We start from the raw sequence: 57,671 nt of genomic DNA, 5'->3' as shown, positions 1-57,671 counted from the left end.
TCGCACAGGGTGGCGGCCTCCGGGCCCGCGGACTCCAGGAGATCGGCCAGCAGCAGACGTTCGCGCTTCGCATGCGTCGACATGCGTCTAGCCTAGTGCGCCACCCCGCGGAGCACCCCTCGAACGCGGGGCAGAATGGACCCATGTCCCCTACGTCACCTGGTGCGTCACCGGGCCCGTCCCTCGATCCGGCCATCGCCGCGCGCCTGAAGCGCACCCCCGAAGGGCTGGTCGCCGCCATCGCCCAGCAGTACGACACCGGCGAGGTGCTCATGCTCGGCTGGATGAATGACGAGGCCCTGCGCCGCACGCTGACCACGGGCCGCTGCACCTACTGGAGCCGCAGCCGCCGCGAGTACTGGGTCAAGGGCGACACCTCGGGGCACGCCCAGCACGTGAAGTCGGTCGCGCTCGACTGCGACGGCGACACCGTGCTCGTCCAGGTCGACCAGGTCGGCGGGGCCTGCCACACCGGCGACCGCACGTGCTTCGACGCGGGACGCCTGCCGTTCCCGACGCACTAGGCTCACGCGCCATGACGACGCCAGACCTCGAGCGCTTCCGGACGCTCGCCAAGGAGCGCCGGGTGATCCCGGTCACCCGTCGCCTCCTCGCCGACGGCGACACCCCCATCGCCCTGTACCGGAAGCTGGCCGCCGAGCGCCCCGGCACGTTCCTGCTGGAGTCCGCGGAGAACGGGCGGACGTGGTCGCGTTACTCGTTCATAGGCGTCCGCAGCGTCGCCACCCTGACCGTGCGCGACGGGCGCACGCACTGGCTCGGCACCCCGCCGGTCTCCGTCCCCACGGACGGCGACCCGCTGCGGGCCCTGCGCGAGACCATCGAGATCCTGCACACCCCGCACGACCCCGAACTGCCGCCGTTCACCGGGGGGATGGTCGGCTACCTCGGCTACGACATCGTCCGCCGCCTGGAGTCCATCGGCGACAGCACCCGCGACGACCTGGCGCTCCCCGAGCTGACCATGCTGCTCGCCTCGGACCTCGCCGTGGTCGACCACCGCGACGGCACGGTGCTCCTGATCGCCAATGCCTGGGGGCACCTTTCGCCCGTGGGGGATGACCACCCCGCGGGGGACAACCACAACGACCTCGACACCGGCGTCGACGAGGCATATCTGGACGCCGTGGGCAGGCTCGACGCCATGACCGCCGACCTCGCCCGCCCCGCCGCGGCCGAGGCCGTCGCCCTGCCGCCGTCCGAGCTGCCCCCGCACACCGCCCGCTGGGGCGGCGACGACTACCGGCGCGCGGTCGAGGCCGTCAAGGAGTACATCAGGGCGGGCGACGCGTTCCAGGTGGTGCCCTCGCAACGGTTCGAGACTCCGTGCGCCGCGAGCGCCCTCGACGTCTACCGGGTGCTCCGCGCGACCAACCCCAGCCCTTATATGTACCTCTTCAGGTTCGACGGCTTCGACATCGTCGGCTCGAGCCCCGAGGCGCTGGTCAAGGTCGAGGAGGGCCGCGCCCTGCTCCACCCCATCGCGGGCACCCGAAGGCGCGGCGCCACCCCGCAGGAGGACGCGGCCCTCGGCGAGGAGCTGCTCGCCGACCCCAAGGAGCGCGCCGAGCACCTGATGCTCGTCGACCTCGGGCGCAACGACCTCGGCCGCGTGTGCCGCCCCGGCACCGTCGAGGTCGTCGACTTCATGTCGGTCGAGCGCTACAGCCACGTCATGCACATCGTCTCCACCGTCACCGGGCGGCTTGCGGACGACCGCACCGCCTTCGACGCCCTCATGGCCTGCTTCCCGGCCGGAACGCTCTCGGGCGCGCCCAAGCCGAGGGCGTTGCAGATCATCGAGGAGCTGGAGCCCACGCGCCGCGGCGTGTACGGCGGCTGCGTCGGCTACCTCGACTTCGCGGGCAACGCCGACACCGCCATCGCCATCCGAACCGCCCTGCTGCGCGAGGGAGTCGCCTATGTCCAGGCGGGCGCGGGCGTCGTGGCCGACTCCGACCCCGTCGCCGAGGACACGGAGTGCGCGAACAAGGCGGCGGCCGTTCTGAGGGCGGTGGCCACGGCGGGGAAGTTGCGAGGTAGCGTGGAAGCGTGACCCGGAACCCCACCAGCAGCGCCGCCGGCGCGCGCGCCTCGCGCCGCGCGCTGGGTGCCGCGCTGCTCAGCGGCGCCGCAGGGGCGGCGATCGTGCTGATCTCCGCCGGGCAGACCTGGGGCGAGGGCGAGACGGCCGCCACCGAGGCGTCGCTGCCGGTCACGGCGAGCGGCAGCGCGGTCTCCGGCGTGCCGAGCGCGCTTGCCCTGGTCGGACTCGCCGCGCTCGTCGCGGTGTTCGCCGTCCGCAGAACGGGGCGGACCGTCGTCGCCTCGGTCCTCGCCCTGTCGGGGGCGGGGGCGATCGGGACCGCCGTGCTTGGCGCGGGCGACACGGACGCCCTGGAGACGAGCGCCGCCGAGGCGATGGGCCTGACCGAGGCCGCCGTGACGAGCGTGAGCCACACCGGCTGGCCGTGGTTCTCGGCGCTGGGCGGGCTGCTGCTGCTGTGCGCGGGGCTCCTGGCGTTGAGCTACGGCCGTCAGTGGCCCGCGATGTCGGGCCGCTACGAGCGCGCGGGCCGCCGCGAGCGCGGGGAGCGGGGGCGCCAGGCCGCCCCCGGCGACGACCGCCCCGAGGACATCTGGCGCGCGCTCGACCGGGGCGAGGACCCCACGTAGGACTGTCCGCCCTGCCTGCCACAATGGCCACAAGCCACTCCGGCCCCCAGGACGGTCCCTCGACCGGGCGGCCGTCGATCACCGAGGAGCACTGAACATGGCGCGCGAGTACCACCACGGGAACAGCCCGGCCGCCTGGACCGCTGTCATCATCATCATCGCCGGGTTCTGCGTCGGCAGCGCCTACACCGTGATGGCCCAGCCGTGGGGTGTGGCCGCCGGTGGCGCGGTCATCGCGCTCGGCGCGGTGGTCGGCCTGGTGATGCGCTCCATGGGCCTCGGCCAGCCGGTCTCCTCCACGGCCGCGGTCGGCAAGGCGCCGACGGCGGCGGTCCCAGGGCAGCCGACGGGCGATGACCGCGAGCCGAGCGTCGCTGGCTGAACGCGGCGCGTTCCTTTGCGCGGGCGCGGCGGGCCGCCGATGCTGAACGAGTGCTCGCCGCCCCCCTCGCCGCGCTGGGCGCGGCGGCCGCCGCGTTCGCCGCGGTGGCCGCGGTCGACCCCAACGTCCCCGGCCGCTACCCCCCTTGCCCTGTGCTCTCGCTCACCGGCCTGCACTGCCCCGCCTGCGGCGGCCTGCGCAGCGCCCACGCGCTGGCCCACGGCGACATCGTGACGGCACTCGGCGCGAACGCCCTGGCGGTGACCGCGTTCCTGATCTTCGCGGTGGCACTGGCCCTGTGGCTCACCCATCGCCCTTTCCCCTTCACCCCCACCCCCCGCCACGCCTGGACGGCGGCAGCGGCGACGGCCCTGTTCACGATCACGCGCAACACCCCGCTCGGCACCCCGCTTGTCCCTCCGGGTGCATAGCGGGGTCGCCTGCGGCGGGCTTGGCCGCGGCGCGGGCTGCGCCGCGCTGGGCGGTTGCTGTGAGGGGCCGCTTGGGATGCGCCTCGGCGCGCGCCCGGGGGTGAGGTCGAACGCAACTCGCCTCGCCGTGACCACCCCGCGCCCGGCGCGACGCGGCGGGCCGCCGCAGGTGCACATCGCGCGGTGAGCTCGCGCAGCATGCTGGGGCGCCGGGGGCCGGTCAAGGCGATCGTCATACGGCAGTCGTCGGCGTAGTGGAACTGGCGTCGGCCGCAGGACGGTGTGATGGCGAGCGTCCGGCGCGGCCCCCCGCGCTCGCCGCGGGCGAAGCCCGCCCGGCAACCACCATCCGCCCGGCGCAACTCGCGCAGCGTTGTAGCGCGCCACGGCGCACGCGGTATCCCCGTGCGCCGCACGGCCCTGTGCACTTCTGCGCCTGCCGCGTGCGGACTTCCGGAGCGGCCGGGCCCGCCGCAGGCGGCGAAGCCTGGGATGCGGATGCGAACGCTCCGGGTCCTGGCGGATACCATCGAGGTGTTCGTATCTCCCCCGGAGGGAAGGGGCCGGTCGCGTGAGTGTGCTGGACGAGATCGTCGAGGGCGTCCGTGCCGACCTCGCCGAGCGACAGGCGCGGGTGAGCCTCGACGACCTCAAGGCCGCCGCCGCGAAGGCCCCCGCCGCCAAGGACGGTGCCGCCGCCCTCAGGGGCGAAGGCGTCGCCGTCATCTGCGAGGTCAAGCGTTCGAGCCCGTCCAAGGGCGCGCTGGCCGCGATCGCCGACCCCGCCGCGCTGGCCGCGGACTACGAGGCCGGTGGCGCGGCCGCGATCTCCGTGCTGACGGAGCGGCGCAGGTTCGGTGGCTCGCTCGACGACCTCAAGGCCGTGCGCGCCCGGGTCGACGTGCCCGTGCTGCGCAAGGACTTCATCGTCACCGCCTACCAGCTGTGGGAGGCCAGGGCGCACGGCGCCGACCTCGCGCTGCTGATCGTCGCCGCGCTCGAGCAGGACGCGCTCGTGTCGCTCGTCGAGCGCGCCGAGTCCATCGGGCTCACCCCGCTCGTCGAGGTGCACGACGAGGAGGAGGTCTCGCGCGCGCTCGACGCGGGCGCGAAGGTCATCGGGGTGAACGCGCGGAACCTCAAGACGCTCGACGTCGACCGCCAGACCTTCGCCAGGGTCGCCCCCGAAATCCCCGACCATGTCGTCAAGATCGCCGAGTCCGGCGTCCGCGGCCCGCACGACCTGATCGCCTACGCGAACGAGGGCGCCGACGCCGTGCTCGTCGGGGAGTCGCTGGTCACGGGCAAGGACCCGCGCTCCGCCGTGTCCGACCTCGTGGCCGCAGGGGCCCACCCGGCGCTGCGGCAGGGGCGCTGACCGGAGTGGCGACCGGCGCGCGGTGCAGCGATCCGGCCAGGGGCACGCGCCCCCGCGGCTGCCGCGCGCCCGCGCGCCGCGTCCTCGGCCGCCGCGTGCGCTACCACATCGGGTGCGAGCCCGGCCAGATCAACGGCCGTCGATGGCGCCGCCCCAGGGTCTCCGCCTGAGGCGGACCCCGTCGCGCCCATCGTTTCGGCACACCATCTGGAAGGGCTGCGTTCCGCATGTCCGTTGCTCACTTCTTCCCCGACCCCGATGGCCGGGTCCCCGACGCCGCGGGGTATTTCGGCGCGTTCGGCGGCACCTTCATCCCTGAGGCCCTGCGGGCCGCCGTCGACGAGGTCGCGGCCGAGTACGAGAAGGCGAAGGGCGACCCCGCCTTCGCTGCCGAGCTGAACGACCTCCTGGTCCACTACACCGGCCGCCCCAGCCCGCTCACCGAGGTGCCGCGCTTCGCGGAGCACGCCGGGGGCGCCCGGATCTTCCTCAAGCGCGAGGACCTGAACCACACCGGCTCCCACAAGATCAACAACGTCCTCGGCCAGGCCCTTCTCACCCGCCGCATGGGCAAGACGAGGGTCATCGCCGAGACAGGCGCGGGCCAGCACGGCGTCGCCACGGCGACGGCCTGCGCCCTGTTCGGCCTCGACTGCACCATCTACATGGGTGAGGTCGACACCGAGCGCCAGGCGCTCAACGTCGCGCGGATGCGCATGCTGGGCGCCGAGGTCGTCCCCGTCGCCTCGGGCAGCCGCACCCTCAAGGACGCGATCAACGAGGCGTTCCGCGACTGGGTGGCCAACGTCGCGCACACGCACTACCTGTTCGGGACCGTCGCGGGCCCTCACCCGTTTCCCACGCTGGTCCGCGACTTCCACCGCGTCATCGGCGTCGAGGCGCGCCGCCAGATCCAGCAGCGCGCGGGGCGGCTGCCCGACGCCGTCGTGGCGTGCGTGGGCGGCGGGTCGAACGCCATCGGCCTGTTCCACGCGTTCATCCCCGACGAGGGCGTGCGGCTCGTCGGCTGCGAGGCCGCGGGCCACGGCGTCGAGTCGGGCGAGCACGCCGCGACCCTGACCGCGGGCGAGCCCGGCATCCTGCACGGCTCGCGCTCCTATGTCCTCCAGGACGACGAGGGCCAGATCACCGAGCCCTACTCCATCTCCGCCGGTCTCGACTACCCCGGCATCGGCCCCGAGCACTCCTACCTCAAGGACGCCGGGCGCGGCGAGTACCGCCCCGTCACCGACGACCAGGCGATGCAGGCGCTGCGGCTGCTGTCCCGCACCGAGGGCGTGATCCCCGCGATCGAGAGCGCGCACGCGCTCGCGGGGGCGCTCGACATCGGCCGCGAGCTGGGTCCCGAGGCGCTGATCCTGGTCAACCTCTCGGGCCGCGGCGACAAGGACATGGACACGGCCGCCCGGTACTTCGGGCTCTACGACGAACGACAGGGCGAACGACAGGGCGAACGACAGGGCGAACGACAGGACCCGAACGGAGCTGAGGCATGAGCGGCAACGCACACCTCCTGGACGCCCGGCTCGCGGCGGCCAGGGCGGAGGGCCGCGCGGCCCTCATCGGGTACTTCCCGGCCGGGTTCCCGACCCTCGACGGCGGCATCCGGGCCGTGACCGCCATGGTCGAGGCGGGCTGCGACATCGTCGAGATCGGCCTCCCGCACAGCGACCCGGTGCTCGACGGCCCGGTCATCCAGACCGCGGACGACATCGCGCTGCGCGGCGGCATCCGCATCGCGGGCGTCCTGCGCACCGTGCGCGAGGTGCACGCGGCGACCGGCGCGCCGGTGCTCTGCATGACCTACTGGAACCCCGTGGACCGCTACGGCCCCGAGCGCTTCGCCGCGGAGCTGGCCGAGGCGGGCGGCGCGGGCTGCATCCTGCCCGACCTGCCCGTCGAGGAGTCGGAGACCTGGCGGAAGGCCGCCGAGCAGCACGGCCTCGCCACGGTCTTCGTGGTCGCGCCGAGCAGCGCGGACGCCCGCATCGCCACCGTCACCGCGGCGGGCAGCGGCTTCGTCTACGCCGCCTCCCTGATGGGCGTGACCGGCACCAGGGCGTCGGTCAGCAGGGACGCCGCCGACCTGGTGCGGCGCGTGCGGGCCACCACCGAGCTTCCGGTGTGCGTGGGGCTCGGGGTGTCCAACGCCGTCCAGGCGTCCGAGGTGGCCGTGTTCGCCGACGGCGTGATCGTCGGCTCGGCGTTCGTCCAGCGCGTTCTCGAGCACCTGGACGACGAGGAGGCGCGGCTCGCGGAGCTGCGCCTGCTGACCGCCGACCTCACGCGTGGGGTCAGGGCCCGCGGCTGAACGGAACGGCGCGGAACGGCGCGGAACGCCGCCCAACGGCCGTACGCGCGCGCCGGGTTCACGCCCGGCGCGCGCTCCGGCTCACGGCCCCCGTGAGGGTCGGGCGCGCTTCCCCGCTACAGTCGGTGGCATGGGGATTTCGGGGGCCGCGGGCAGCGCCGCGGGTCATCAGGCGCCATGGCGGGCGCCCACGGTGGTCGAGGAGAGGCTTTACGCGGCGGGGGCCGAGGGGGACTGGCCCGCCTTCTTCACGGTGCTCGCGGGGACGGATCTCTACTTCCCGATGTCCCGTGAGCTGATGGACGCCGTGCCGGGCACGATCCCGTTCAAGCCGTTCCACGACCCGCGCTTCCAGGGCCTGTCGCTCGCCGTCTTCACGCGCGGCATGCTCACCGCGCCCACCGGCGACCACGTCTTCGAGCGCAGCGACCTCAAGGCGCTGGCCAAGGGCTGGCCCAAGTCCGTCCGCTGGCTCGCGGTCAACCCCGGCACCCCCGTCGAGACCTTTCTGCCCGCCGACCCCAAGCGCTGGAAGCGGCACATCAAGAGCTCGCCGCCCGAGCCGCAGCTCAAGACGCTGTGGACGGGGCACAGGCATGGCGCGCTGGCGCATGGCATGGCCTGTGGCGCCATGCTCATGGTCAACAACGGCGCCATCTGGAACCACCTCGGCTGGCAGTGGGGCGGCTACACCGAGGAGAAGGAGCTGCTGCGCACGTGGTGGGGCGTCTCGGGGCGCCCCGAGTGGCTCGAGACCACCGAGCAGCTGCTGCGCGGCGACGTTATCTCGCCCGCCTGGGAGTTCGCGCTGCGCGTGCGGCAGGCGCTGATGCAGGAGCACGGCACCGCGCCCGACGCGGTGCGCTGGCGCGAGACGGCGGAGCGCGTCCTGGTCTCACGCACCGCCGAGGTGGTGGACAAGACGGGCCGCCCGCCGGAGTTCGACCTCGACGCCGACATCGCCCTGGTCCAGGAGCTGATCGGCCGCGTCCTGCGCTACGAGGCGCGCTTCCGCGCCGACGGCCTGCTGAGCGGCGACTCCTGTGTGCGCTCCGTGCTCGCCTGGGACTTCGGGCGCGCCTCCTGCATGGCCCGCTGGGGACTTGGCGCCCGGTACGCCGACCTCGCCGAGACCGAGCGGGCGCTGCTGCGGGCGGGCGGGGCGAGTCGGCAGGTGTACAGGTCATGGGCCGAGTTCGCCATCGGCTTCGTGCTCGGCCGGTGCCTGCACTTCGACAGCGAGGAGTTCGGCGACTGGTACACGGACATGGTCGCCGTGCACCGGATCCTGAGCACCGAGCCCGAGAGCCCCTGGCTGAGCGTGCCCTGGGAGCAGTCGCCCGCGGACGTGCCCGAGCGCTGAGGCGCGGCGGCCCGAGCCGGGCCTCGCCTGGGCGTGTCCTGACCGGCGCGGCGTCGTTGGCCCTTGCGTGAGCGAACGGAATCGTCAGGGGAAGATCAGCGCGCGCGAGCGGCTGCGCGCCGAGCGTGAGCGCGAGCGGGCGTCGGAGCGCCGCAAGCGCACCGCCAAGGTCAGCGGCATCGCCGTCGCCGTCCTGGTGGTGGCCACCGGGGTCGGCATCATCGCGGCCAACGGCAACGGCGGGGGCACGGGCGACACCCCCGCCGTCGACCCGGTCAGCGTGGGCAGGGACGACGCCCCCGCCACCCTTGCGGTGTACGAGGACTTCCGCTGCCCGGCCTGTGGCCAGTTCGAGAACGGCTTCCGCGACACGGTCGCCGAGCTGACCGACGAGGGCAAGCTGCGCGTCGACTACCACCTGGTGACGATCATCGACGGCAACCTTGGCGGGAACGGCTCCAAGTTCGCCGCCAACGCCGCGCTGTGCGCGAGGGACGAGGGCAAGTTCGCCGAGTACCACGACGTCCTCTTCGAGAACCAGCCACCCGAGTCGGACGACGCCTTCGGTGACAAGTCTCACCTGATCACCTTGGCGGGCGACGTGGAGGGCCTTGACACCGAGTCGTTCCGCTCGTGCGTGCGGGACGGTGACAACGACGAGTGGGTCCACCGTTCGAACAAGGGATTCCTTGGCTCCGACTTCAGCGGCACCCCCACGATCCTGCTGGACGGCGAGAACGTCTACGGCGACACCGACGACCCGCTCACCCCCGACCGCCTGCGCGAACGCGTGGACGAACTGGCCGGATAGCCGGGTGGGCGCCGGAGCGTCACCGGAACGTCACCGGAGCGTCGTCGGATCGGTGACGGACACGGGCGCCGGGATGGGGCAGGCGGATTCCGTCCCGGCGCCCTGGCACGGTAGCGTCGGGAGCACCATGGAGATCCTTGCCTCATTCCCCAGCCCAAGCGAGAGCGAGATCCACCTCGGATCGATCCCGCTCCGCGGATACGCGCTGTGCATCATCATCGGCGTCTTCCTCGCCATCTGGCTCGGCGGGCGGCGCTGGGTCGAGCGGGGAGGCAGGCCCGGTACGGTCGCCGATGTCGCCGTCTGGGCGGTGCCCTTCGGCCTGATCGGCGCGCGGGTCTACCACGTGGTCACCGACTACCAGCTGTACTTCGACGAGGGCCGCGATCCGGTCGACGCGTTCAAGATCTGGGACGGCGGGATCGGCATCTGGGGCGCGATCGCCGGTGGCGCGCTCGGCGTCTGGATCGCCTGCCGCCGCAGGGGCATCGCGCTGCCGCCCATGGCCGACGCGGTCGCGCCGGGGATCGCGTTCGCACAGGCGATCGGCCGCTGGGGGAACTGGTTCAACCAGGAGCTCTACGGTCGCGCCACCGACGTTCCATGGGCCGTGGAGATCGACAACGGCCTCGACAACGGCACCTTCCACCCCACCTTCCTCTACGAGTCGCTGTGGTGCGTGGGCGTCGGCGTGCTGGTGATCTGGGCCGACCGGCGCTTCAGGCTGGGGCACGGGCGGGCGTTCGCGCTGTATGTCGCGGCGTACACGGCGGGCCGCTTCTGGATCGAGTACCTGCGGATCGACGAGGCGCACGAGTTCCTCGGCCTGCGCCTGAACAACTGGACATCGGTCCTCGTCTTCGCCGCCGCGGTGGCGTACCTGGTGATCTCGTCCAAGCGGGCGCCGGGGCGCGAGGAGCAGGTGGAGGCCCCGGAGGACGAGCCCTCCGACGCGGTGGAGTCGGCCGAGACGTCCGAGTCGGCGGAAGCGGCGGAGACATCCGAGGCGCCGGAGGCGTCCGAGGCGGCCGACGCCTCCGGGCTCGCGAAGGCCGAGGGGGCCGAGGGGGCCGAGGGCGAGGACGGCGAGAAGGAGACGGCGCCCGCCAAGAAGGGGCCGTAAGCACCACCCGCCCCCCGGATCTCCATCGAGCCCCGCCGACGCACGCGCGTCGGCGGGGCTCCTTCGTGCGCGGAGGCGGGGAATAACCCAGGTGGGGAAAACCGCTGGGGCTGATGGCGTCGCATTGTTTCTGGGGGGTTTCAGATCCTTGTCCCCGGGCATGTGCAATGAGGCCCGCACCGTGGGCGCTGTCCGCATCGTGGACTGTCGTATCCGCTTCCCGGGATCCGACACATCGTGTAACCTGCACGAAAATTTAACGCACGCCAGGGCCAGCGTCGTCCCTCGGAACAATCACGCACCAAGACGACGACGGGAGAGCCGATGCGTTCCGCGTCCCACCCGGTCAAGCAGGGGATGTACGACCCGCGCCACGAGCATGACGCCTGTGGTGTCGGCTTTGTCGCCACTCTCACCGGCGAGGCCAGCCATGGGCTGGTCGATCAGGCGCTCACCGTGCTGCGCAACCTCGAACACCGTGGGGCCACCGGCTCGGATCCCGATACCGGCGACGGCGCGGGCATCCTGTTCCAGATCCCGGACGCCTTCCTCAGGGCGAACGTCCCGTTCCCGCTGCCCCCCGTCGGTTCGTACGCGGTCGGCATCGCCTTCCTGCCCACGGGTGCCGACGCCGCCGCCACCGCGATGGCACGGATCGCGGCCATCGCGGTCGAGGAGGAGCTGAACGTCCTCGGCTGGCGCGAGGTGCCCGTCGCGCCCGAGCTGCTCGGCGCCGCCGCGCGGGCGACGATGCCCGCGTTCCGGCAGCTCTTCGTCGCCGACGCCCACGGCGCCAAGGCCGGTCTCGAGCTCGACCGCGCCGTGTACGCCCTGCGCAAGCGCGCCGAGCGCGAGGCCGGGGTGTACTTCCCCTCGCTGTCCGCGCGCACCCTTGTCTACAAGGGGATGCTGACCACGGGGCAGCTGGAGCCGTTCTTCCCCGACCTGTCCGACCGGCGGCTCGCGTCGGCGATCGCGCTGGTGCACTCGCGGTTCTCCACCAACACGTTCCCGAGCTGGCCGCTGGCCCACCCGTACCGGTTCGTGGCGCACAACGGCGAGATCAACACCGTCCAGGGGAACCGCAACTGGATGAGGGCGCGCGAGTCGCGGCTGGCCACCGAGCTGTTCGGGGACCCGGAGCGGCTCGAGCGGGTCTTCCCCATCTGCACGCCCGAGGCGTCCGACTCGGCCACCTTCGACGAGGTGCTTGAGCTGCTGCACCTGGGTGGGCGGAGCCTGCCGCACGCGGTGCTGATGATGGTCCCCGAGGCGTGGGAGAACCACGAGTCGATGGACCCCGCGCGGCGGGCGTTCTACCAGTACCACTCCACGATCATGGAGCCGTGGGACGGCCCGGCCTGTGTCACGTTCACCGACGGCGTGCGGGTCGGCGCGGTGCTCGACCGCAACGGGCTGCGACCTGGGCGTTACTGGGTCACCGACGACGGGCTCGTGGTGCTGTCGTCCGAGGTCGGCGTGCTGGACATCGAGCCGTCGCGCGTCGTGCGCAAGGGGCGGCTCCAGCCGGGGCGGATGTTCCTGGTGGACACCGCCGAGCACCGGATCATCGAGGACGACGAGATCAAGGCCGAGTTGGCCGCCGAGCAGCCCTACGGAGAATGGCTCGCGGCGGGCCTGATCGAGCTGGCCGACCTGCCCGAGCGCGAGCACATCGTGCACACCCACGCCTCGGTCACCCGGCGGCAGCAGACGTTCGGCTACACCGAGGAGGAGCTGCGGATCCTGCTCACGCCCATGGCCCGCACCGGCGCCGAGCCGATCGGGTCGATGGGCACGGACACCCCCATTGCCGCGCTCTCCGACCGGCCCCGGCTGATCTTCGACTACTTCACGCAGCTGTTCGCGCAGGTCACCAACCCGCCGCTGGACGCGATCCGCGAAGAGCTCGTCACGTCGCTGCACTCCTCGCTCGGCCCCCAGGGCAACCTGCTCGACCCCGTCGCGGCCTCCTGTCGCAGCGTGACGCTGCCGTTCCCGGTGATCGACAACGACGAGCTGGCCAAGCTCATCCACATCAACGCCGACGGCGACCTGCCCGGGTTCGCCGCCGTGACGCTCTCCGGGCTCTACCGGGTCTCGGGCGGCGGGCAGGCGCTGGCCGACCGGCTGGCCGAGATCTGCGCCGAGGCCGACGCGGCCATCGCGGACGGCGCGCGGATCATCGTGCTCTCCGACCGGCACTCGGACGCCGAGCACGCGCCGATCCCCTCCCTCCTGCTGACCTCGGCCGTGCATCACCACCTCATCCGCACCAAGCAGCGCACCCATGTGGGCCTGCTGGTCGAGGCGGGCGACGTGCGCGAGGTGCACCATGTCGCGCTGCTGATCGGCTACGGCGCCGCGGCGGTCAACCCCTACCTGGCCATGGAGTCCGTCGAGGACCTGGTGGCGCGCGGCACCTATCTGCCTGACGTCGACGCGCCCACCGCCATCCGCAACCTGATCAAGGCGCTGGGCAAGGGCGTGCTCAAGGTGATGTCCAAGATGGGCATCTCCACCGTCGCCTCCTACCGTGGCGCCCAGGTCTTCGAGGCGGTCGGGCTCGACGCGGCGTTCGTCGACGCCTACTTCCACGGCACCACCACCAAGATCGGCGGCGCCGGGATCGACGTCATCGCCCGCGAGGTGGCCGCGCGGCACGCCGCCGCGTTCCCCGCCTCCGGCGTGGCTCCCGCCCACCGGAACCTGGACATCGGCGGCGAGTACCAGTGGCGCCGCGAGGGCGAGCCGCACCTGTTCGACCCCGAGGCGGTCTTCAGGCTCCAGCACTCCACGCGCGAGCGGCGTTACGACATCTTCCGCGCGTACACCGAGCGCGTGAACGAGCAGTCCGAGCGGCTCATGACGCTGCGCGGCCTCTTCAGGCTGCGCGAGGGCGTGCGGCCGCCGGTGCCGATCGAGGAGGTCGAGCCGGTCTCCGAGATCGTCAAGCGGTTCTCCACGGGCGCCATGAGCTACGGCTCCATCTCGCAGGAGGCGCACGAGACGCTGGCCATCGCCATGAACCGGCTCGGCGCCAAGTCCAACACCGGCGAGGGCGGCGAGGACTCCGAGCGGCTGGTCGACCCGGCGCGGCGCAGCGCCATCAAGCAGGTGGCGTCCGGGCGCTTCGGCGTGACGAGCGAGTACCTGGTGAACGCCGACGACATCCAGATCAAGATGGCCCAGGGCGCCAAGCCGGGCGAGGGCGGCCAGCTGCCCGGGCACAAGGTCTACCCGTGGGTGGCCAGGACGCGGCACTCGACGCCGGGCGTCGGGCTGATCTCGCCGCCGCCGCACCACGACATCTACTCCATCGAGGACCTGGCGCAGCTCATCCACGACCTGAAGAACGCCAACCCCGGCGCGCGGATCCACGTCAAGCTGGTCTCCGAGGTCGGCGTGGGAACGGTCGCCGCGGGCGTCTCCAAGGCGCACGCCGACGTGGTGCTGATCTCGGGGCACGACGGCGGCACCGGCGCCTCGCCGCTCACCTCGCTCAAGCACGCGGGCGGCCCCTGGGAGCTGGGCCTGGCCGAGACGCAGCAGACGCTGCTGCTCAACGGGCTGCGCGACCGGATCGTGGTGCAGACCGACGGGCAGCTGAAGACCGGGCGCGACGTGCTGGTCGCGGCGCTGCTCGGCGCCGAGGAGTTCGGCTTCGCCACCGCGCCGCTGGTCGTCTCGGGCTGCGTTCTGATGCGGGTGTGCCACCTCGACACGTGCCCCGTCGGCATCGCGACCCAGAACCCGGTCCTGAGGGAACGTTTCACCGGTAAGCCGGAGTTCGTGGTGAACTTCTTCGAGTTCATCGCCGAGGAGGTCCGCGAGCTGCTGGCCGAGCTGGGCTTCCGCGGCCTTGAGGAGGCCGTCGGCCACGCCGAGCTGCTTGACGTCTCGCGCGCGGTGGACCACTGGAAGGCGCAGGGCCTCGACCTGGCCCCGCTGCTGTATGTGCCCGAGCTGCGCGACGGCACCCCGCGGCACCGGACCACCGAGCAGGACCACGGCCTGGCCAAGGCGCTGGACAACGACCTGATCAAGCTGTCGGCCGACGCGCTGTCCGCCGAGACGGCCGAGGACGCGCAGCCGGTCCGCGCCCAGCTGGCCATCCGCAACATCAACCGCACCGTGGGCACCATGCTGGGGCACGAGGTGACCAAGCGGTTCGGCGGCGCGGGCCTGCCCGACGACACGATCGACCTCACCTTCACGGGCTCGGCGGGCCAGTCGTTCGGCGCCTTCGTGCCGCGCGGCGTCACGCTGCGCCTGGAGGGCGACGCCAACGACTATGTCGGCAAGGGGCTCTCCGGTGGGCGGCTGATCGTCCGCCCCGACCGGGCGGCCGACCACCTGCCGGAGTTCTCCACGATCGCCGGGAACACCATCGCCTATGGCGCGACCGGTGGCGAGATCTTCCTGCGCGGCCGGGTCGGCGAGCGCTTCTGCGTGCGCAACTCCGGCGCCACGGTCGTCGCCGAGGGCGTCGGCGATCACGGCTGTGAGTACATGACCGGCGGCAGGGCCGTCGTGCTCGGCGCGGTCGGGCGCAACTTCGCGGCCGGGATGTCCGGCGGCGTCGCCTATCTGATCGATCTCGACCCCGCGTCGGTCAACCCCGGCTTTGTCGCGGTCGAGGAGCTTGACGCGGGCGACGCGGAGTGGCTGCGCGGCGTGGTGCGCCGCCATGCCGAGGAGACCGGATCGACCGTCGCGGGCGCGCTGCTGGCGGACTGGGACGCCTCGCTCGCGCGCTTCCGCAAGATCATGCCCACCACCTACAAGGCCGTGCTCGCCGCCAAGGACGCCGCCGAGCGGGCCGGACTCTCCGAGTCCGAGACCCACGAGAAGATGATGGAGGCGGCGACCCATGGCTGATCCGAAGGGCTTTCTGACCACCCGGCGCGAGGTCGCGCGGACCCGCCCCGTCGAGACCCGGGTCAAGGACTGGAACGAGGTCTACGTCCCCGGCTCGCTCCTGCCCGTCATCAGCAAGCAGGCCGGGCGCTGCATGGACTGCGGCGTGCCGTTCTGCCACAACGGCTGTCCGCTGGGGAACCTGATCCCCGAGTGGAACGACTACGCCTACCGCGGCGACTGGGGGGCGGCCAGCGAGCGGCTGCACGCGACCAACAACTTCCCCGAGTTCACCGGGCGGCTGTGCCCCGCGCCGTGCGAGTCGGCGTGCGTGCTCGGCATCAACCAGCCCGCGGTGACCATCAAGAACGTCGAGGTCACCATCGTCGACAAGGCGTGGGAGGCGGGCGCGATCACCCCGCAGCCCCCGCAGCGGCTCTCCGGCAAGACCGTCGCCGTCATCGGCTCGGGCCCGGCCGGGCTCGCCGCGGCCCAGCAGCTCACCAGGGCGGGGCACACCGTCGCCGTCTTCGAACGCGCCGACCGCGTCGGGGGGTTGCTGCGGTACGGCATCCCCGAGTTCAAGATGGAGAAGCGCCACCTCAACCGCCGCATCGAGCAGATGCGCGCGGAGGGCACCAAGTTCCGCACGGGCGTGGAGATCGGCAGGGACATCGACGCCGCGTCGCTGCGCAAGCGGTACGACGCGGTGGTCATCGCCGCGGGCGCCACCACCGCGCGCGACCTGCCGGTCCCCGGGCGCGAGCTGGGCGGCGTGCACCAGGCGATGGAGTATCTGCCGCTGTCCAACAAGGTGCAGGAGGGCGACCTGATCGCCTCGCCGATCAGCGCCGAGGGCAAGCACGTCGTGGTCATCGGCGGCGGCGACACCGGCGCCGACTGCGTGGGGACCGCGCACCGGCAGGGCGCGGCGTCCGTGACCCAGCTGGAGATCATGCCGCGCCCCTCGGACGAGCGGCCCGCCCACCAGCCGTGGCCCACGTTCCCCATGACGTTCAAGGTCACCTCGGCGCACGAGGAGGGCGGCGAGCGCGTCTACTCCGTGTCCACCACGCGCTTCGAGGGCGACGAGCACGGCGACGTGCGGTGGCTCCACCTGGTCGAGGTGGAGTTCGTGGAGGGGAAGCTCACGCGCAAGCCGGGCACCGAACGCCGCATCCCGGCCCAACTGGTCACCCTGGCCATGGGGTTCACCGGCACCGACCAGGAGAACGGGCTGGTCGCGCAGTTCGGCCTCGACCTCGACGAGCGCGGCAACATCGCGCGGGACGCGTCCTACGCCACCAACGTGGACGGCGTGTTCGTCGCAGGGGACGCCGGGCGCGGGCAGTCGCTCATCGTGTGGGCCATCGCCGAGGGCCGCGCCGCGGCGCGGGGCGTGGACCGCTATCTGACGGGCGAATCCCGGCTGCCCTACCCGATCAGGCCGACCGACCGGGCGCTCACCGTCTGAGCTGGGCCCAACGGGCCGCCCTCGGGGGCCCCTTCGGGCCTCTGGCCTGGACCAATGCGGTCAGTGGTCCAGCCCACAAACGGTGCCGTTCCGTGATGTGAGGATCTGGATCGGCCGTTTGCCGCGCTGTCACAATCGACGCTCATTCGATCGTTACGGAGGGGCGCTCGTATGCGGCAATCTCCCCGGGGGCGTTCCCCCTTTCCGCGCCTGTCGCGGCGCCGGCGCCTGGTCGCCGGCGCCGCGGCCCTGTCGCTCGGCCTGCTGACGGCGTGCGGCGGCGACGGCGGCGACGGCGGCGACGGCTCGAACGGCGGGGGCGCGACCCTCGAGGTCTGGATCATGGAGGGCACCAACCCCGACGCCGAGCCCTATGTGGAGGCGCTCGAGGCCGCGTTCGGCGAGGAGACCGGCGCATCGCTCGACGTGCAGTTCATCCAGTGGGCCGACGCGCACGACCGGTTCACCACGGCCATGGCGGGCGGTGAGCTGCCCGACGTGGCCGAGATCGGCACCACATGGGCGCCGGAGTTCGGGGCGGCGGGGGCGCTGGCCGACCTCTCGGGGAGCATCGACGAGGCGGGCCTCGGCGACGACCTGGTGCCCGGGCTCATCGACGCGGCCACCGTGGACGGGGCCGTCTACGGCATGCCGTGGTACGCGGGTATCCGCTCGCTCATGTACCGCGCGGACATCTTCGCCGAACACGGCCTCCAACCCCCCACCACCTGGGAGGAGTTGCGCGATGTCGCGCTCCGGCTGCGCGACCTCGAGCCCGACATGATCCCCTTCCCGGTCCCCGGCGGCAGCGAGTACGGCCTGTACCCGTTCATCTGGGGCGCGGGCGGCGAGATCGCCGAGCGGGACGGCGACGGCTGGCGTTCCACCATCAACTCCCCCGAGGCCGTCGAGGGGATCGACTTCTACACGTCGCTGGCCACCGAGGACGACCTCTCCGTCGCCGCCGCCGAGACCTGGCTGGAGACCGACCAGCTGGAGAGCTTCCAGAACGGCGACGCGGCCATGGTCGTCAACGGCAACTGGACGGTGAACACCCTCCTCCAGGCCGACCCGGCCTGGGCCGAGCAGGTCGGCGTGGTGCCGCTGCCGGGCCAGGGGAGCGGCCTCAGCCCGTCCTTCGTCGGCGGCTCGCTGCTCGGGGAGTTCAACAGCGACGAGCCCGAACTCGCCTGGCAGCTCATCGAGATGATGACCACGGGCGAGCTGGCCGCCCAATGGGCCGACCAGTCGGGGTACTTCCCCGGGCAGCAGTCGCTGCTCGAGGAGGTCCAGGCGGAGGACGACCCGCTGGTGGCGCCGTTCGCCCGGCAGATGCTGGAGGCGGGCGCCGCGCTCCCGGTGACCGAGCTGTACGGGCAGGTCCAGGGCGAGCAGATCGTCCAGGGCATGCTCCAGCGGATCCTCTCGGGCGACCAGAGCCCCCAGGAGGCCGCCGACGAGGCCGCCGCGGCCATGGACGAGACCTTTGGCGGCTGACCTGAGGAGGGACCTGGGCAAGGGCCCGAGGAAGGCCGGGCCCGCCGCGCCGATGGCCCGTGCCGCGCGCCGCGCGGCATGGGCCCGCGCCTCGCGGCCCTGGCTGCTGCTCGCCCCCGCGCTCGCCGTCCTCGCGGTGCTGCTGTTCTGGCCGCTGGTGCGCGTGCTGCTGCTGTCGTTCCAGGACTACGGGCTGCGGCAGATCAACACCGGCGAGAGCAACTACACAGGTCTCGACAACTACCGCGAGATCCTGGGCGATTCGTTCCTGTGGACCACGGTGCTGCCCAACACCGTGGGGTTCGCGGCCGCGTGCGTGGCCCTCACCGTCGTGGTCGGCACCCTGGTCGCGCTGCTGCTGCAACGCCTCGGGCGCGCATGGCGGGTCATCTGCTCGACGGCGGTCATGATGGCCTGGGCGATGCCCGCGGTGACCGGCACCTATGTGTGGATCTGGGTGTTCGACCCGCTGGACGGCGTGGTCAGCGGCGGCCTCGACGGGCTCGGGCTGATCGAGCCGCGCGAGACCAACTGGTTCACCGAGCGCTGGTCGTTCTACGCGATCGCCACGCTCAACGTCGTCCACCACGGCTTCCCCTTCGTGGCCATCACCGTCTACGCGGCGCTGCTGACCATCCCGCGCGAGCTGCCCGAGGCGGCGACGGTGGACGGGGCGAACGCCTGGCAGCGCTTCCGGCACATCACCGTCCCCACCATAAGGCCCGTCTTCATGGTGGTGACGATCCTGTCGATCATCTGGGACTTCAAGGTGTTCGCGCAGATCTACCTCATGCCGGGCGGCGCGGGCGCCAACCCCGACGTCCTCAACCTGGGCGTGTGGTCCTACATCGAGTCCTTCAGCCGCAACCAGTACGGCCTCGGCTCGGCCATCGCGGTCCTGCTCACGCTGCTGCTGCTCGCCATCACCGTCGTCTATGTGCGGGCCCTGTCCAGGGAGTCCGACGAGGGGGAGGCCACGTGACCCGCCGCACCTCCACCGCGGGAAGGATCGGCATCGCCGCGGCCGTGGCGGCGCTGCTGGCGTTCACGCTCTTCCCCGTCTACTGGATGATCTCCTCCGCGTTCGACCCCGAGGCGGACCACCGCGGCTCCGAGGTGCTGCCCTCCGGGTTCACCCTCGACCACTTCTCCCACGTGCTCGACGACGGCGAGTTCGCCCGGTATCTGGCCAACTCCGCGCTGGTGGGCCTTGGCACGGTGCTGCTCTCCGGGCTGCTCGCGCTCTTCGCGGCCGTCGCGGTGGCCCGCTTCCGCTTCCGGCTGCGCACCCAGGTGCTGGTGATGATCCTGGTGGTGCAGATGGTGCCGTTGGAGGCGCTAGTCATCCCGCTGTTCCTCCAGATGCGCGACCTGGAGCTGCTCAACAGCCTGATCGGACTGACGGTCGTGTACCTGGCGTTCTCGCTGCCGTTCGCCGTCTGGACGCTGCGCGGCTTCGTCGCCGCGGTGCCAAGGGAGGTCGAGGAGGCGGCCTATCTGGACGGCTGCGGCTGGTGGGGGATGTTCGCGAGGATCCTGCTGCCGCTGGTCGCCCCCGGGCTCGTGGCCACGAGCGTCTTTGCGTTCATCGTCGCCTGGAACGAGTTCGTCTTTGCGTTCGTCTTCATGCAGGACGACAGCAAGTACACCGCGGCCGTCGGGCTGCACCGCTTCTTCGGCCAGTACAGCACCGACTGGGGCGCGGTGATGGCGGGCTCGACCCTGATCACGCTGCCGGTCCTGATCTTCTTCGTCCTGGTGCAGCGCCGCCTGGCCGGTGGCCTCGCCGCGGGCGCGATCAGGTGATCCCTCCCTCTAGGGTGGGGTGCATGAGGAGCCTTGACGACCGGGACGACCTGGACGAGAGCGTCCGCGCCGAGCTCGTTCAGCTGCGGGACAGCATCGACAACATCGACGCCGCCGTCGTCCACATCCTGGCCGAGCGCTTCAAGGCGACGCAGCGGGTCGGGCGGCTCAAGGCCGAGCACCGGCTCCCGGCCGCCGACCCGGCGCGCGAGGCGCGCCAGATCAAGCGGCTGCGGCAGCTCGCGGAGAGCGCCAAGCTGGATCCGGCGTTCGCCGAGAAGCTGCTGAACTTCATCATCGCCGAGGTGATCCGCCACCACGAGACGCTCGCGAGCGAGTCCGTGCCCGGTGGCGGATCGCCGTCGGACGATCGGCGGTAGGCGCTAGGGGGAGTTCCGGTAGGCCGTCCACTGCGGCACGATGATCCCCATGGCCACACTGACACGCAGCGAAGCGGAAGACCGCGCCCGCCTCATCGAGGTACGCCAGTACGCGATCGACCTCGACTTCACCGGCGGCGAGGAGACGTTCACCTCCGCCACCACGATCCGCTTCCGCGCCCGTCAGGCCGGTGACACTTTCGCCGAGCTGCGGCCCACCGCCGTGCGCCGCGCCACCCTGGACGGCGATGACCTCGACCCCGCGGCGTTCGCCGAAGGGCGCATCGCGCTGACCGGCCTCGCGGAGGGCGAGCACGAGCTGTCCGTCACCGCCGCCATGCCCTACTCGCGCACCGGCGAGGGCATCCACCGCTTCACCGACCCCGCCGACGGGCTCACCTACCTCTACAGCATGTGCTGCATGACCGAGAGCCCTCTGGTCTACGCGGCGTTCGACCAGCCCGACCTCAAGGCCGTCTTCGACGTCACCGTCACCGCGCCCGAGGACTGGACGGTGCTGGGCAACGGCGTCGCGACGCGCGTCGACGGCGAGCCGGGCCGCTGGATCTGCGCCACCACCCCGCCGCTGAGCACCTATCTGATGGCCGTCGTCGCGGGCCCCTACCACTCGGTGCGCACCGAGCACGCGGGCCTGCCCTTCGGCCTGCATGTGCGGCGTTCGCTGGCCGAGCACCTGGACAAGGACGCGGACGAGCTGTTCGACCTGACCAGGCGCTGCTTCGACCGCTACGCCGAGCTCTACGACGAGCCCTACCCGTTCGACTCCTACGACCAGGCGTTCGTCCCCGAGTTCAACGCGGGCGCCATGGAGAACCCCGGACTCGTCACCCTGCGCGACGAGTTCATCTATCGCTCGGCCGTCACCGAGACCCAGCGCCAGACGCGCGGCGTCGTCATCGCGCACGAGATGGCGCACATGTGGTTCGGCGACCTGGTCACCCTGCGCTGGTGGGACGACATCTGGCTCAACGAGTCGTTCGCCGAGTTCATGGGGTACCAGGTGATCGACGACACGACCGGCTACGAGCCGTGGAACGAGTTCGCCGTCGCCCGCAAGGCGTGGGGCTACGACGTCGACCAGCGCCCCACCACCCACCCCGTCGCGCCCGAGCCCGACGCGGTGCCCGACACGGCGTCGGCGTGGCTCAACTTCGACGGCATCTCCTATGCCAAGGGCGCCTCCGCGCTGCGCCAACTGGTCACCTGGCTCGGCGAGAAGGACTTCATCGCCGGGATCAACGACCACTTCGCCCGCCACAGGTTCGGCAACGCGACCCTCGCCGACTTCATCGGCTCCATGGCCCGCGCCTCGGGCCGCCCCGTCCCCGAGTGGGCCGACCGCTGGCTGCGCACGAGCGGCCCCGACACGCTCACCCCCGAGGTCACGGACGGCGCGGGGGAGTGGCGGCTGCGGCTCCAGCACAAGGGAGGGCGCCCGCACCGGCTCACGCTCGGGGCGTACGACGAGGAGGAGGGGCGCGCGGTCCTGCGCGAGCGCCACACCCTCGACCTGCCCGCCGCCGACGGCACCGCCGAGCACACCTTTCCCGGCGCCAGGCCCGCGCTGCTCGTGGTCAACGACGGCGACCTCACCTATGCCAAGGTGCGGCTCGACCGCGCCTCACGCGAGACGGCGCTGCGCGTCCTGCCCACCCTGCCCGACCCGTTGACCAGGACCGTCGTCTGGGGCTCGCTGCGCGACATGGTGCGCGACGGCGAGCTCGACCCGCTCCTGTACGCCGACGCGGCCCGCCGCCTGCTCCCCGACGAGCCCGCCACCGCGCTCGTCGAGTCGGTCATCGGCTTCGCCAGCGGCCAGGTCGCGGGCGTCTACCTCGCGGGCAGGCGGCGGGCCACCGCGCTGCGCCTCGTCGGCGACCTCGCCGCCGAGCTGCTCGGCCCCGCCACCACCGACCCCACCCGCCGCCTGATCGCGGCGCGGGCGGCGATCGGCGCGGCCACCGAGCCCGGCGAGCTGCGCTCGTGGTATGCGTCGGGCACGGTCCCCGGCGGGCCGCACCTCGACCCCGAGCTGCGCTGGCAGCTGCTGCACCGGCTCGCCGTCCTCGGCGCCACCACGCGCGAGGAGATCGCGGCCGAGGCCGCGCGCGACGCCACCGCCGTGGGCGAGGAGGGCGCGGCCCGCTGCCGCGCCGCCCTGCCGGACGAGGAGGCCAAGGCGGCCGCGTGGGAGGCGATGTTCGACCCCGCCGACCGGCTGTCCAACTACCTCTTCCTCGCGACCGCCCAGGGCTTCTGGCACCCCGAGCACGAGGAGCTGCTGACGCCCTACGTCGAGCGCTACTTCCCCGCCGCCACCGCCCTGGCCGCCCGCCGCGGCCACACCCTGGGCGTGATGGCAGGGCGGTACGCCTACCCCGCGGTCCTCGTCGGCAAGGAGACCGCGCGGCTGACCGAGGAGTGGCTGCGCGACCACGAGCCCGTTCCCGCCCTGGCCCGCGGTCTGGTCAACCAGCTCGACGACATGCGGCGGGCGCTCGACGTGCGACGCGCGTTCGGGAACACATCGGCCGTCCGTTAGCTCGTTCGGGGGAACGGCTCGCAACGCCGGGACCGCGCCGGGGGCGCCCGCGTAGCTTGTGCCCGTCCGGCCCAAGCCGGCGCCCCCACGCACGTGAGAGAGACCGAAGCATGGCCGCGCCCCCCACCCCCGACCCCAGCCTGCTCGCGGGCGGCCCCGCCGGGCCGCGCGCCCTGCGGCCCCTGGTGGAGACCGTTCTCGCCGCCCTCGACGAGGGCGCCGCCGCGCGCTGCGGGCCGTTGCCCCGCGGCGGTCCCGACGCCGTCGCCCGTCGGTTGCTGACCCGCTACGGCGCCGCGCTCCCGGCGCGGGGCACCGGCGCGCACGACGCGCTGCACTCCCTGGTGACGGCGCTCGCCGAGGGCGCCGCCGACCCGGCCGACCCCCACTGCGCGGCCCATCTGCACGCCCCGCCGCTGGCCGTCGCCGCCGCGGCCGACCTAGCCGCCGCTGCGCTCAACCCCTCGATGGACTCCTGGGACCAGGCCCCCGCCGCCTCCGTCCTCGAACGCCATCTCACCGGCGCGCTCGCCGCGTTGGTCCACCCCGCGGGCCCGGCCCCCGACGCCCTGGTCACCACGGGCGGCACCGAGGCCAACCTCCTGGGCGCCCTCCTCGCCCGCGAGCGCCTCGGCCCCCGGCTGACCCTGGTGTGCGGGGCCAACGCCCACCACAGCGTCAGGCGCGCGGCCTGGCTGCTCGGGCTGCCCACGCCCCTCGTGCTGCCCACGCCCACCGGCGCGCTCGACCCCCGCGCCGTCGCCGCGGCCCTTGACCGCCTCGACGCGGCGGGCGCCGCCCGCGCCCTGGTCGTCGCCACCGCGGGCACCACCGACGCCGGGGTCATCGACCCGCTGCCCCGGCTCGCCGACGCCCTGGCCGCCCACCGCGCCCGCGGGGCCGCGGCGCTGCACGTCGACGCGGCCTATGGCGGCCCGCTGCTGCTGAGCGACGCCCACCGGGCCAAGGTCGCCGGGCTCGAACGCGCCGACTCCGTCACGCTCGACCTGCACAAGCTGGGCTGGCAGCCGGTCGCCGCCGGTCTTCTGACCGTTCCCGACACCGCGTGGCTCGCCGCCCTGAGCCAGCGCGCCGACTACCTCAACGCCGAGGACGACACCGAGGCGGGGCTGCCCGACCTGCTGGGCCGCTCGCTGCGCACCACACGCCGCCCCGACATCCTCAAGGTCGCCGTGACCATACGCGCCCTCGGCACCACGGGCCTGGCCGCGCTGGTGGACAGCGTGTGCGACGCCGCGCGCGCCCTGGCCGCCCTGGTCGCCGCCGAGCCGCGCCTGACCCTGTGGGCCCCGCCCACCATCTCGACCGTTCTCTTCCGCCCCGCGGGCGCGGCCGACGAGCAGGTCGCCGCCATCCGCCGCAGGCTGCTCGCCGAGGGCCGCGCCGTCCTCGGCCGGGCCTGCGCGCCCGACGCGGCCGGGCGCCCGGCGCTGTGGCTCAAGGCCACCCTCCTCAACCCCCAGGTGCAGCACAGCGACCTGGCCGCCCTGATCAAGCTCGTCCTCGACCAGGCAGACCACCCCCCAGAGCCCGAGCACCTTGAAAGCACCGAGACCACCGAGACCACCGAGACCACCGAGACCACCCAGACCACCGAGACCACCCAGACCACCGAAAGACCAGAGAGCATCGCGAAGGACGGCAGCCGATGACACCCGTGGACCCGCACTCCCCGTTCGACCTCGTCGGCATCGGCATCGGCCCCGCCAACCTCTCGCTCGCCGCCCTCGCCCAGGGCAGGCCCGACCTGCGCACGGCGTGGTTCGAGCGCGAGCCGGCGTTCCACTGGCACCCCGGGCTGCTGATCGAGGGCACGACGCTGCAAGTCCCGTTCCTCGCCGACCTGGTGACCCTCGCCGACCCGACGAGCCCCTATGGCTTCCTCAGCTATCTGCAGCACCAGCAGCGGCTGTTCCCCTTCTATGTCGCCGAGCGGTTCCACATCCCGCGCGCCGAGTACGACGCGTACTGCCGCTGGGTCACGGGCCAGTTGCCCGGGCTCTTCTTCGGCCACCACGTGGACGGCGCGCGGTGGAACGCCGAACGAGCCCTCTTCGAGCTGGACATCACCCGGCTCGGCCCCGAAGGGGCGCCCGTCGAGACGACCCGCGCGCACGCCCGCCACCTCGCCGTCGGCATCGGCACCGCGCCGCACGTCCCGGAGCCGCTGCGCCCGCTGGCCGACTCGTCGGCCGTGCCCGTGATCCACTCCGCCGACTACCTCGACCACCGCGAACGGCTCCTCGCCCTCGACCATGTCACCGTCGTCGGCTCGGGCCAGTCGGGCGCCGAGGTCTTCCTCGACCTGCTGCGCCGCCGCCCGCCTGGGCGCGAAGGGCTGCACTGGATCACCCGCAGCCCCGCGTTCGCGCCCATGGAGTACAGCAAGCTCGGCCTCGAGCACTTCACGCCCGACTACACGCGGTACTTCCACGGGCTGCCCGAGCCGGTGCGCGACCGGCTGGTGGCCGGGCAGGGGCGGCTGTACAAGGCGATCGACGCGGGGACCCTGGCCGCCATCCACGACGAGCTGTACGAGCACGGCCTGCGCGCCGGGTGGCCCGACGCGGCGCTGCTGCCCGGCGTCGCCGTCCGCACCGCGGGCCGCACGGGCACCGCCGAGATCGAGCTGCACGTGGAGCACGCCGACTCGGGGGAGCGCGGCAGGCTGCGCACCGCGGGGCTCGTGTTGGCCACGGGATATCGCGAACGGCCCCTCGACCCGCTGCTCTCGGCGCTCGACCCGGTCCTGCGCAGGGACGCGGCGGGGCGGCCCGAGGTGACGGAGGACTACCGGCTGGCGCTCGCTCCGGCCGTCACGGGCGCGGTGTTCGTGCAGAACGCCGAGCTGCACACCCATGGCGTCGGCGCCCCCGACCTCGGCCTGGTGGCGCACCGGGCGGCCACGATCCTCAACTCCCTGCCGGGCGGCGCGCGCTATCCGCTGCCCACGCGCACGGCGTTCACGACCTTCGGCCTCGCACCCGCCGGCGCACGCCGGGTCCCGGCGCAGCGTTTCGTCGCGGAAAGCGCTGGGCAGATTGCCACTCGATAAAGGGGTTCGGCCGATGTCCCGGGCGAATAGGGGCTCATAAGAGCGGGCCCCCGCTCACAATGGAAAAGCTCGCCGGTCTTGTTGGCCTCTCTTTAAATCCCGGCCTTCGTATGGTCACTTCCGGATAGCTCTCTACTGGCCGGTAACTCCTATGGTTGCCATATGCGCCGAGCGAAAATCGTTTGCACACTTGGGCCCGCCACCGACTCATATGAGCGCATCGCCGCGCTTGTCGACGCGGGGATGAACGTAGCCCGGCTCAATCTCAGCCATGGCGCGCACCGCGAGCACGAAGTGCGCTACCAGCGAGTGCGCCGCGCCGCCGAGGAATTGGGGCACAGCGTCGGAATTCTGGCGGATCTCCAGGGCCCGAAGATCCGGCTCGGCAGCTTCCGCGAAGGACCCGTGCTCCTGGAGACCGGCGACGAATTCACCATCACCACCGAGGATGTCGCGGGCGACCAGGACCACTGCGGCACCACCTACTCCGGGCTGCCGGGCGATGTCGGCCCCGGCGAGCGGATCCTGGTGGACGACGGCCGCGTCGCCCTCGAGGTCGTCTCGGTCGAGGGCCCCCGCGTGCGCACGCGCGTCGTCGAGGGCGGCATGGTCTCCGACCACAAGGGCCTCAACCTCCCCGGCGTCTCCGTCTCCGTCCCCGCGCTCTCCCCCAAGGACATCGACGATCTGCGGTGGGCCCTGCGCACGGGCGTCGACATCATCGCCCTGTCCTTCGTGCGCAGCGGCGACGACATCAAGGACGTCCACCGCGTGATGGCCGAGGAGGGCCGCTTCCTGCCGGTGATCGCCAAGATCGAGAAGCCGCAGGCCGAGGAGAACCTCAAGGACATCGTGGACGCGTTCGACGGCATCATGGTCGCCCGCGGGGACCTCGGCGTCGAAGTCCCGCTCGAGGCCGTGCCGATGGTGCAGAAGCGCGCCGTCAAGCTCGCCAAGCGCAACGCCAAGCCCGTGATCGTGGCGACGCAGATGCTCGACTCGATGATCGAGTCCTCGCGCCCCACGCGCGCCGAGGCGTCCGACGTGGCCAACGCCGTGATGGACGGCACGGACGCGGTGATGCTCTCCGGCGAGACCAGCGTGGGCCGTTACCCCGTGGAGACCGTCCGCACGATGAGCCGCATCGTGTGCGCGGCCGAGGAGGAGCTGCTCGCGCGCGGCCTCACGCCGCTCGATCAGGGCACCAAGCCCCGCACCCAGGGCGGCGCGGTGGCCAGGGCGGCCGCGGAGATCGGCGACTTCCTCGACGCCAAGCTGCTGGTGGCGTTCACGCAGAGCGGGGACACCGCGCGCAGGCTCTCGCGGTCGCGTTCGCCGATCCCCGTGGTGGCGTTCACGCCCGACCCGGCCACGCACGCGCAGCTGACGCTGACCTGGGGCGTGGAGACGCACCTGGTCCCGGCCGTGCAGACCACGGATGAGATGGTGACGCAGATGGACGACCAGCTGCTGAGCCTGGGGCGCTGCCGCAAGGGCGAGATCGTGGTGATGACGGCGGGCTCGCCGCCCGAGACGCCCGGCACGACCAACCTGGTCAGGGTCCATCACGTCGGCGAGGACGACTCGCCGCACTGAGCCGGGCGCCGTGCCCGGCAATCCTAGGCAGGCGTTAGGCCGCGGTTAGGCCGCGCAGCTCGGCACAGAAGGGGGAGGAACCACCCGTCATCGCAGCTCAGAACGTAGATTCGCTGTGCAGCTCGCGTGTGCCGGGTGCGGGATTCGAACCCGCATGCCCTCACGGGCAGAGGTGTTTGAGACCTCCGTGTATACCGGTTCCACCAACCCGGCGAGCGACGCGGTCAGTGTAGCCGCTCGGCCGTCGCGTGAGCGACTGGGTACTCTCATGGGTGGCCCAGCCGGCAGGAAACGAGGAGCACCGTGAGCACCCCCGACGTCCCTGACGAGCCCACCACCCCGGCGGAAGCCGCGGACGAGGCGGCTCATGTCCCGCCCCACACCACGCGCGTGGTCATCGCCGAGGACGAGGCACTGATCCGGCTCGACCTCAAGGAGATGCTCGAAGAGGAGGGCTACACCGTCGTCGGGGAGGCCGGGGACGGTGAGCGCGCGGTCGAGCTGGCCAGGGAGCTGCGGCCCGACCTGGTGATCCTGGACGTGAAGATGCCCGTGATGGACGGGATCTCGGCCGCCGAGAAGATCGCGGGGGAGTCCCTGGCGCCCGTGCTGATGCTGACCGCGTTCTCCCAGCGCGACCTGGTCGAACGGGCCAGGGACGCGGGCGCGATGGCGTACCTCGTCAAGCCGTTCAGCAAGAGCGACGTGGTGCCCGCGATCGAGATCGCCGTCTCGCGCTTCCAGGAGCTGTCCACGCTCGCCAAGGAGGTCGCCGACCTCGCCCAGCGGCTGGAGACGCGGAAGTTGGTGGACCGCGCCAAGAGCGTGCTCCAGACCCAGTACGGGCTGACCGAGCCCGCGGCCTTCCGCTGGATCCAGAAGACGTCGATGGACCGCAGGCTGTCCATGCACCAGGTCGCCGAGGCCGTGATCCAGGACGCCGAGGAGAAGCGGCAGAAGCAGCAGAAGCAGCGCTCCGAGTAGGGCGAACGCCGTTCGCGTGGCCCGTGCAAAGGTTCGCAGCGAGTTAACAGCGCGTTAAAACGCCCGAAAAGCGACGTCGCTGCCCGCGCCCCCCTTCGCCCAGGGGGCGCGGGCAGCCGTGCGCCGGGCCGGTCCGGGATGAGCGGATCTCGCACCTCACGTCCGTTCACCGGTGCGCCGTGTTCTGTTTCCGGCGTATGCCACAGGTCACGAGGCGATCACATCTGTCGCGACAGTGTGTTCGTGCAGCTTGTGGGGCAATAGATTCCGCTGCACGCCGCATCGGTGTGCCGTGAGCACTGGAAAGCCGTGCGGCCTCGACATGACGGCCTCGCTCCAGGGGGTTTTCCACGTGCTCAACAAGTCCATCGTGAGACTTGCGATACCCGTCGCCATCGGGGCACTCGCGCTCACCGCTTGCGGAAGTGACGACGGGGACGGCGGTGGGGCGTACAAGATCGCGTACCAGGGCCCGCTGTCCGGCACCAACGTCGCGCTCGGCGAGAACATGCAGAACGGCATTCAGCTCGCCATCGACGAGGCCAACGAGAGCGGTGAGTACGACTTCGAGATCGAGTACTTCGCCGCCGACGACCGCGGCGCCGAGGGCGACGCCACCACCGCGGCCCAGACCGCGATCGACGACGCCGACGTGATGGCGGTCGTCGGGCCCGCGTTCTCGGGGCCCGCCAACATCTCGGCGCCGCTCTACGGCCAGGCCGGGCTCGCCGCGGTCTCCTCGTCGGCGACGCTCCCCGCGCTCACCGAGCAGGGCTTCCAGACCTTCCTGCGGGCCGTGCCCAACGACAACGCCCAGGGCCTGGCCATGTCGGACTTCCTCGTCGGCCAGGACGGCGTCGAGAGCGTCATGGTGGTCAGCGACTCCACCCCGTACGGCGAGGGCCTTTCCGACGTCGCCCAGTCCGAGCTCGAGGGCGCCGGGATCGCCGTCGAGCGGGAGACCGTTCCCGCCGACACCGTCGACTACGGCAGCGCCGCGCGCACGGTCGTGGACTCGGGAGTGGACGCCCTCATCTACGCGGGTTACTACGAGGGTCTCGCGCCGTTCGCCACCCGCCTCGCCGAGGCCGGCTTCGACGGCATCGGGATCTCGGGCGACGGCTCGAACGACGACGAGCTGATCAACCTCGCGGGCGACTCCGTCGAGGGCTGGTACCTCACGTGTCCGTGCACCGACGCGGCGGAGGAGCAGGCCACCGCCGAGTTCGCCGAGCGCTACGAGGCGGCCTACGACACCCCGCCCGGCACCTACTCCGCGGAGTCGTACGACGTCGCCAACATGATCATCGAGACGATCGCGGGGCTCGGTGACGACGTCAACCGCCAGGCCGTGTACGAGGCGCTGGCCGGCGCCGAGTACGAGGGGCTGACCAAGACGTTCGCGTTCGACGAGAACGGTGAGTTCACCAATACGGCGATCTTCATGTACCAGGTCGAGGGCGGCCAGCGCGCCTACCTCGGCGCGGTCGAGGAACTGACCGCCGGCTGAGCCCGCAGGCCCGGGCGGGCGGGGCGCCACCCGCTCCCGCCCGCCCGGGCCACCACGCATTGCCGCTCGTTCCCACAAGGAAGTCAGTTCCCATGTCCCTTTCCGATATCTGGGACGTCCTCGTCCTGGGGCTGGTGCTCGGCTCGCTCTACGCCGTCATCGCCATCGGCTACACGCTCGTCTACGGCGTGCTGCAACTGCTGAACTTCGCGCACAGCGAGGTCTTCATGGCCGGGGGCTTCGGGGGCGTCATCGCCCTCACCCTCATCGAACCGGCCGTGGATCCCTCGGGGTTGCAATCGGCGCTCTATGTGCTCCTCGGCATTCTGGGCGGAGCCATTCTGGGTGGCCTTGTCGCATTCGGTCTTGAAAAGGCCGCCTATCGCCCGTTGCGCAGACGCAACGCCCCGCGCCTTGTCTTCCTGATCACGGCGATCGGCGCCTCGTTCTTTCTCTACAACCTGGCGGGCAAGCTGTTCGGGCGCTATCCGCTGCCCATGCCGACGATGTACGAGAACAAGCAGGTGTTCGAGATCTTCGGCACCTCGGTCAGCGTGACCCAGCTGCTGATCCTGGTCGCCGGGCTCCTCATGCTCGTCACGGTCGACTTCGTGGTGAACCGCACCAAGCTGGGCTCCGGCATCAGGGCGGTCGCCCAAGACCCCGAGGTGGCCTCGCTCATGGGCGTCGACATCGACAAGGTGGTGTCCAGGACGTTCGTGCTCGGCGGCCTGATGGGCGGCGTGGCCGGGTTCCTGTTCGGCACCAACCTCCAGGTCGAGTACACGATGGGCTTCCTGCCCGGCATCACCGCGTTCGCCGCCGCCGTCCTCGGCGGCATCGGCAACGTGCGGGGCGCGATGCTCGGAGGGCTCACCCTCGGCGTCGTCGAGTCGTTCACGGTGGAGCTGTGGGGCGACGGCTGGCGCTACGTCGGCGCGTTCGTGGTGCTGGTGCTCGTGCTGATGTTCAGGCCGACGGGAATTCTCGGTGAGCGTGTGGGGAGGACGGCATGAGCGCCCAGGCTCCCGCCAAGGGACGGCCATCGGCCGCCAAGCTGCGGCAGCGGTCCTGGTACCAGCATCCGCGCTGGAGCAGGCTCGTCGCCCTGGTGATCACCGCCCTGGTGATCGCCCAGGTCACCGGCGAACAGGGCGTGCGCGGTGACCTCTTCGCCGCCCTTGAGGCCAACTTCACCGGCTCGGGCGTGTGGATCTGGCTCGGCATCTTCCTCGGGATCTGGCTCGTCCGCGAGTTCGCCCACGACGTGATCAAGGCGTTCACCTCCTCCGTCAAGCAGGAGGCGGCCCGCCCGGTCGACAGCCCCAGGGAGCTGACGCCCAGCGGGGGTTACTCCCTCGCCCGCGTCCATGTGTGGCTGCCCGCGCTGATCGCCAGGACGGTGCGGCTCGGCAACGCCACCCTGCGCGACAACAGGAACATCAGATACGCGGCCCTCGGCGGCCTGCTGATCTTCCTGGTCCTGCTGCCCCTCATGGTGACCACCCGCTGGCAGCAGGTCATGGTCGACCAGATCGGCATGTTCGTGCTGGTCGCCATCGGCCTCAACGTCGTCGTCGGCTGGGCGGGCATGCTGGACCTCGGCTTCATCGCGTTCTTCGCGATCGGCGCCTACAGCGCGGCGTACTGGACCGGTGGGCTGCCGGTCGAGCCGCCCGTCGAGCTCAACAACTTCCTGGTGATCCCGCTCGCCGTGATCACGTGCCTGATCGCGGGAATCCTGCTCGGCGCGCCGACGCTCCGGCTGCGCGGCGACTATCTGGCGATCGTGACGCTCGGCTTCCACGAGATCGTCTACCTGACCGCGCGGAACTGGAACGACGTCACCGGCGGCACGCGGGGCGCCCCGACGGACCGCTTCTCCGTGGACCTGGGCTTCTGGTCCTACGAGTGGGGCCTGGACCCGCAGCCCTACTACTGGCTGCAACTGGCGTTCGTCGTCGCGGTGCTCGCGCTGTTCCTGCGCCTCGAGCACTCCCGCGTCGGCCGCGCCTGGACCGCCATCAGGGAGGACGAGGTCGCCGCCGCGGCCACCGGCGTGGACACCGTCCGCTTCAAGCTGCTGGCGTTCGCCATCGGCGCCTCCACCTCCGGCATCGCCGGCGTCGTCTACGCGAGCAAGCTCGGCTACATCAACTCCGAGATGTTCATGGTGCTGCTGTCCGTGCTCGCCCTGTCCTATGTCGTCTTCGGCGGCATGGGCTCGATCCCCGGCGTGCTGCTCGGCACGGCGATCCTGGTGTGGCTGCCCGAGGCGCTGCGCGACACCGTCGACCCGCAGGACCGCTACATGTACCTCGGCGGGCTGCTCGTCGTGATGATGATCTACCGGCCGCAGGGCCTGCTGCCCTCGCGACGGCGGCAGCGCGAGCTGAAGATGGCCGAGGAGAGCGCCGGGGGCGCCGACGCCCTGGGAGCGCAGCCTGGAGGTGCGCAGGGATGACGACCGAGTTGAAGAAGGACGCCGAGGCCGGGGTGGGCGGAGACGTCCTCGACGCCACCGGCATCACCCTCCGCTTCGGCGGCCTGACCAGCCTCGACGATGTGGCGCTTCGCATGGCGCGCGGCGAGATCCTGGCGGTCATCGGGCCCAACGGGGCGGGCAAGACCTCCCTGTTCAACTCGCTGACCGGGGCCTATGTCCCGCAGGAGGGGCGGATCACCTTCCGCCCGAGGAGCGGCGGCGAGCACGAGCTGCGCGGCCGCAAGCCGCACAAGGCGAGCCGCCTCGGGGTGGCGCGGACGTTCCAGAACATCCGCCTCTTCGGCGCGTTGACCGTGCTGGAGAACGTCAAGATCGCCGTCGAGACGCGGCAGAAGACCGACCCGATCTCCATCATGCTCGGCCTGCCCAACGCGCGGCGCGACGAGCGGGAGAGCGACCGCAAGGCGCACGAGGTGCTGCGCTTCGTGGGCCTCGACCACCGGATGAACGAGATCGCCGCGGCGCTCAGCTACGGCGAGCAGCGGCGCCTTGAGATCGCGCGGGCGCTGGCCACCAGGCCCGAGCTGCTGCTGCTCGACGAGCCCGCGGCGGGCACCAACCCCACCGAGAAGCGCGACCTCGAGGGCCTGATCCGGCGGATCAACACCGAGCTGTCCGTGAGCGTGCTGCTGATCGAGCACGACATGCGCCTGGTGATGTCGGTCGCCGACCGGGTCGTGGTGCTCAACTTCGGCCGGAAGATAGCCGAGGGCACCCCCGCCGAGGTCCAGCAGGACCCCGCGGTGATCGAGGCGTATCTGGGCACATCCGCCGATGAGGACCGCGCCCTGGTCGCCGAGATGGTCGCCGAGCACGAGGCGGAGCAGGCGGAGCAGGCCGCGCGGCCCGCGGACGTCCCGGGCCCGCGTGACACCCCGGAGCCCGAGGGCGCCGCGAAGGACGAGGAGGAGCGGTCGTGAGCGTCGGACTCGACAAGGAGGCGGGGGCGGCGCCCGTTCCCGAGGACGGCGCGCCCGCCCTGCTCGAACTTCGGGACCTGCACGTCTTCTACGGCGCGATCGAGGCGCTCAAGGGCGTCAGCCTGACCGTGGCCGAGGGCGAGGTGGTGGCCCTGCTCGGCGGCAACGGCGCGGGCAAGTCCACCACGCTCAAGACCGCGTCCGGCATGATGGCGCCCCGCACCGGCGAGGTGTGGCTGCGCGGCGAGCGCGTCGACGGCATCACGTCGCACGAGCTGGTGCGGTTCGGCATCGGGCACGTCCCCGAGGGGCGCCGCGTGTTCCCGCGGATGTCCGTCCTCGAGAACCTGAGGATGGGCGCCTACCGGCTGCGCCGCCCCGACCCGGCCGACATCGACCGCGTGTTCACGCTGTTCCCGGTGCTGGCCCAGCGGCGCAAGCAGGTCTCGGGCACCCTCTCGGGCGGCGAGCAGCAGATGCTCGCGATCGGCCGCGCCCTCATGGGCAAGCCGGAGCTGCTGCTGCTCGACGAGCCGTCGATGGGCCTGGCGCCGCTGATCGTCCAGCAGATCTTTGAGATCCTCAAGGAGATCAACGAACAGGGCACCACGCTGCTGCTGGTGGAGCAGAACGCCTCGCAGGCGCTCCAGCTCGCCGACCGCGGCTATGTGCTGGAGACCGGCTCGGTGGTGATGGCCGACGAGGCGCCCGCCCTGCTGGCCGACCCGCGGATCCGCGCCGCCTACCTGGGCGAGGCGGCCGAGTGACGAACGCCACGGCGCGGCGCCCGCGTTCGGGCCCCGCTCGCGTTCGGGCCCTCGGGGTCAGGACGCGGGCGCCGCGGCGCCGGGGTCGGCCGCCCGAGGGCTGACGGCGGGGCGCAGGGCACACGTGAGGCGGGCGGTGCAGACGCGCTTGCCCGCCTCGTCCGTGATGGTGATGTCGTACGTCGCCGACGTGCGCCCCGTGTGCGCGGGCGTGGCCACGCCCGTCACCAGGCCCGAGCGAACGGCGCGGTGGTGCGTGCAGTTGAGGTCCACGCCCATGGCGACCTTGTTCGGCCCCGCGTGCAGCATCGCGCCCACCGAGCCCAGCGTCTCGGCGAGCACCGCCGAAGCGCCGCCGTGCAGCAGCCCGTACGGCTGTGTGTTGCCCTCGACCGGCAGGGTGCCGATCACCTTCTCCGGCGATGCCTCGAGCACGGAGATGCCCATGCGCTCGCCGAGCGACCCCGCGGAGAAGAGCGCGGCCACGTCGAGGCCGAGCCCGGCCCACTGGTCGACGACGTGCGGGGGGAAGTGCGTCGTGATGCGGTCAGCCATGGACAGCGTTGTATCAGGGCCGCCTCACCGCTCGGGCACCGGGGTGAGCCGGACCACGATCGACTTGCTCGCCGGGGTGTTGCTCACATCGGCGGTCGCGTCGAGCGGGACCAGCACGTTCGTCTCGGGGTAGTACGCCGCCGCGCAGCCGCGCGCGGTGGGGTAGTGCACGACGCGGAAGCCGGGCGCGGTGCGCTCCGAGCCGTCGGTCCACTCGCTGGTGATGTCGGCGTACGCGCCGTCGGGCAGGCCGAGGGCGTCGGCGTCCGCGGGGTTGACCAGGACCACGCGGCGGCCGCCCGTGATGCCGCGGTAGCGGTCGTCGAGGCCGTAGATCGTGGTGTTGTACTGGTCGTGCGAGCGGAGCGTCTGGAGCAGCAGGCGCCCTTCGGGCACCTCGGGGCTGGTCACCTGGGCCGCGGTGAACATCGCCTTGCCCGTCGCGGTCGGGAACGTCCGCTCGTCGCGCGGCGCGTGGGGCAGCGCGAAGCCGCCGGGGCGGGAGACGCGTTCCTCGAAGTCGTCGAAGCCGGGGATCACCCGCGCGATGCGGGCGCGCACCGCGCGGTAGTCGCGCTCGAACTCCTCCCACGGCGTGGCGCTCTTCTCGCCGAGCACCCTGCGGGCCAGGCGGCACACGATCGCGGGCTCGGACAGCAGCCGCGGCCCCGCGGGCTTCAGCCGCCCGCGCGAGGCGTGCACGATGCCCATCGAGTCCTCGACCGTCACGAACTGCGGCCCCGCGGCCTGTACATCGCGCTCGGTGCGGCCGAGCGCGGGCAGGATCAGCGCCCTGGCGCCCGTGACGCAGTGCGAGCGGTTGAGCTTGGTGGAGACGTGCACGGTCAGCCGCGCCCTGCGCATCGCGTCCTCGGTGACGGCCGTGTCGGGGCTTGCCGCGACGAAGTTGCCGCCCATCGCGAAGAACACCTTGGCGTCGCCGTCGCGCAGCGCGCGGATGGACTCCACGACGTCGAGCCCCGGCTCGCGCGGCGGATCGATGCCGAACTCCGCGGCGAGCGCGTCGAGGAACGCCTCGCCCGGCTTCTCGGTGATCCCCATCGTCCGGTCGCCCTGGACGTTGCTGTGCCCGCGCACGGGACAGACCCCGGACCCCGGACGGCCGATGTTCCCGCGCAGCAGGAGGAAGTTGACGACCTCCTTGATGGTGTCCACGGCGTGCTTGTGCTGGGTCAGGCCCATCGCCCAGCACACGACGACGCGCCGCGAGGCGAGCACCATGGCGAGGGCGCGCTCGATGTCGGTGCGCGAAAGGCCCGTCGCGCGCCTGGCCTCCTCGGAGTCGGTCGCGCGCGCGACGGCGGAGAACTCGTCGAAGCCGTGCGTGTGGCGGCGGATGAACGGCGCGTCGATGGCGCCGCCGCGGTTGATGATCAGCTTGTTGAGCAGCCGGAAGAGCGCCTGGTCGCCGCCCAGCCTGATCTGGAGGAAGAGGTCGGTCAACGGGGTGCCGCCGCCAGCGAGGCCGCGCGGGGTCTGGGGGTTCCTGAAGCGTTCGAGCCCGGCCTCGGGCAGGGGGTTGACCGTGATGATCTTCGCCCCCGCGGCCTTCGCCTTCTCCAGCGCGGTCAGCATCCGCGGGTGGTTGGTGCCGGGGTTCTGCCCGGCGACGATGATCAGGTCGGCCTGGTAGAGGTCGTCGAGCAGCACGCTGCCCTTGCCGACGCCAAGCGTCTCGGTGAGCGCGGCCCCGGAGGACTCGTGGCAGAGGTTGGAGCAGTCGGGCAGGTTGTTCGTGCCGAACTCGCGGGCGAACAGCTGGTAGAGGAACGCCGCCTCGTTGCTCGTGCGGCCCGACGTGTAGAAGAGGGCCTGGTCGGGGTGAGGCAGCGCGCGCAGCTCGTCGGCGATCAGGTCGAACGCCGCGTCCCAGCCGATCGGCTCGTACCGGTCCCCGCCGTCGGGGAGGTACATCGGGTGGGTCAGGCGCCCCTGCTGCCCCAGCCAGTATCCGGAGCGGCTGGCGAGGTCGTCCAGCGGGTGCTCGGCGAAGAACGCGGGTGTGACGCGGCGCAGCGTCGCCTCCTCGGCGACGGCCTTGGCGCCGTTCTCGCAGAACTCGGCGGTGTGCGGCTTGCCCGGCTCGGGCCACGCGCAGCCGGGACAGTCGAAGCCCCCGTGCTGGTTGACGCGCAGGAGCGTGAGCGCGGTCCGCCTGACGCCCATCTGCCGCTGGGCGTTCTTCATGGCGTGCCCGATGGCGGCAGGTCCGGCGGCCGTGTTCAGCGGCTCCGAGACCGTGGGGGCGTCCTGGACAGGATCGGAGGCGGGCGGCTTGGCAGACATGGGCCGATCGTCGCACGGACGGCGGGCGCTGTCAGTGGTCCGTGGCAGGATCGGGAACGTGGCTGAGAACGCATCGCAGACGACCACCGCGCCCCGCCTCCTCCTGCTGGACGGACATTCGCTGGCGTACCGGGCATTCTTCGCGTTGCCCGCGGAGAACTTCACGACGACGGTCGGCCAGCCGACGAACGCGATCTACGGATTCACGTCGATGCTGGCGAACACCCTTCGCGACGAGGCGCCCACGCACCTCGCGGTGGCGTTCGACGTCTCGCGCGTGACGTGGCGCTCCGAGCGGTACGCGGAGTACAAGGCGACGCGTTCGGCGACCCCCGAGGACTTCAGGGGGCAGGTCGAGCTGATCGGCGAGCTGCTCGACGCGATGCGAGTGCGGCGGTTCGCGGTCGACGGCTTCGAGGCGGACGACGTCATCGCCACGCTGGCCACGCGCGCGGCCGACGAGGGCTTCCACGTCTCCGTCGTCACGGGCGACCGCGACGCGTTCCAGCTGGTGAGCGACCAGGTCACCGTGCTCTACCCGACCAAGGGCGTCTCGGAGCTGACGCGCTTCACCCCGGAGAAGGTCGAGGAGAAGTACGGCCTGACGCCCACGAGGTACCCCGACTTCGCCGCGCTGCGCGGCGACCCATCGGACAACCTCCCTGGCATCCCCGGCGTCGGCGAGAAGACGGCGGCCAAGTGGATCAACCAATTCGGGTCGCTCGCCGAGCTGGTGGACCGCGCCGACGAGGTGAAGGGCAAGGCGGGGGAGAATCTCAGGGCCCATCTCGCCTCCGTCACGCTCAACCGCGAGCTGACCGAGCTGGCCCGCGACGTGGACCTCGGCTGCGACCCGGCGGACCTGATCAGGACGCCGTACGACGTGGACGCCGTGACGGTGCTGCTCGACACCCTCGAATTCCGGAATCCGAGCCTGCGTGAACGGCTCTTCGCCGTGGACCCCGGGGCCGACAAGGAGGAGGCCGTCACCCTGCTCGCCGGGCCCGAGGTGGCCGGAGTCGTCCTGGGCGCGGGGGAGTTGGGCGCCTGGCTCGAGTCGGCGCGCGGGCAGCTCGGCATGGCCGTCGAGGACGACTGGAAGCTGGGCGCGGGCAGCGTGCACGCCGTGGCCCTGGCCACCGCTGAAGGCCCGGCCGCGTGGTTCGACCCGGCGGCGCTCGACGCCGACGACGAGGCGGCGTTCGCCCGCTGGGCCGCCGACCCCGAGCGCCCCAAGGTCCTGCACAACGCCAAGGGCGTGCAGCGGGTGTTCGCCGAGCACGGCTGGTCGGTCGCGGGCGTCACCATGTGCACCGCGCTCGCCGCGTATCTCGTCCAGCCGGGCCGCCGCTCGTTCGCGCTCGACGCCCTGAGCGTGGAGTTCCTCGGCCGCGAGCTCGACGCGCCAGCCGACGCCAGCGGCCAGCTGGCCTTCGGCGCGGACGACGCCGCGCAGGCCGACGCCCTGATGCGGCAGGCCAGGACCGTCGTCGACCTGGGCGAGCTGTTCCGCGAGCGGCTCGCCGACGTGGGCGCCACCGCGCTGCTCGACGACCTCGAGCTGCCGACGTCCGCGCTGCTCGCCCGCATGGAGCGCTCGGGGATCGCGGCCGACCGCGCGTGGCTTGAGCGGCTCGAGCAGCAGTTCGCGACGGCGGTTCAGCAGGCGGTCGCCGAGGCGCACGCCTCCGTGGGCCACGAGTTCAACCTCGGCTCGCCCAAGCAGCTCCAGGAAGTGCTCTTCGGCGAGCTCGGCCTGCCCAAGACCAAGCGCACCAAGACGGGTTACACCACGGACGCCGACGCGCTGACCTGGCTGGCCGCGCAGACCGAGCACGAGCTGCCGGTCATCATGCTGCGCCACCGCGAGCAGGCGAGGCTGCGCACCACCGTCGAGGGGCTGATCAAGACCATCGCCCCCGACGGGCGGATCCACACGACGTTCCAGCAGACCGTGGCCGCCACGGGGCGCCTGTCGTCCACCGACCCGAACCTCCAGAACATCCCGGTCCGCATCGACGAGGGCCGCGCCATCCGCCGCGGCTTCGTCGTGGGCGAGGGCTTCGAGTCGCTGCTGACCGCGGACTACAGCCAGATCGAGCTGCGCGTGATGGCGCACCTGTCCGAGGACGAGGGCCTGATCGAGGCGTTCACCTCGGGCGAGGACCTGCACACCACGGTGGCCTCTCAGGTGTTCTCGGTCGGCAAGGACGCGGTGGACGCCGAGATGCGGCGCAAGATCAAGGCCATGAGCTACGGCCTGGCGTACGGGCTCTCGGCGTTCGGCCTCTCCCAGCAGCTGACCATCCCAGCGGACGAGGCCCGCAAGCTGATGGACACCTACTTCGAGCGGTTCGGCGGGGTGCGGGACTATCTCCAGCGCGTGGTCAAGGAGGCCGCCACCATCGGCTACACCGAGACCCTCCTCGGCCGCCGCCGCTATCTGCCCGACCTGTCGAGCACCAACAGGCAGCGCCGCGAGATGGCCGAGCGCATGGCGCTCAACGCCCCGATCCAGGGCACGGCGGCCGACATCGTGAAGATCGCCATGCTCCGCGTGGACGACGCCCTGACCCGCGAGGGGCTGGCCACCCGGCTGCTCCTCCAGGTGCACGACGAGATCGTGCTCGAGGTCGCCCCCGGGGAGCGGGAGCGCGTGGAGGAGATCGTGCGCCGGGAGATGACCGGCGCGGTCACCCTGCGCGCCCCCCTGGACGTCTCGATCGGCTCGGGCGCCACGTGGGAGTCCGCCGCTCACTAGGCCCTGCCCGGGCGGGCTCCGGGGATCCGGCCCGCGGCCGCCGGACGCGGCGCTTCCCCGGGGCTCCTCCAGGGGCCCGGAGGTCGGCCCCACGGGGCCGGGGGAGCGCGGCGTCCGGCGCCGAAAAGAGGGGCGTTTCTGACGATCGCTCAGGCGCGACGTGGCTCCCGCCCGGAGGGCAGCGGTCTTCGCCCAACCGCCACACTGGTGACACCGGCATGTCCTGGCCCCCGAACGCACCGGTGTCGTACTGTCGTTCCGGTCGATGGAGACGCCGGACCGCAGATGGAGGGGAACGCACGTGGGGTTGCGTAGCGGGAGGATCCGAAAGGGCATTTCCGGTTCGGCGGTGGCCGCCGCCGCGATGGCGGCGCTCACCGCGTCACAGGCGCCCGACCTGCTGGGCGGCGACAGCGCGAGCGCGAGCGAGCCGCCCGAGCGGCGGCCCTCCGCGGCGGAGCCGGACATCGCGGGGCCCGAGCTGCCTCCCGAGCTGCCCTACCACACGGACCTCCCGCCCCTGGACACCGCGGGCCCAGGGCAGGGCGGCGGCGCTGAGGACCCGTCACTCGGTCCCTCGGAGGCGGGTATTCCCGCCACCGTGCTCGACGCCTACCGCAGGGCCGAGGCGGCGCTCGCCGACACCACCCCCGGGTGCAATCTCGACTGGCGCGTGCTGGCCGCGATCGGCAAGGTCGAGTCGGGCCACGCCCGCGGCGGCGCCGTCGACGCCGAAGGCACCACCACGACGCCCATCCTCGGCCCCGTCCTGGACGGCAACGGCTTCGCACAGATCCTCGACACGGACAACGGCCGCTGGGACAGCGACGCGGTCTACGACCGCGCGGTCGGCCCGATGCAGTTCATCCCGTCCACCTGGGCCCGTTGGGGCGCCGACGGGAACGGCGACGGCGACGCCAACCCCAACAACGTCTACGACGCCACCCTCGCCGCGGGGAACTACCTGTGCTACTCCGACCGCGACCTCTCGCGCTCGGACGACCTCGACCGCGCGCTCCTGAGCTACAACCACTCGTGGGACTACGTGCGGACGGTGCGGGCCTGGCTCGACTTCTACCGTGACGAGGCCCACGAGGTGCCCGACGGCGGCGGCTCGCTGCCCGACAGCCCCGGCGCGGGCAACCCCGGCCCCGCGGGGAGCGGCGGCGGCAGCGGGGACGAGGGCCCCGGCGACGACCGGCCGTCCCCTTCCCCCTCCCCGTCTCCTTCCCCTTCCCCGCAGCCGCCGGTCGACGAGGACGGCTCGATCACCCCCATCCCACCGGACGACGACCCGGAGGACCCCGAGGAGCCGGAGGAGCCGCAGAACCCCGAGGAGCCGGAGGAGCCCGAGGAGCCGCAGAACCCCGAGTGCCCCGAGGAGCCGGAGGAGCCCGAGGACCCCGAGAGCCCGGAGGAGCCGGGCGAGGAGACCGGAGAGCCCACCCCGTCGCCTTCGCCCACCGACCCGACCACCGACCCGACCGGCGACCCGACCGGCGACCCCACGGATCCGACCGACCCGGGTGACGACGAGGGCGAGGACGAGGGCGAGGACGGGGACGACTGCTCGGACGAAGAGGAGCCCGAGGAGCCGCAGGATCCCGACGAGCCCGAGGAGCCCTCGGACCCCGAGGCCCCGGAGACCCTGGAGCCCACGCCGAGCGCGACGGCCACCCGCCGCGCCGTCTGAGACGGCGACCGGGAGCCGAGCGGCACCCCCCCGCGGCAGGGCGGCCTTCCGCCCTGCCGCGGGCGCGTTCCGCCGCGTTCCAGGCGGAATGTATGCGAGGGATCACCCAGCGTTCGCCGAACGGACACCCGGCAGAAGTGCCAGATTTGGCCCGATAGGGCCCCTGGTGGGGCGAACCGCGCATTGACCGTGCTGGGATGCCCCCGTATGCTATAAGACGCGCTGCGGGCCTGCGCGCCTCAGACAGAGCAGGCCGCGCTCGCACCTGTTGTATGTCCCCTCGGTTGTCGAGGCGCTTCCGGTCACGGACTGTCGGAGAGCGCTTCTCAGGCCCTCCGGCTTCGGCAGTGCGATACGGGCTCTCGGCGTAGCAGTGCCTACGAACATGTCCGTACCGGAGCCCTTTACCACATGACGAGCAGCACCGAGACCACCGTGACCACCCCGCAGGTTGCGGTCAACGACATCGGTTCCGAGGAAGCCTTCCTCGCCGCGATCGACGAGACGATCAAGTACTTCAACGACGGCGACATCGTCGACGGCGTCATCGTGAAGGTCGACCGGGACGAGGTCCTGCTCGACATCGGTTACAAGACCGAGGGCGTCATCCCCTCGCGTGAGCTGTCGATCAAGCACGACGTCGACCCCAACGAGGTCGTCGCCGTCGGCGACGAGATCGAGGCCCTTGTCCTCCAGAAGGAGGACAAGGAAGGCCGCCTGATCCTCTCCAAGAAGCGCGCCCAGTACGAGCGTGCCTGGGGCACCATCGAGAAGATCAAGGACGAGGACGGCATCGTCACCGGCACGGTGATCGAGGTCGTCAAGGGCGGTCTGATCCTCGACATCGGCCTGCGCGGCTTCCTGCCCGCGTCGCTGGTCGAGATGCGCCGGGTCCGCGACCTCCAGCCGTATGTCGGCAAGGAGCTCGAGGCCAAGATCATCGAGCTCGACAAGAACCGCAACAACGTCGTCCTCTCCCGCCGCGCCTGGCTGGAGCAGACGCAGAGCGAGGTCCGCCAGACGTTCCTCACCACCCTCCAGAAGGGCCAGGTGCGCTCCGGCGTCGTCTCCTCCATCGTCAACTTCGGCGCGTTCGTGGACCTGGGCGGCGTGGACGGCCTGGTGCACGTCTCCGAGCTGTCCTGGAAGCACATCGACCACCCCTCCGAGGTCGTCGAGGTCGGCCAGGAGGTCACGGTCGAGGTCCTCGACGTGGACATGGACCGCGAGCGTGTCTCCCTGTCGCTCAAGGCGACCCAGGAAGACCCGTGGCAGCAGTTCGCCAGGACGCACCAGATCGGCCAGGTCGTCCCCGGCAAGGTCACCAAGCTGGTACCGTTCGGCGCGTTCGTCCGGGTGGACGAGGGCATCGAGGGCCTGGTCCACATCTCCGAGCTGGCCGAGCGCCACGTGGAGATCCCGGAGCAGGTCGTCCAGGTCAACGACGAGATCTTCGTCAAGGTCATCGACATCGACCTGGAGCGCCGCCGGATCAGCCTCTCGCTGAAGCAGGCGAACGAGAACTTCGGCCCGGACCCCATGTCCGTCGAGTTCGACCCGACTTTGTACGGCATGGCCGCGTCCTACGACGACCAGGGCAACTACATCTACCCCGAGGGCTTCGACCCCGAGGCCAACGACTGGCTGCCCGGGTACGAGAAGCAGCGCGAGGAGTGGGAGCACCAGTACGCGGAGGCGCAGCAGCGCTTCGAGCAGCACCAGGCGCAGGTCATCAAGTCCCGCGAGGCCGACGCGCAGGCCGAGGCGGAGGCGTCGGGCGGCGGCGGTGGCGCCGCCCCGTCGGGTGGCTCGGGCGGTGGCTCGTACTCCTCGCCCCAGGCGGACGACTCGGGTGCGCTGGCCTCCGACGAGGCGCTTGCCGCGCTGAGGGAGAAGCTGGCAGGCGGCCAGAGCTGAGCCGAAGGACCGCCGCGGCCACGCGGTGGATGAGGTGACGACCGGGGTCCGCTCCCATCGGGGAGGGCGGGCCCCGGTCGGTTGTTCGCACGGAGCGAGCGCGCTCCAGGGGGAATGCCCATCCGGTACGGTGCGTTGGCCTGTGCATACGCGAAAAAGCGGAAGGGGTGCGGTGACGGTGCGCGATCCGCAGGAGTTGTACGCATGGGATCCCGAGGGGCTGGCCGAGGTCGACGCGATCATGGGGCCTGGCATGGTCGGGGGTCCGGTGCTCATCTACCACTTCGAGGGCTTCATCGACGCCGGTGAGACCGGTGGCCAGCTGGTGGAGCAGCTGCTGGACGGCCGTCCCTCCACGACCGTGGCGCACTTCGACCACGACCGCCTGGTGGACTACCGGGCCAGGCGCCCCGGCATGACCTTCCGCCGCGACCGCTGGACGCAGTACGAGGCGCCCGAGCTGACCGTTCGCCTGGTGCGCGACGCCACGCACCAGCCGTTTCTCGTCCTGTCGGGGCCCGAGCCCGATGTGGAGTGGGAGGCGTTCTCCCAGGCGGTGTGCGAGATCGCGCGGCGGCTGCGCGTGCGGCTCGGCGTCACGTCGCACGGCATCCCGATGGGCGTTCCGCACACCCGCCCCGTGGGGCTGACCCCCCACGGGAACCGAGCCGATCTGGTGCGCGGCCACGGCGGCCTCTTCGATGAGGCGCAGGTGCCGGGGAGCGCGGCGGCGCTGGTGGAGCTGCGGCTGATCGAGGCGGGCTTCGACGTGTTCGGGATCGCCGCCCACGTCCCGCACTACATCGCGCGCTCGCGTTACCCCGATGCCGCGCTCGTGGTCCTCGAGGCCATCACGGGGGCCACCGGGCTCGTCCTCCCCGATGCCGCGCACGCGCTGCGCAGCCGCGCCATGAGGACGCAGAACGAGATCGAACGCGAGCTGGCCGAGGGCGACTCCGAGCTGGTGGCCGTGGTGCGCGGCCTCGAGCAGCAGTACGACGCGATCGCGGGGGCGGCCACCCGCGGCAACCTCGTGGCCGAGCCGACCGAGCTGCCGTCGGCGGACGAGCTGGGCGAGGTGTTCGAGCGGTTCCTGGCCGAGCACGAGGACGGCGACGGCGACCGGTAGCCTGCGGCCCATGGTGACTGTGGGACTGACCGGCGGCATCGGCGCGGGCAAGAGCGAGGCGGTGCGGCTGCTGGCCGAGCGCGGGGCCGTGGTCGTGGACTCCGACCGGATCGCCCGCGAGGTGGTCGAGCCCGGCACCGAGGGCCTTGCCGCGGTGGCGGCGGAGTTCGGCCCTGGGATCCTCACCGCGGAGGGGCGCCTCGACCGCGAGCGGCTCGGCCGGATCGTCTTCGGCGACGCCGAGCGCCGCGCGAAGCTCAACGCCATCGTGCACCCCCTGGTCGCTCGCCGCTCCGCCGAGCTGACCGCGGCGGCCCCGCGCGACGCGGTGGTCGTCCACGACGTTCCGCTGCTCGCCGAGAACGGCCTGGCGGGGCGTTACGACGTGGTGGTCGTGGTGGACGCGTCGGCCGAGACGCGCCTTGACCGCCTCACGCGCCTGCGCGGCATGACGGAGGAGGACGCCCGCGCCCGGATGGCGGCCCAGGCGACGCGCGAGGAGCGCCTCGCGGTCGCGGACCACGTCCTGCACAACGATGGCACGGTGGACGACCTGGCCGCCCAGATCGGCCCGCTGTGGCGGCGATTGTCCGAACAACGCCCCTGAGGAGGGGAGTTGCGGCTACCGTTGAGGCATGGATGTCGCAGCCGCTCTTGCCCTGGTGACCGCGGCGGCCGGGGGCGCCGCCACCGCAGCCGGGGGTGCCGCGTGGGAGTCCCTGATGGGGCTGGCCCGGCGCATGACCGGGCGCGCGGAGCCCGAGCCGGTGGACCCGGCGGACGACGCGGCCGTGCGGGAGCTGAGGGCGCGCCTTCGCGCCCATGCCGCGCGGGACGCGGCGTTCGCCGACGAGCTGCGCCGCTGGGCCGATGAGCACCGGGCGGTGCTGACGGTGTCGCAGAGCCGCACGGAGAACGTGATCTCGGGTCAGGCCCAGGTGACCAACGCCGTGCAGGCGGACACGATCAACGGCAACATCACGTTCGGCCGCTGACCACTAGCGTCGGCGGGGTGTCGCGCTCCTGATGGCGCGTCTGCTCCTGCGGACCACCCGCAGCGGGTGGGCGGCCATCCGGCGCAGGCGCGGGAAGCGCTGGCGCTGCTGGCTGGCGGCGCGGTCCAGCTCTTCGGCCAGGTGCATCGACCGCTTGTCGATGTCCAACTCATCGAGCATTCGATCCACTTCGGCCAGCAGGGAGCCATGGAGCTGCCACTGCTGCGGGTGTTCCTGGACGCGTTCGAGGAGCAGCCGCGCGACGTGTTCGCGGCTGACGCGGGCGGCGTCGAGCTCGACGGCGAGGAACGCCTCGGCCTCGTCCGCGGCCGTGCTGACCTGGCTGGTGATCAGGGTCGCGAAGCTGTCGACGGCTCCCGCGAGGTTGGCCAGCAGCTCCTGGAGGGCGGGGGCCACCTCGGGCGGGAACAGCGGCTCGTCGGCGCGGCGGGCCGCGAGGTCGCGCATCGTCTGGGTGAGGGTGCGCAGGATGACCGCGCACACCTCGAGGGTGTCGAGCCCCGTGCGCAGCACGATGCGGGTGACCAGGGGCTCCTTGACCCGGGGGTTGAAGCGCAGACTCTCCTCCGCCTGGCTGATGGAGGCGTCCACCTGGGCGATGTCCTGGTCCAGGCGCCGGGCCTCGTTGAGCTTGGCGGAGACCCGCTGGACGGGGCTGCGGCCCTGCTCGGCCTCCTCGCTGAGCCTGCGCAGCAGCTCGCGCATGCGCCGCGCCTGCTCCTCGATGTCCTCGCCCGCGGAGCCGACCCAGAGGGGCGGCACAAAGATGATGTTGAACAGCAGCCCGACGACGGCGCCGATGACCGTTTCCACGACGCGGTCGAGCGCGGTGGCGGTCACCTGGGCGACGCCCAGGACAAGCATCGCGCTGATCGCTACCTCGGGGACGAACTCGCTCACCCGCACCAGGTGGCCGACCGAGAGGGACGTCAGGATCAGCAGGGCCAGGCTCCACCAGCTGAGGCCGACCAGGGAGCTGAACGCGGTGGCGATGAGGACGCCAGCGATCACGGAGTTCACCCGGCGGACGCCCGTGGTGATCGTGGCGAAGAGGGTGACCTGGACGACCAGGAGCGCGGTCAGGGGCGCCAGCAGGGGCGCCTCGACGTCGGTCACCCAGAGGGCGACGATATAGGAGATGGTCGCGGCGGCCGTCGAGCGGAGCGTCTGGATCACCACGGGCTCGTTGCTCCGTTTGACCAGATCGGCAAGCTGCTCGGGTACCTCCCGCATGCGCGGCCCCTTTCACTCCGGTCGCACGCCACGACCGCGACTCGTGAAAAAGATGTCACTCCGCGCCGCGTTCGCCGGTGCACCGCGCCCGTCTCGCGCGTCCATGGCCACTCCCGTGCCCGGGGCGGGCCCCGTGAGGGCGCGGCTGAGGCCGCTGGCTCGACGAGCCGGGGAACGGCGGCCTACGGGGGCGTCTCCGCGGGCGGGGTCGTCTCCGTGAGTGGGGGCGTCTCCGCGGGCGGAGCGCTCATGGCTCGGCCCGCTCCAGCGGCCTCCTGATCGTGTCCATGCCGATGGCCATGAGCGTGAGCATCTCGCTCTGCACTTCGGGCGTGAACAGCTCCTGCTCCTGCGCGGTGAGCGGGAGTCCGGGCGCGAGGGCCGACCCCCCGCCCCGGCAGGCGGTGAACGCCCGCATTAACACGATGAACTGATCCGGCGCCAACCTGCTTCGCAGCGCCTCCACATAGAGCTCCAGCTGTGCCCGACCCGTGTCTGTGTCCATGCGCTCTATCGTGAGGCGCGCGGGGCGCTGTGGGAAGGTCGCCTCGGGCGGGCCGAATGGGGTCGCCGTACGGGTGTGCGGGGGACTACGGTGCTCCTGTGGCGAAGCTCAATCAGATCATCGCGGTGGAGAAGGGCGTCAAGTCCAAGGTGCAGCAGGACCTGGCGGGGGTGCATCACGGGCTGACCAAGCCCGCGTTGCTCGCCGGGATCTCACGGACGTACCAGCCGAAGGACGAGGAGGGCGAGCAGCTGCCGCCCGAGTCCACGCGCGTGCAGGTCAAGGCGGAGGACGTGCTCCGCGAGACCGCGAAGACGCTCACCCGGCTGTTCGACGTGACCGCCACGAAGGACTGGGCGAACCGCACGGCGAGCGCCGATGTGACGGTGGAGGGGCGGCCGTTGCTGCGCGATGTGCCGGTGTCGTATCTGCTCTTCCTGGAGAAGCAGCTGGGCGAGCTCGGTGCGTTCCTGCGGAAGCTGCCGGTGCTGGACGCCGCGGAGTCCTGGACGCTCGACGGCTCGACGGACTGGTGGAAGACGGACGCCGTGCGCACGGTCAGGACCAAGAAGGTCCCGCGCAACCATGTGAAGGCGGAGGCGACCGAGAAGCACCCGGCGCAGGTCGAGGTGTACTACGAGGACATCCCCGTCGGGTACTGGACGACCGTCAAGTTCTCCGGCGCGCTCCCCGCCCGCCGGGTGAACGAGCTGCTGGAACGGATCGAGAAGCTTCAGCAGGCGGTGAAGTTCGCCCGGGAGGAGGCCAACGGCATGGAGGTCACCGACCAGCGGGCGGGCGACGCCATATTCGGCTATCTGTTCGGCTGACGCGCCCGTCGGTGAACGGATAGGCTTTCCATCTCCCCGGTGGCCGCGTGTGGCGCGTGCATGCCGGGGTGCGCCTGAGGAGCGCAAGCTGACGCTGAAGCTTGTCATGAGGAAATCAATCTCAGACTCTCGCTCCAGACTCAGCATCCCGTCCATCGCCCGGGCGACCGGACGCGGGCAGAAGCGTCGAGATTGCCGGTTCGAATCCGGCCCGCCGCGCCACATGCGGCGGTGGCTCAAAGGCAGAGCACGCGCTGGGCCCTGACCCGCCTCATGAACAGCCGGGGTGTGCACACGGACGGACCCACAGGGGCCCGGGGTTTGGCTAGACCCCGGGTCCCACGTCATGCCGTGGCCCGCTCGGCTACTCGCAGCCGACGTGTCGATGCGGTGGGTGAGGGCGGGAGGATGGGGGGATGCGGATGGAGGCGATCAGCTGGGAGCGGCTCACCGGGGAGCTGGTGGACCGGGTGGACCGGGTGGACCGGGTGGCGGGGGAGGCCGGGGCGTGGGCGCGCGTGGTGATCGACGGGGCGCCCGTCGCCGGGGGCGCCGAGCTCGCCGACGGCATGGCGCGGGAGCTGCGGCTGCGCGGCCGCGAGGCGCTGGTGGTGGCGGCCTCCGGCTTTCTGCGGGCGGCGTCGCTGCGGTACGAGTACGGCAAGCGCGACGCCGACGCCTATCTCGACCTGTGGCTCGACGAACGGGCGCTGTGGCGCGAGGTGTTCACGCCGCTGGATCCCGGAGGCAGCGGCCGGGTGCTGCCCGACCTGTGGGACCCCGAGCGGGACCGGGCCACCCGCAGCCCCTATGTCGAGCTGCCGCGGGGCGGCGTTCTCCTGCTGCACGGCACGTTCCTGCTGGGGCGCTGGTTCCCCGCCGACCTGTCGGTGCATCTGAGCCTGTCGCCCGGGGCGCTCGGGCGGCGGACCCCCGAGGACGAACGCTGGACGCTGCCCGCCTTCGAACGGTACGAGCGCGAGACCGGGCCAGCCGAGCGCGCGGACGTCGTCGTGCGCGCCGACGACCCGCGGCGGCCCGCCTGGGCGCCGGGCCCCGACGCCCACTCCTGACCGAATCCTCATGCGACGGGGGGCGTTGGGTGACGAACGGCTGCCGCGCGCCGACGAACCTGCGACACTGGGTGTCCGCACGATCGGCGGACAGTGACAGGGGCGGTGGCTGGTGGACGAGTCCGGAAAGCCGTACACCACGGACGAGGTGCTGCACGCGGTGGCGTTGATCCAGGCGCACCTCGCGGAGGACGAGGAGGCGGTGCAGGCCCTCCAGGACGAGACGGAGGAGAGCGCCCGCCAGTGCGCGCGGTCGATGTTCGCGCTGGCCCATGTCATCGTCTTCGGGCAGATCATCCCCGAGATGTGGGTGATCAAGCAGAATCTCGACTTCGGCCACACCAGCAGGGTGCCCGAGCTGAACCTCGCGATCCACGTGCTCAAGCGCATGGAGGAGCGCATCGGCCTCGCCCATGTGCACCCGGTGGTGGGCGCCCTGTCCGCGGGCGATGTGATGGATTTGATCATCCAGTGCACCGGCACGCGGATGGAGGACGTGCCGGGCTTTCTCGACACGGTGCGCGAACGGGCGCTGCGCACCGCCCAGTTCTGAAGGTGGCGCAGGGGCCTGGGGAGCCCAGCGGGCAGAAGGGGCCGGGGCGCTCTCAGCCGCCGGGCATCGTCAGCACCGCCGCGCCCGTGACGCGGTCGGCCGCGAGGTCGTCGAGGGCGGCGTCCGCGCGGTCGAACGGATAGGGCATCACCGTCGTCCGCACCCCGTACCGCGCCGCCGCGGCCAGGAACTCCCGCCCGTCCTCCCGGGTGTTGGCCGTCACGCTGCGCACCGCGCGCTCCCTGAAGAGGTGCCGCTCGTAGTCGAGCGCCGGGATCTCCGAGAGGTAGATGCCCGCGATGCTCAGCGTGCCGCCCGCGTCCAGCGCCTCAAGGGCCACCGGCACCAGGTCGCCCACCGGCGCGAACAGGATCGCCGCGTCCAGCGGCTCGGGCGGGCGCTCCGCCGCGTCCCCCGCCGAGGCCACGCCGAGGTCGAGGGCGAGGCGCCGCGCCTCACGGGAGCGCGTCAGCACATGAACGCGCGCACCCCGGCCGATCGCCACCTGCGCCGTGAGGTGCGCCGAGCCGCCGAACCCGTAGATGCCGAGCCGCCCGCCCTCGGGCAGGTCGGCCCGCCGCAGCGCCCGGTACCCGATGATCCCGGCGCACAGCAGCGGCGCCAGCTCCTCGTCGGTGAATCCGCCGGGCAGCTCGTAGGCGTAGTCCGCGGGCACGGTGACGTACTCGGCGTAGCCGCCGTCCGCGTCCCAGCCGGTGTAGCGCGAGTACGGGCAGAGGTTTTCCTGGCCGCGCGCGCAGAACCGGCAGCGGCCGCACGTGTGCCGCAGCCAGGGAACGCCGACCCGGTCGCCCACCGCGTGCGCCGAGGCCGCCCGGCCCGCCGCGACCACCTCGCCGACCACCTCGTGACCCGGCACCACGGGGCTGCGGTGCGGCGGCAGGTCGCCGTCCCGCACATGGAGGTCGGTGCGGCACACGCCACACGTCCTGACGCGCACCAGCAGCTCGTCGTCCGCGGGGCGCGGCACCGGCAGCGTCACCGCCTCGAGCCGCCCGGGGGAGGGCACGACCCAGGCCCGCATCGTCTCCTTCGCCATGGGGGTCACCGTAGCGTCGCGCGGCCCGGCGGGGTGTCAGGCCAGGCGCCGTATCTCGCCCCGCACCCGGTAGAACCCGCCCGACGACGCGTGCAGCTCGTCCACCACATAGCGCGCCCCAGGCTGGCGGATGTGCCGCGGGAACTGGACGTTCCACTCGGGGCGGTACCCGGAGGTGACCACGCGCATCCGCAGCCGCGCGCCCTCCCGCACGCACTCCACGACCACCCCGCCGCTCGGCGCCGCCTCGACGATCTCCACCGCCGCGCCGGGGGCGTAGGTCGGCAGCGCCGCCGCCGACTTGATGTCCACGGCCTCGGGCACCGTCCCGGCCTTGGCCGCCTCGATCGCCGCGTCGCTCGCGTCCACGCAGGCCAGCGAGCCATCGGTGGTCACCACGAAGAGCTGCTCGTCCAGATACTGCATCGACAGGGCCGAGCCCGCGCCCGTGCCCAGCTTCCACAGCCGGGTGCCGTCCTGGGCGAAGCAGTAGATCGAGGAGGCGTAGTCGCCCGCGAACACATACCGGCCGTCGGGCGCCGCCGCGCACGAGTACACCACCGAGTCGCAGGCGTAGGTCGCCTCGATCCGCCCGGTCGCCTTCGAAAGGCGCTGCACCACCTTCCTGTTGGTGCCCGCGTACACCGCGTCGGCCTCCTGCCAGCCGAACAGCACCGACCCCGTGGTCGGCGTGTGCCACAGCTCGCCGCTGCTGTCGGGGTAGTACGCCGTCACGCCCCTGCTGTGCCCGTGGTACACCGCCGCGTCGTCCCGCCGCACCATCCAGGCGTGGTCGCCACGGCCGCCGCGCGACCACTTCAGCTCGTCCTCGTGGTCGATGACGGTGAGCCCGCCCTGCCGGTCGGAGACGTGCAGCACGCCCTCGTGGATGTCCAGCCAGAAGATGTCCACGTCGTCCGCGATGTCGTACGCGGCGAACGGCAGCTTGGACGACAGGTCGTACACCGTGCCGTCGTCGCACCCTGCGTAGATCCAGAAGTCGTCCGCCACCAGGCACTTGACCCCGTCGGGCAGCGAGTACCTGGCCAGCACCTCGCCGTCGTGGGCCAGGGTGTAGACGTCGCCGCTCTGATTGCCCACCCAGCAGCGGTCGCGGTCGATGTGGATGCCGAACGCCGCGGTGCCCGTGCGGAACCGCCACAGCACCGGCGCCACCGCCCGCGCCGTCGAGGGCGCCGAGACCACCTGGCGGCGCGTCACCGAGCGGGCCGCGCGCTGGCCGCGCACCGCGGGCGCGTACCCCTTCCGGACCTTCTCGTCTATCTTCCGGTCCGCCGCCGCCCGCGCCTTGGCCACCGTCGCGAACGACGTCGTCTTCGACTGCCCTGCGGCGCCGATGCGTCCGTAACGGACCGTCACCGCCGTCCCGCGCACCGAGACCTCGTAGAACTTGTGCGCGCCGCCGCCCTCTTCGGAGAGCTCCAGATACGTTGTGGCCTCGGGCACGGCAAACTCCTTCCTCCCTGACCCTGATGGCCCGGGATCACCTGCTCCGAACGTTAGGCCCCGGCACTGACAGCGACCGTCCTGGGGCCCGCTCCCGGTCCGTCTGTCAGTGGCCGGGGATAGCGTGTGGGCATGGATCGCATCAGGACAGAACAGATACCCGGGCGTACGGGCCCCGCGGCCACCGTCGAGGTCGAGCCGCGCGAAGTCGGTTCCGTGCGCACGCAGTACGCCCCCGAGCCCGACGGCGATCCCGACCCCGGCGAGATCGTGTGGACCTGGGTCCCCTACGAGGAGAACGACGGCCGGGGCAAGGACCGGCCCGTGCTGGTGGTCGCGCGCGAGGACGGCCGTGACACGCTGCTCGCCGTTCAGCTCACCAGCCGCGACCGGGCCGGAGACGACGAGTGGATGCCGCTCGGCTCGGGCCCCTGGGACCGCTCGGGGCGCGACTCCTGGGTGCACCTCGACCGCGTGCTGCGCGTGCACCCCCTGGGCATGCGGCGCGAGGCGTGCGCCCTTGACCGCGCCCGGTTCAACCGGGTGGTGCACGCACTCCAGCTGCGGCACGGCTGGCGCTGAGGCCCCGATGACGGCCGACATCCTCCCCCAGCCGCCCGCGCCGCTCGGGGACCGATTCGTGGTGCTCGACTGCGAGACGACCGGGTTCAGCCCGGAGCGCGGCGACCGCATGGTCTCCCTCGCCCTGGTGACCGTCGAGCGGGGGCGGATCACCGACCGCTGGACGAGCCTGGTCGACCCCGGCCGCGACACGGGACCCGTCGAGATACACGGCATCACCAACGCGCAGGCCGCCGCCGCGCCGCGCTTCGCCGACCTCGTCCCCGAGATCGTCGCGCGGCTCGACGGCGCGGTCCTCGTGGCGCACAACGCCGGATTCGACCTGGCGTTCCTCGCGATGGAGCTGGAACGCGCGGGCACCGGCGGCCTCCCCGACACCGCCCTCGACACCCTGGCCCTGGCCAGGCGCTTCCTGCCCGAGCTGGAGAACCACCGACTGACCACGTGCGTCGCCGCGTTGGGCATACCGCACCGCGCCCACCGCGCGGACTCCGACGCCGAGGTCACCGCCGCGCTCCTCACCGAGCTGCTGCGCCGCGCCGCCGAGGCCGGTCACGCGGACCTGGCCGGGCTGAGCGCGCCGTCCGCCGTGCTGCTCCGGGAGGGGCGGCGCAGGCGGATGCGCTGCGACGCCGAGACCGGCGGCATCGGCGATGAGCACCGCGCCGCCCATCTGACCATCGCCCGCTGGGAGGGCGGCGTCGACGGCTGGCGGCGGGCGCTCGCGGCGCTCGAGGCCGACGGCTGCCCCGAGGCGGGGCGGCTGTGGGGCTGGCTCGGCGGCATGCTGTGCGAGGAGACCTCGGTGTTCGGCCCCGCGCGGCCCGAGCTCGCCCATGACGCGCTGCGCACCGGGCTGCGGCTCCAGCTCGCGGCGCCCGACGAGGCGTACAGGGAGGACATCGGGCAGATCGTGGCCCAGCTGGCCGCCCTGGACCGGGGCGCCCGCGCCCCCGCGCACCTGCTGGCCCTGTTCCCCGCGCCCGCCGCCGCCATCGCCGCCCTGCCCGGCTGCGGGAGCTGCTGGTCGTGCGAGGCGATCGGGCTGTGCGACACCGGGAGCGCGGGGGCCGCGCTCGTCTCGCACTACGGCCCGGCCACCGCCCACCCCGACGAGCTGGCAGCCCGGCTTCCGTTGCTGGCCACGGCCGGGGACCTGGCCGCCCTGGGCCGCGGCGCCCGCTACGCCGGGCAGGCGTGGGAGCGGCTCGGCCGGACCGGCGACGCCGCGCGGCTGTGGCAGTGGGCGCTGGACCACGGGGTGCGCGACCCCGCTCTGTTCAACCGGCTGTCCCGGCACCACGAGCGCGGGCTCGGCGACCACGCGACCGCCCTCGCGCTGTGTGAACAAGCCCTGGCGGTGCGCCGCGAGCACTCCACGGCCGCGTCCCCGAGCTGGGAGGCGCTGGCCAGGCGCGCCGAACGCTGCCGCCGCAGGCTGACGGAAGCGGCCGCGTGACGGAAGCGGCCGCGTGACGGAAGCGGCCGCGTGACGGAAGCCGCCGCGTGAGGGGAAGCGGCGGCGTGACGGGTCCGCGGCGTGGCCGACCCTAGGATGCAGTGGCACCCCGACGAAGGAGGCGGCCGTGAGCGGAGTCCTGAAGCCCATGCCCGAGGACTGGGAGCGGGCCCTGGCCATCGTGGCCCACCCCGACGACCTGGAGTACGGCGCCGCCGCGGCCGTCGCGGAGTGGACCGACGCGGGGCGTGACATCGCGTATCTCCTGGTGACGCGGGGCGAGGCGGGCATCGACACCCTGCCGCCCGAGGAGAGCGCCCGGGTCAGGGAGGCCGAGCAGATCGCCAGCGCCGCGGTCGTCGGCGTGGACTCCGTCACCTTCCTCGGCCACCACGACGGGGTGATCGAGGAGGGTCCCGCGCTGCGCCGCGACCTGACCGCCGCCATCAGGTCACACCGGCCGGAGCTGCTGATCACCATCAACCACCGCGACACCTGGGGCCCGGACAGCCGCGACTGGAACACCCCCGACCACCGCGTCGTGGGCCGGGCCGTGCTCGACGCCGCGGGCGACGCGGGGAACCGCTGGATCTTCCCCGAGCAGCTGGGCGCGGACGGCGCCGGGCGCTGGGACGGGGTGCGCTGGGTGGCCGTGGCGGCATCGCCCCTGCCCACCCACGCCAGGGCCGTGGGGGAGCGCTCGGTGCGGCGGGCCGTCGCCTCCCTCGCCGAGCACCGGGCCTACATCTCGGCCCTGAGCGATCTGGAGCCGCTCGCCTACGCCCAGGAGCTGACCACCGCGTCGGTCGAGGCGGCGGCGTCCGCGTTTGGCGGCCGCCCATGCGTGGCCTTCGAGCTCTTCCCGCGCTGAGCACGCCCGTCACCGCCCCCAATCGACGCCGGGAAAGTGACGCTCACCACAGGAATTTCCGAGCCTACGACGTTGTTTAGTAGTGGCGAATGACAAAGGTCAGGGACTTTGGTCCCGAGCCGGTCGGGTATTTCGGGGGGAATGGCTCACGGCCTCGGTGAATCGCCGTTCTCCCCCCGTGCCGCCGCAGGTCGCGCGGCCCGCGGGCGGAGGAGTCCGCGCCGGGTAATCACGGGGGAAACGCCGTGCCCCGCGCCCGTCGCGGCGCCCTATTCCGCCGTTTCCCACTACGGCGTCGCATCGTATGAGCGGTGCTTGTCGTCCCCCCGAGCCGCCGTCTATCCATGGGGTTGCCCGGCCCAATTGGCTGGAATGTCCCCAAGCGCAGAGGTAGACCACCCCATGTCGAACAGCACCATGATCGACCGTGCCAAGAAGACCCTGAAGACCCGTACCGCCGCCATCGTCGCGGCCGGTGCGTGCGCCTCGGTGGCCGTGACGGGCGCGGCGGTGGCGGGCGGCCAGGGCGGCCACGATGCCAACGCCGACCGTGCGACCGCGACCGTCGCCGCCAAGAAGGACAAGGACTGGGTCAACCCCATATCCGACGACTACGAGCTGACCGGCACCTTCGGGAACACCGGTGAGCGCTGGACCTCGACCCACAGCGGCCAGGACTTCGCCGTGCCGACCGGCACCGATGTCCACGCCATCCACGACGGCACCGTCGTCAAGGCGGGCGGCAACGGAGCCGGCGACGGCCCCGCGTACGGCAACGCCGTGGTGATCAAGCACGCCGACGGCACGTACTCGCAGTACGCCCACCTGTCGAAGATCGAGGTCGCGGTCGGCGAGCGGGTCGACACCGGTGAGGACATCGCCGACTCCGGCAACACCGGTAACAGCAGTGGCCCGCACCTCCACTTCGAGATCAGGACCACGCCTGACTACGGCTCGGCCATCGACCCGGTGAAGTTCCTGAAGGACAACGACGTCAACGTGTGACGCGACCAGTGATCGGGACCGGGCCGGGCTCAGCCCGCCAGCGCGGCGGCCCGCTGCCTGCGGCACTCGCGGGACAGCACCGGATAGGCCGCCGCTATGGCCGCGAAGACCCGCTCGGTGAGCAGCCGGGAGCCCTCGGCCCGGCTGCGCCCCGGCGGCAGCGCCTCGACCAGCAGACTGTGGGGCGCGAGCACATCACGTAAATACTCGACCTGCCAGCGGGCCAGCTCCGCGGGGACGGCCGACTCGGCGCTCACCGCGCTCGGCCGATGCCCCCACGAGAGCGCGGCCCGCTTCGCGTCGCGCAGATTCCGGTGGCGCACCGCGAGCGCGCACAGCTCGGCGGCCGAGAGCGCGGGCAGCTCGAGCGCGACGCCGCGGATGGCGTCAAGGCCCCGCTCGCGCCGCCGCAGCCGCGCCCTGCGCAGCGACTCGGCCCGCCTTCTGCGCAGCACCCGGGCCGCCGCGAGCCCGGGCCGCCGCTCCTCGCGCCGGACCACCCGAACCATCCACGCCCTCCCACGCTCCCGGTGCACAGCCATTCACCAGCAGTGATGCCCTCAAGGGCGCGGGGCCATGCGTCGCTCAGAACAGCGCGGGGGGCAGCACCCCCTCAAGCTCCAGCAGCCGCCGCTTGGTCTCCAGGCCGCCCCCGAAGCCGCCTATGCCCCCGTCGGCCGCCACCACCCGGTGGCACGGCACGACGACCGGCAGGGGATTGGCGCCCATCGCGGCCCCGACGGCGCGCGCCGCGTCCCGGTCTCCGACCCGGTCGGCCAGCTCCCCGTACCCCACGACGCCGCCGAACGGCACCGAGGCCGCCAGCTCCCGCAGCACGCGCTCGGTGAAGCCCGAGACCAGCGACCAGTCGAGCGGCGTGGTGAACCGGCGCAGCTCTCCGCCGAAATACGCGTCGAGCTCGGCCGACGCGCCTATCAGCACGGAGTGGCGCTCCCCGGGATCCAGGCGCGCCCCCAGCGCGGCCCTCAGCCGCGCCAGGGAGCGCCGCACCTCCCGCTCGTCCGCGTGGAAGCGGACGCTGACCAGGCCCTTCGCCGTCGCCGCGAGCAGCAGCGGGCCGATCGGCGTCGGCCTGACGACCCATGCGCACTGTGTGTCACCGCTCATGCCCGCAGCCTAAAGCCCAAGGCCGTGAAGTTAAGGGCTGATGGGTGGTGGTAGCACGTTGATGGCGATGG

The 57,671-nt window shown here is 72.2% G+C and carries 50 protein-coding genes and 1 tRNA gene (1 of these 51 running past the window's edge); 41 read left to right on the top strand and 10 right to left on the bottom strand.

What is annotated here, in order from left to right:
- Positions 1–83 carry the beginning of a TIGR03085 family metal-binding protein gene (locus tag DEH69_RS09405; RefSeq protein ID WP_113686461.1) on the bottom strand. 553 nt of this gene lie to the left of the window's left edge, so only the first 83 of its 636 coding nucleotides appear in the window; its start codon is at positions 81–83; its stop codon lies off the left edge, out of view.
- A 60-nt stretch (positions 84–143) separates the two neighbouring features.
- Between DEH69_RS09405 and hisI the strand changes: the two genes are divergently transcribed.
- The 22 genes from hisI (at position 144) to pyk (ending at position 27,769) form a co-directional block, all read left to right on the top strand.
- Complete coding sequence (gene hisI, locus DEH69_RS09400) at positions 144–524, top strand: phosphoribosyl-AMP cyclohydrolase (RefSeq protein ID WP_113686460.1); 381 nt, start codon at positions 144–146, stop codon at positions 522–524.
- Positions 525–535: 11 nt separating this feature from the next.
- Complete coding sequence (locus DEH69_RS09395; protein ID WP_113686459.1) at positions 536–2,077, top strand: anthranilate synthase component I; 1,542 nt, start codon at positions 536–538, stop codon at positions 2,075–2,077.
- Positions 2,074–2,697, top strand: coding sequence for a TIGR02234 family membrane protein (locus DEH69_RS09390; protein ID WP_113686458.1), 624 nt, complete (start codon positions 2,074–2,076; stop codon positions 2,695–2,697). The genes DEH69_RS09395 and DEH69_RS09390 overlap by 4 nt, the downstream gene beginning before the upstream one ends.
- A 97-nt stretch (positions 2,698–2,794) precedes the next feature.
- On the top strand, positions 2,795–3,079 hold the full coding sequence (locus DEH69_RS09385) for an HGxxPAAW family protein (RefSeq protein ID WP_113686457.1): 285 nt from the start codon (positions 2,795–2,797) through the stop codon (positions 3,077–3,079).
- A 50-nt stretch (positions 3,080–3,129) separates the two neighbouring features.
- Complete coding sequence (locus DEH69_RS09380; RefSeq protein ID WP_258534556.1) at positions 3,130–3,510, top strand: DUF2752 domain-containing protein; 381 nt, start codon at positions 3,130–3,132, stop codon at positions 3,508–3,510.
- Between the two features lie 571 nt (positions 3,511–4,081).
- Positions 4,082–4,888: an indole-3-glycerol phosphate synthase TrpC gene (trpC, locus tag DEH69_RS09375; protein ID WP_113686455.1), complete on the top strand. Its 807-nt coding sequence runs from the start codon at positions 4,082–4,084 to the stop codon at positions 4,886–4,888.
- Positions 4,885–5,058 (top strand): tryptophan biosynthesis modulator TrpM, encoded by a 174-nt coding sequence (trpM, locus tag DEH69_RS33625; RefSeq protein ID WP_369008267.1) that lies wholly within the window; start codon positions 4,885–4,887, stop codon positions 5,056–5,058. The genes trpC and trpM overlap by 4 nt, the downstream gene beginning before the upstream one ends.
- Before the next feature lie 57 nt (positions 5,059–5,115).
- The gene (gene trpB / locus DEH69_RS09370; protein WP_113686454.1) at positions 5,116–6,405 is read left to right on the top strand and encodes a tryptophan synthase subunit beta; all 1,290 of its coding nucleotides are present in this window, start codon (positions 5,116–5,118) and stop codon (positions 6,403–6,405) included.
- Positions 6,402–7,220: a tryptophan synthase subunit alpha gene (gene trpA / locus DEH69_RS09365; protein ID WP_113686453.1), complete on the top strand. Its 819-nt coding sequence runs from the start codon at positions 6,402–6,404 to the stop codon at positions 7,218–7,220. Before trpB ends, trpA begins: the two co-directional genes overlap by 4 nt.
- A gap of 130 nt (positions 7,221–7,350) precedes the next feature.
- Positions 7,351–8,583 (top strand): DUF1266 domain-containing protein, encoded by a 1,233-nt coding sequence (locus tag DEH69_RS09360; protein ID WP_113686452.1) that lies wholly within the window; start codon positions 7,351–7,353, stop codon positions 8,581–8,583.
- A 67-nt stretch (positions 8,584–8,650) separates the two neighbouring features.
- Complete coding sequence (locus tag DEH69_RS09355) at positions 8,651–9,394, top strand: thioredoxin domain-containing protein (protein WP_181727339.1); 744 nt, start codon at positions 8,651–8,653, stop codon at positions 9,392–9,394.
- Between the two features lie 127 nt (positions 9,395–9,521).
- Entirely contained in the window at positions 9,522–10,517 is a 996-nt protein-coding gene (gene lgt, locus DEH69_RS09350; RefSeq protein ID WP_113686451.1) for a prolipoprotein diacylglyceryl transferase, read from the top strand.
- 324 nt (positions 10,518–10,841) lie between these two features.
- On the top strand, positions 10,842–15,398 hold the full coding sequence (gltB, locus tag DEH69_RS09345) for a glutamate synthase large subunit (RefSeq protein WP_113686450.1): 4,557 nt from the start codon (positions 10,842–10,844) through the stop codon (positions 15,396–15,398).
- Complete coding sequence (locus DEH69_RS09340; protein WP_113686449.1) at positions 15,391–16,851, top strand: glutamate synthase subunit beta; 1,461 nt, start codon at positions 15,391–15,393, stop codon at positions 16,849–16,851. Before gltB ends, DEH69_RS09340 begins: the two co-directional genes overlap by 8 nt.
- Before the next feature lie 171 nt (positions 16,852–17,022).
- Positions 17,023–18,348 (top strand): sugar ABC transporter substrate-binding protein, encoded by a 1,326-nt coding sequence (locus DEH69_RS09335; protein ID WP_113686448.1) that lies wholly within the window; start codon positions 17,023–17,025, stop codon positions 18,346–18,348.
- Positions 18,338–19,330, top strand: coding sequence for a carbohydrate ABC transporter permease (locus DEH69_RS09330; protein ID WP_258534555.1), 993 nt, complete (start codon positions 18,338–18,340; stop codon positions 19,328–19,330). The genes DEH69_RS09335 and DEH69_RS09330 overlap by 11 nt, the downstream gene beginning before the upstream one ends.
- Positions 19,327–20,154 (top strand): carbohydrate ABC transporter permease, encoded by an 828-nt coding sequence (locus DEH69_RS09325; protein ID WP_113686446.1) that lies wholly within the window; start codon positions 19,327–19,329, stop codon positions 20,152–20,154. Before DEH69_RS09330 ends, DEH69_RS09325 begins: the two co-directional genes overlap by 4 nt.
- 23 nt (positions 20,155–20,177) lie before the next feature.
- Positions 20,178–20,534, top strand: a complete 357-nt coding sequence (locus DEH69_RS09320; RefSeq protein ID WP_113686445.1) for a chorismate mutase — start codon at positions 20,178–20,180, stop codon at positions 20,532–20,534.
- Between the two features lie 49 nt (positions 20,535–20,583).
- On the top strand, positions 20,584–23,097 hold the full coding sequence (pepN, locus tag DEH69_RS09315; RefSeq protein WP_113686623.1) for an aminopeptidase N: 2,514 nt from the start codon (positions 20,584–20,586) through the stop codon (positions 23,095–23,097).
- 110 nt (positions 23,098–23,207) lie between these two features.
- Positions 23,208–24,770, top strand: a complete 1,563-nt coding sequence (locus DEH69_RS09310; RefSeq protein ID WP_113686444.1) for a pyridoxal-dependent decarboxylase — start codon at positions 23,208–23,210, stop codon at positions 24,768–24,770.
- Positions 24,767–26,173 carry a lysine N(6)-hydroxylase/L-ornithine N(5)-oxygenase family protein gene (locus DEH69_RS09305; RefSeq protein ID WP_113686443.1) on the top strand — a complete coding sequence of 469 codons (1,407 nt, stop codon included), beginning with the start codon at positions 24,767–24,769 and terminating at the stop codon, positions 26,171–26,173. The genes DEH69_RS09310 and DEH69_RS09305 overlap by 4 nt, the downstream gene beginning before the upstream one ends.
- 162 nt (positions 26,174–26,335) lie before the next feature.
- Complete coding sequence (gene pyk / locus DEH69_RS09300; protein ID WP_113686442.1) at positions 26,336–27,769, top strand: pyruvate kinase; 1,434 nt, start codon at positions 26,336–26,338, stop codon at positions 27,767–27,769.
- A 129-nt stretch (positions 27,770–27,898) separates the two neighbouring features.
- Here pyk and DEH69_RS09295 read toward each other — a convergent pair.
- Positions 27,899–27,982: transfer RNA gene (locus DEH69_RS09295), tRNA-Leu, on the bottom strand.
- Between the two features lie 90 nt (positions 27,983–28,072).
- Between DEH69_RS09295 and DEH69_RS09290 the strand changes: the two genes are divergently transcribed.
- The 6 genes from DEH69_RS09290 to DEH69_RS09265 all read left to right on the top strand — a co-directional run bounded on the left by DEH69_RS09290 (position 28,073) and on the right by DEH69_RS09265 (position 34,456).
- Entirely contained in the window at positions 28,073–28,753 is a 681-nt protein-coding gene (locus tag DEH69_RS09290; RefSeq protein WP_113686441.1) for an ANTAR domain-containing response regulator, read from the top strand.
- Between the two features lie 292 nt (positions 28,754–29,045).
- On the top strand, positions 29,046–30,263 hold the full coding sequence (locus tag DEH69_RS09285) for a branched-chain amino acid ABC transporter substrate-binding protein (RefSeq protein ID WP_258534554.1): 1,218 nt from the start codon (positions 29,046–29,048) through the stop codon (positions 30,261–30,263).
- A 92-nt stretch (positions 30,264–30,355) separates the two neighbouring features.
- Positions 30,356–31,279 carry a branched-chain amino acid ABC transporter permease gene (locus tag DEH69_RS09280; RefSeq protein WP_113686439.1) on the top strand — a complete coding sequence of 308 codons (924 nt, stop codon included), beginning with the start codon at positions 30,356–30,358 and terminating at the stop codon, positions 31,277–31,279.
- The gene (locus DEH69_RS09275) at positions 31,276–32,727 is read left to right on the top strand and encodes a branched-chain amino acid ABC transporter permease (protein WP_113686438.1); all 1,452 of its coding nucleotides are present in this window, start codon (positions 31,276–31,278) and stop codon (positions 32,725–32,727) included. The genes DEH69_RS09280 and DEH69_RS09275 overlap by 4 nt, the downstream gene beginning before the upstream one ends.
- Entirely contained in the window at positions 32,724–33,689 is a 966-nt protein-coding gene (locus DEH69_RS09270) for an ABC transporter ATP-binding protein (protein WP_113686437.1), read from the top strand. The genes DEH69_RS09275 and DEH69_RS09270 overlap by 4 nt, the downstream gene beginning before the upstream one ends.
- 59 nt (positions 33,690–33,748) lie before the next feature.
- Positions 33,749–34,456, top strand: a complete 708-nt coding sequence (locus DEH69_RS09265; RefSeq protein ID WP_258534569.1) for an ABC transporter ATP-binding protein — start codon at positions 33,749–33,751, stop codon at positions 34,454–34,456.
- 57 nt (positions 34,457–34,513) lie between these two features.
- Here DEH69_RS09265 and DEH69_RS09260 read toward each other — a convergent pair whose 3' ends face one another.
- Together DEH69_RS09260 and DEH69_RS09255 are read right to left on the bottom strand one after the other, a co-directional pair.
- Positions 34,514–35,011 (bottom strand): PaaI family thioesterase, encoded by a 498-nt coding sequence (locus DEH69_RS09260; protein ID WP_113686435.1) that lies wholly within the window; start codon positions 35,009–35,011, stop codon positions 34,514–34,516.
- 24 nt (positions 35,012–35,035) lie between these two features.
- A complete protein-coding gene (locus tag DEH69_RS09255; RefSeq protein ID WP_113686434.1) occupies positions 35,036–37,318 on the bottom strand; it encodes an FdhF/YdeP family oxidoreductase in 2,283 nt (760 codons plus the stop codon).
- On the opposite strand from DEH69_RS09255, the gene polA reads away from it, so the two are divergent.
- The 6 genes from polA (at position 37,317) to DEH69_RS09225 (ending at position 45,813) form a co-directional block, all read left to right on the top strand.
- The gene (polA, locus tag DEH69_RS09250) at positions 37,317–40,079 is read left to right on the top strand and encodes a DNA polymerase I (protein WP_113686433.1); all 2,763 of its coding nucleotides are present in this window, start codon (positions 37,317–37,319) and stop codon (positions 40,077–40,079) included. The two genes, DEH69_RS09255 and polA, sit on opposite strands and share 2 nt — an antisense overlap.
- Positions 40,080–40,428: 349 nt before the next feature.
- Positions 40,429–41,772 carry a lytic transglycosylase domain-containing protein gene (locus DEH69_RS09245; protein ID WP_309302771.1) on the top strand — a complete coding sequence of 448 codons (1,344 nt, stop codon included), beginning with the start codon at positions 40,429–40,431 and terminating at the stop codon, positions 41,770–41,772.
- Between the two features lie 411 nt (positions 41,773–42,183).
- Positions 42,184–43,689, top strand: coding sequence for a 30S ribosomal protein S1 (gene rpsA, locus DEH69_RS09240; RefSeq protein ID WP_113686432.1), 1,506 nt, complete (start codon positions 42,184–42,186; stop codon positions 43,687–43,689).
- 178 nt (positions 43,690–43,867) lie between these two features.
- Positions 43,868–44,818, top strand: a complete 951-nt coding sequence (locus DEH69_RS09235) for a proteasome assembly chaperone family protein (RefSeq protein WP_113686621.1) — start codon at positions 43,868–43,870, stop codon at positions 44,816–44,818.
- Positions 44,819–44,828: 10 nt separating this feature from the next.
- Positions 44,829–45,425 carry a dephospho-CoA kinase gene (coaE, locus tag DEH69_RS09230; protein WP_113686431.1) on the top strand — a complete coding sequence of 199 codons (597 nt, stop codon included), beginning with the start codon at positions 44,829–44,831 and terminating at the stop codon, positions 45,423–45,425.
- Between the two features lie 28 nt (positions 45,426–45,453).
- Positions 45,454–45,813 (top strand): hypothetical protein, encoded by a 360-nt coding sequence (locus tag DEH69_RS09225; RefSeq protein ID WP_113686430.1) that lies wholly within the window; start codon positions 45,454–45,456, stop codon positions 45,811–45,813.
- Positions 45,814–45,816: 3 nt separating this feature from the next.
- Here DEH69_RS09225 and DEH69_RS09220 read toward each other — a convergent pair whose 3' ends face one another.
- Both DEH69_RS09220 and DEH69_RS09215 read right to left on the bottom strand, forming a co-directional pair.
- The gene (locus DEH69_RS09220) at positions 45,817–47,067 is read right to left on the bottom strand and encodes an aromatic acid exporter family protein (RefSeq protein WP_113686429.1); all 1,251 of its coding nucleotides are present in this window, start codon (positions 47,065–47,067) and stop codon (positions 45,817–45,819) included.
- Between the two features lie 247 nt (positions 47,068–47,314).
- Positions 47,315–47,572, bottom strand: a complete 258-nt coding sequence (locus DEH69_RS09215; protein WP_113686428.1) for a hypothetical protein — start codon at positions 47,570–47,572, stop codon at positions 47,315–47,317.
- 98 nt (positions 47,573–47,670) lie between these two features.
- Here DEH69_RS09215 and DEH69_RS09210 point away from each other — a divergent pair, with 98 nt between their 5' ends.
- From DEH69_RS09210 to DEH69_RS09200, 3 genes are all read left to right on the top strand, one after another.
- Positions 47,671–48,402 carry a hypothetical protein gene (locus DEH69_RS09210; RefSeq protein WP_113686427.1) on the top strand — a complete coding sequence of 244 codons (732 nt, stop codon included), beginning with the start codon at positions 47,671–47,673 and terminating at the stop codon, positions 48,400–48,402.
- Between the two features lie 416 nt (positions 48,403–48,818).
- Positions 48,819–49,475 (top strand): uridine kinase, encoded by a 657-nt coding sequence (locus tag DEH69_RS09205; RefSeq protein WP_113686426.1) that lies wholly within the window; start codon positions 48,819–48,821, stop codon positions 49,473–49,475.
- Positions 49,476–49,587: 112 nt separating this feature from the next.
- The gene (locus tag DEH69_RS09200) at positions 49,588–50,028 is read left to right on the top strand and encodes a DUF6224 family protein (RefSeq protein ID WP_113686425.1); all 441 of its coding nucleotides are present in this window, start codon (positions 49,588–49,590) and stop codon (positions 50,026–50,028) included.
- 52 nt (positions 50,029–50,080) lie between these two features.
- Here the strand turns inward: DEH69_RS09200 and DEH69_RS09195 are convergent, their stop codons facing one another.
- Together DEH69_RS09195 and DEH69_RS09190 are read right to left on the bottom strand one after the other, a co-directional pair.
- On the bottom strand, positions 50,081–51,073 hold the full coding sequence (locus DEH69_RS09195) for a zinc-binding alcohol dehydrogenase family protein (protein ID WP_181727352.1): 993 nt from the start codon (positions 51,071–51,073) through the stop codon (positions 50,081–50,083).
- Between the two features lie 51 nt (positions 51,074–51,124).
- Positions 51,125–52,555 (bottom strand): WGR domain-containing protein, encoded by a 1,431-nt coding sequence (locus DEH69_RS09190; protein ID WP_113686423.1) that lies wholly within the window; start codon positions 52,553–52,555, stop codon positions 51,125–51,127.
- A 132-nt stretch (positions 52,556–52,687) separates the two neighbouring features.
- Between DEH69_RS09190 and DEH69_RS09185 the strand changes: the two genes are divergently transcribed.
- The 4 genes from DEH69_RS09185 (at position 52,688) to DEH69_RS09170 (ending at position 56,472) form a co-directional block, all read left to right on the top strand.
- Positions 52,688–53,137 carry a type II toxin-antitoxin system PemK/MazF family toxin gene (locus DEH69_RS09185; RefSeq protein ID WP_113686422.1) on the top strand — a complete coding sequence of 150 codons (450 nt, stop codon included), beginning with the start codon at positions 52,688–52,690 and terminating at the stop codon, positions 53,135–53,137.
- Positions 53,138–53,144: 7 nt separating this feature from the next.
- On the top strand, positions 53,145–54,596 hold the full coding sequence (locus DEH69_RS09180; RefSeq protein ID WP_113686421.1) for an exonuclease domain-containing protein: 1,452 nt from the start codon (positions 53,145–53,147) through the stop codon (positions 54,594–54,596).
- A 148-nt stretch (positions 54,597–54,744) separates the two neighbouring features.
- Positions 54,745–55,467 carry a PIG-L deacetylase family protein gene (locus tag DEH69_RS09175; protein WP_181727351.1) on the top strand — a complete coding sequence of 241 codons (723 nt, stop codon included), beginning with the start codon at positions 54,745–54,747 and terminating at the stop codon, positions 55,465–55,467.
- 402 nt (positions 55,468–55,869) lie between these two features.
- Positions 55,870–56,472 carry a M23 family metallopeptidase gene (locus DEH69_RS09170; protein WP_113686419.1) on the top strand — a complete coding sequence of 201 codons (603 nt, stop codon included), beginning with the start codon at positions 55,870–55,872 and terminating at the stop codon, positions 56,470–56,472.
- A gap of 29 nt (positions 56,473–56,501) precedes the next feature.
- On the opposite strand, the gene DEH69_RS09165 is transcribed toward DEH69_RS09170, so the two are convergent.
- On the bottom strand, positions 56,502–56,981 hold the full coding sequence (locus tag DEH69_RS09165) for a hypothetical protein (protein ID WP_147255499.1): 480 nt from the start codon (positions 56,979–56,981) through the stop codon (positions 56,502–56,504).
- A gap of 76 nt (positions 56,982–57,057) precedes the next feature.
- Positions 57,058–57,600, bottom strand: a complete 543-nt coding sequence (locus tag DEH69_RS09160) for a methylated-DNA--[protein]-cysteine S-methyltransferase (RefSeq protein WP_113686417.1) — start codon at positions 57,598–57,600, stop codon at positions 57,058–57,060.
- Positions 57,601–57,671: the final 71 nt, after the last annotated feature.

It is taken from the genome of Streptomyces sp. PT12, from assembly GCF_003311645.1.
GTDB lineage: Bacteria > Actinomycetota > Actinomycetes > Streptomycetales > Streptomycetaceae > Streptomyces.
This window is presented reverse-complemented; position numbering and strand designations above follow the sequence as displayed.

What these genes read in the sequence shown, in the direction of transcription:
- DEH69_RS09360 (WP_113686452.1), top strand. Translation starts at nt 7,351, where the DNA reads ATGGGGATTTCGGGGGCCGCGGGCAGCGCCGCGGGTCATCAGGCGCCA.
- DEH69_RS09220 (WP_113686429.1), bottom strand. Translation starts at nt 47,067, where the DNA reads ATGCGGGAGGTACCCGAGCAGCTTGCCGATCTGGTCAAACGGAGCAAC.
- DEH69_RS09335 (WP_113686448.1), top strand. Translation starts at nt 17,023, where the DNA reads ATGCGGCAATCTCCCCGGGGGCGTTCCCCCTTTCCGCGCCTGTCGCGG.
- DEH69_RS09165 (WP_147255499.1), bottom strand. Translation starts at nt 56,981, where the DNA reads ATGGTTCGGGTGGTCCGGCGCGAGGAGCGGCGGCCCGGGCTCGCGGCG.
- trpA (WP_113686453.1), top strand. Translation starts at nt 6,402, where the DNA reads ATGAGCGGCAACGCACACCTCCTGGACGCCCGGCTCGCGGCGGCCAGG.
- DEH69_RS09175 (WP_181727351.1), top strand. Translation starts at nt 54,745, where the DNA reads ATGCCCGAGGACTGGGAGCGGGCCCTGGCCATCGTGGCCCACCCCGAC.
- DEH69_RS09195 (WP_181727352.1), bottom strand. Translation starts at nt 51,073, where the DNA reads ATGCGGGCCTGGGTCGTGCCCTCCCCCGGGCGGCTCGAGGCGGTGACG.
- DEH69_RS09170 (WP_113686419.1), top strand. Translation starts at nt 55,870, where the DNA reads ATGTCGAACAGCACCATGATCGACCGTGCCAAGAAGACCCTGAAGACC.
- DEH69_RS09280 (WP_113686439.1), top strand. Translation starts at nt 30,356, where the DNA reads ATGTCCCTTTCCGATATCTGGGACGTCCTCGTCCTGGGGCTGGTGCTC.
- gltB (WP_113686450.1), top strand. Translation starts at nt 10,842, where the DNA reads ATGCGTTCCGCGTCCCACCCGGTCAAGCAGGGGATGTACGACCCGCGC.
- DEH69_RS09185 (WP_113686422.1), top strand. Translation starts at nt 52,688, where the DNA reads ATGGATCGCATCAGGACAGAACAGATACCCGGGCGTACGGGCCCCGCG.
- DEH69_RS09310 (WP_113686444.1), top strand. Translation starts at nt 23,208, where the DNA reads ATGGCCGCGCCCCCCACCCCCGACCCCAGCCTGCTCGCGGGCGGCCCC.
- DEH69_RS09205 (WP_113686426.1), top strand. Translation starts at nt 48,819, where the DNA reads ATGCGGATGGAGGCGATCAGCTGGGAGCGGCTCACCGGGGAGCTGGTG.
- DEH69_RS09385 (WP_113686457.1), top strand. Translation starts at nt 2,795, where the DNA reads ATGGCGCGCGAGTACCACCACGGGAACAGCCCGGCCGCCTGGACCGCT.
- DEH69_RS09275 (WP_113686438.1), top strand. Translation starts at nt 31,276, where the DNA reads ATGAGCGCCCAGGCTCCCGCCAAGGGACGGCCATCGGCCGCCAAGCTG.
- DEH69_RS09215 (WP_113686428.1), bottom strand. Translation starts at nt 47,572, where the DNA reads ATGGACACAGACACGGGTCGGGCACAGCTGGAGCTCTATGTGGAGGCG.
- DEH69_RS09270 (WP_113686437.1), top strand. Translation starts at nt 32,724, where the DNA reads ATGACGACCGAGTTGAAGAAGGACGCCGAGGCCGGGGTGGGCGGAGAC.
- rpsA (WP_113686432.1), top strand. Translation starts at nt 42,184, where the DNA reads ATGACGAGCAGCACCGAGACCACCGTGACCACCCCGCAGGTTGCGGTC.
- pyk (WP_113686442.1), top strand. Translation starts at nt 26,336, where the DNA reads ATGCGCCGAGCGAAAATCGTTTGCACACTTGGGCCCGCCACCGACTCA.
- DEH69_RS09395 (WP_113686459.1), top strand. Translation starts at nt 536, where the DNA reads ATGACGACGCCAGACCTCGAGCGCTTCCGGACGCTCGCCAAGGAGCGC.
- lgt (WP_113686451.1), top strand. Translation starts at nt 9,522, where the DNA reads ATGGAGATCCTTGCCTCATTCCCCAGCCCAAGCGAGAGCGAGATCCAC.
- DEH69_RS09225 (WP_113686430.1), top strand. Translation starts at nt 45,454, where the DNA reads ATGGATGTCGCAGCCGCTCTTGCCCTGGTGACCGCGGCGGCCGGGGGC.
- DEH69_RS09320 (WP_113686445.1), top strand. Translation starts at nt 20,178, where the DNA reads ATGAGGAGCCTTGACGACCGGGACGACCTGGACGAGAGCGTCCGCGCC.
- coaE (WP_113686431.1), top strand. Translation starts at nt 44,829, where the DNA reads ATGGTGACTGTGGGACTGACCGGCGGCATCGGCGCGGGCAAGAGCGAG.
- hisI (WP_113686460.1), top strand. Translation starts at nt 144, where the DNA reads ATGTCCCCTACGTCACCTGGTGCGTCACCGGGCCCGTCCCTCGATCCG.
- polA (WP_113686433.1), top strand. Translation starts at nt 37,317, where the DNA reads ATGGGCCGATCGTCGCACGGACGGCGGGCGCTGTCAGTGGTCCGTGGC.
- trpB (WP_113686454.1), top strand. Translation starts at nt 5,116, where the DNA reads ATGTCCGTTGCTCACTTCTTCCCCGACCCCGATGGCCGGGTCCCCGAC.
- DEH69_RS09340 (WP_113686449.1), top strand. Translation starts at nt 15,391, where the DNA reads ATGGCTGATCCGAAGGGCTTTCTGACCACCCGGCGCGAGGTCGCGCGG.
- pepN (WP_113686623.1), top strand. Translation starts at nt 20,584, where the DNA reads ATGGCCACACTGACACGCAGCGAAGCGGAAGACCGCGCCCGCCTCATC.
- DEH69_RS09160 (WP_113686417.1), bottom strand. Translation starts at nt 57,600, where the DNA reads ATGAGCGGTGACACACAGTGCGCATGGGTCGTCAGGCCGACGCCGATC.
- DEH69_RS09180 (WP_113686421.1), top strand. Translation starts at nt 53,145, where the DNA reads ATGACGGCCGACATCCTCCCCCAGCCGCCCGCGCCGCTCGGGGACCGA.
- DEH69_RS09305 (WP_113686443.1), top strand. Translation starts at nt 24,767, where the DNA reads ATGACACCCGTGGACCCGCACTCCCCGTTCGACCTCGTCGGCATCGGC.
- DEH69_RS09255 (WP_113686434.1), bottom strand. Translation starts at nt 37,318, where the DNA reads ATGTCTGCCAAGCCGCCCGCCTCCGATCCTGTCCAGGACGCCCCCACG.
- DEH69_RS09260 (WP_113686435.1), bottom strand. Translation starts at nt 35,011, where the DNA reads ATGGCTGACCGCATCACGACGCACTTCCCCCCGCACGTCGTCGACCAG.